The organism is Nonomuraea sp. NPDC049784 (genome assembly GCF_040659615.1).
GTDB lineage: Bacteria > Actinomycetota > Actinomycetes > Streptosporangiales > Streptosporangiaceae > Nonomuraea.
The window spans coordinates 1-45,993 of record NZ_JBFAMX010000024.1 but is presented as its reverse complement, the minus strand read 5'-3'; the positions used below and the strand labels follow the sequence as shown (position 1 = coordinate 45,993).

The window sequence follows — 45,993 nt, the reverse complement described above, 5'->3', positions numbered from 1 at the left end:
CGCGGCGCTCGGACCACCGCACCACGCGGGCGTACACGAAGATCGTGAGCACGGCCGTCGCGACGCCGAGGAGCAGGGTGAGAAGCGCGTTCCCCTGTACGGCACCCACGCCCATGCTGCCGACGAAAGCGACCACCGCGACAGGCACGAGCTGTTTCAACAACCGCATGACGACTCCTTTGTGAGGTTCCGCGGCCGGAGCGCCGCGGCTACGTCGAGAACGCTAGGGATTCGGCGGTCTGGAATCGTCCCCGCACGGCGGACATTCGCGGGTAGCTCGCACGGGGGACAGGCGCGCATGCGATTCGTCGTACGCCGCCGCCGCGGCGTACGCACCGGACGTCAGAGCGTGGCGATCGCGGCCCTGTCCGGCAGACCGCGTTTGTCCCCCGCGCGAGCTACCCGCGAATGTCCACCGTGCGGGGACGATTCCAGACCGCCCGATCCGTAGCGTTACGGCGCAGCCATGGCGCGCTGTCCGCTTTCCCGCTACACCGCCGTGCGCATCACCCCGGCGTCGACTCCCTCACTGGAGGACCTCATGCTCCGCAAGATCAAGACATCCGTTGCGGCCGCGCTGTGCTGCACCGCGCTCGGTGCGGGGGTCGCCGGCTGCGACGGCGACGCGATGGAGAACTGGGACCCCCTCGCCCCCGCCACACGGACAGCCGATGCCGCCCCGATCTCCGGGACCGAGAAGATCAAGGTCGCGGGCCGGTCGGTGAACGTGTCCTGTTCCGGCGACCCGGCGAAGGGCCAGCCGGTCATCATCCTGATGCACGGAGCAGGTGACGGGCTGGACAAGCTGGCCGCCCTCCAGAAGACGCTGAGCAAGCAGCACCGGGTCTGCTCCTACGACCGGCTCGGCGCGGGCGCCAGCGACCAGCCGGACGGCCCGCAGGACCTCTCCAGCACCGGCAAGATCCTCACCGGGGTGCTCGACCGGATCGCCGGTGACGGCCCGGTCGTCCTGGCCGGGCACTCGCTGGGCGGGCTCATCGCCGCCAGGTACGCCCCCGACCATCGGGACAGGGTCAAGGGTCTGGTCCTGATGGACGCCACACCCTCGACCATGGTCGCCGACATCTCCAGGACGATCCCCGCCTCCGCCAAGGGCCCGGCGGCCGAGGTGCGCGCCCAGAACCTCGCGATCTTCCAGGGGCAGAACCCGGAGAAGCTCGTCATCACCGACGGCAAGGTCCGTTCCGCCGGCAACATCCCGGTCGAGGTGATCCAGCACGGCAAGCAGTACCTCGCGGCCATCCCCACGTACGGGCCGCGCCTGGAGCAGGCGTGGTCCGCAGGCCAGCGCAAGTGGCTCGGCCTGTCCCGCCGCAGCAAGCTGAGCACCGCCAAGAACAGCGGGCACTACATCTACCTCGACCAGCCCGAGATCGCCGTCCAGGCCATTCAGCGCGTCGCCTCGCAGGGCCGCACGCCGAGCGAATGAGGAGTAACCGGCCGATCGCACCGTGTCGTCACGCGGTGATCAAGGCGTTGGCCGCGGTTGGCGTAGCCGGGAGAGACGCGGCTGGGTCCACTTCTTCACTGTTCGTCGAAGAAGTCGCGTAGAGCCTGGGCGACGACGACGGGGTCTCCGTCGTTCTCCGGCCCCGAGTGCCCGAGACCCGTGAGGGTCATCCTCCGCGCGTGGGGGAGAACGGCCGCGAGTTTGTCCAGCGCGACGGAAAAGTACGCCGGGCTCTTCGACCCGCCGAGCAGCAGTACCCGCGCCCGCAGCTCCGTGTAGTCCTGCGCGGTGTCGGCCAGCTCCCGTATGATCTGCATGTCGCTGAACGCGTCACGCAACGTGCTGGCGGATCCGATCGCGGTCAGGCGCACTCCACAGAGGCCGCAATCGAACTCGGTGTCGAAGCCGGTGTGACAGGCTGGGAACTGACTGGGCGCGCCGGCTACGGCGTATACAGGCAGAACGGGTGACCGTCCGGGTCGAGGTAGACGCGGACGTCGTCTTGGGGCTGGTAGTCCGCGAGGGTCGCCCCGGTGGCGATCGCGTGCTCACCGGCGGTCTTGAGGTCGTCCACCTCGATGTCGAGATGCATCATCATCGGTGGTTCGCTGGGACCGGCCGGCCACACCGGCCTGACGTAGGCCCCCTCGGTTTGGAACGACAGCCCGGCCCCGCCGTGCGGCGGGCAGATCTCCACCCAGTCCGGCTCCTCCTGCCGCACCTCCCACCCGAGCAACCGCTGATAGAAGCCCGCTAATTGCGCGGCGTCGGCTGAGTCGAGCACAGTAGCTGTCAGCGTCATCCGTGGCCGGCCAGACACTTCGCCTCCTCGATAAGTGCGTTGGGACCGCTCGAACTGGACCCGTCTACCCGTTCTGCTCGATCCACGACCGTTGTAACCAGCGCGCTGATGACTCAGGGAACACCGGAAAGACCCAGGTCGGCCGCGTGATCGAGTCTTACGGCCGCGAGATTCTTCCTTACGTGCGCCTCGTCGGCGTCACCGCTTATGTGGCGGTGGGCGGTTCCTCGACGCCCTCGCCCGCACACCACCGGCGCAGCAGCACGTACACCCGGCGCCGCGAGATCCCCAGCTCGACGGCCGCCGCGTCCGCAGCCGCCAGCCGCACCCGAGCTTGGACGGCCAGCCGGCCGATTACCTCGGCCTGGCATGTCTCATCGGGGGCGGTCAGCACACCCCGCTCGATGATCTGTGCCCGTCCGCCGTCCATGCCAGGACCTCACCGCCGCGCACACGAGTACGGAACAAGACGCACCGTAGCGCAGGAGACGATCCGTGGGGCCCTTCCACGCGGGCTCACCGTCCTCGCCGGACAGGTCGACCGGTCCGTCCCGCTGCCTTTGCCTTTCCCTCCATGCATCAGCTACTGGCGGGCCAGTACAGGAGATCGCCAGGCGTAGCGTTTTGACACCCCGCATAGATAACCGCTAACTATTAGCTAGCCGTTAGGGGGTGTGGAGTGCAAGACGCAGTGCTGGCGATGCTCGCCAAAGAACCGTCGCACGGGTATCACTTGCGTGCTCGGCTGCAGCAGAGTCTCGGCCCGCTGGGCCAGTCGATGAACCCCGGTCAGATCTATGTGACGTTGGCCCGGTTGGAGAAGGCGGGGCTCGTTGTCTGCGAGCGGGCGGATGGCCTGCCTGAGCGGCCGGAGCGCAAGGTCTATGCGCTGACGCCGGCCGGGCAGCAGCGGGTGGCCGCCTGGCTGGCCGAGGTGGGCTGGCCGAAACCGGACCTGGCGGAGTTTCATCTCAAGCTCGTCGCTGCTGCCGCCGCCCGGCTGGCCGACCCGGTAGAGCTCGTGGCGGCGCAGCGCCGTGAGTTGCTGCGCCGCTTGCGTGAGGCGCAGCACGCGGCGCTGGCCGAGCCGGCGGGATCGGCCGCCGGCCTGCTGCTGGAAGGGGTCGTGCTGCGGCTGCAGGCGGGCCTGCGCTGGTTGGAGGCCTGCGAGCGAGCCTGGTCCAAGGTCGATGACAAAGCTGAGGATGCATGAACGAGTCGAGTGCTGTGGTTGGGGTCCGCGGCCTGGTGAAGGAGCATGGTCAGGGGCAGAGCCGCATCCGCGCGGTCGACGAGGTCGACCTGGAGGTGCCGCAGGGACAGATGCTGGCGGTGATGGGGCCCAGCGGCTGCGGCAAATCGACCCTGCTGCACCTGCTGGGTGGCCTGGAGCGGCCCACCGGCGGGGAGGTGTGGCTGGCCGGGCGGCGCGTCGACACCCTGAGCGAGCGGGCTCTGGCGCGGCTGCGGCGCCGGTCGGTGGGGTTTGTCTTCCAGGCCTTCCATCTGGTGGAGGAGCTGTCGGCAGCCGAGAACGTGGAGCTGCCCGTGCTGCTGGCCGGGCGCTCGCGGCGTGAGGCCAGGCGGCGCGCGAGCCTGCTGCTGGAACGGGTCGGGCTCGCCGGCCGTGCCCGGCATCTGCCGTCGCAGCTGTCCGGCGGGCAGCGTCAGCGGGTCGCGATCGCCCGCGCGCTGGTCAACGAGCCGCTGGTCGTCCTGGCCGACGAGCCGACCGGCAACCTGGATACCGCGGCGACCCTCGATGTGCTGAGGATCTTCGAGGAGTTGCGTTCGGCGGGGCAGACCCTCGTGATCGTCACGCACGATGAGCGGGTGGCGGCCAGCGCGGACCGGCTGGTCTCGATGCGCGACGGGATGTTCGTCGACGACATGCGGCTGGCCGGCACCGGCACTGGGCGGCTCGGCGGGCTGATCGGGCTGGAGGGCTGAACGTCATGGGCTCCATCGTGCTCGTCGTCCGTCTGGTGCTGGCTGACGTGCGCCGGCACCAGGTCCAGGCCGCGATGCTCCTGCTCGCGGTGACCGTGGCCACCGCCACAATGGCACTGGGCCTGTCCCTGCGCGGCGTGAGCGAGGCGCTGTATGAGCAGACCCGCGCGGCCACCGCCGGGCCGGACGTGGTGGCACTCTCCGGCGACCCGGGCCCCGCCGTGACCTCGGCCCTGGCCTCGCTGGCGAACGCTCCCGAAGTAATCGCCCACCATGGCCCCTATCGCATCGTCTACGCCGACCTCACCACGCGCGATTCCACCTCGTCCCCAGTGGTGGTGCACGGCTTCGCCGAGACGCCCGGGACGCTCAACCGGCCGCTGGTGACCTCGGGCGGTTGGGTACGCCCGGGCGGCACGGTCCTCGAACGCGGCTTCGCCACCGCGCTGGGCATCGGCGTCGGAGACCACGTCACCATCGCCGGCCGGTCGTACCCCGTCGTCGGGATCGCCGTCACCGCGGCCACCTCCATCTACCCCTGGGCGGCGCAGATCGGCCCGGGCGGCGGCCCCAGCGACTACACCGGCCTGGCCTGGATGACCCGATCAGATGCCCGGACACTGGCATCGTCCCGAGATCTCCCGGTGACCATGGCCCTGGACCTCAAGCTGCGCGACCCCGCCGCGACCGAGGCCTTCATCGAAGGCCATGACATCTCCACCACCAGGGTGAACTTCCACTCCTGGCAGTTCGCGGCCGAGCAGGACATGGTCATCCTCAAGAACAGCCAGCCGATCCTGGTCGTCGGCAGCTGGCTGCTCAGCTTTCTGGCCATCACCGGTGTGGCCGCGCTGGCAGCGGGACGCGCCGCCGAGCAGACGCGCCGGGCCGGGCTGCTCAAGGCCGTCGGCGCCACCCCCGGCCTGATCGCCGCCGTCCTGCTCACCGAATACCTGGCCCTGGCGCTGGTCGCCGACGTACTGGGGCTGGTGATCGCCCGCCTGACCGTGCCCACCATCGCCAGCCCCACCGCCAGCCGGATCGGCGACGCCGCCGGGCTGACCGGCGCCACCATTGCCACGGCGACCGTCCTGGCCGTGGCGGTGGCGGTGCTGTCCACGCTGCGTCCCACGCTACGGGCCATGCGCACCGCAACCGTCACCGCGCTGGCCGCCACCGCGCACCAGCCCCGCCACCGCCCCTGGCTCACCGCGCTGTCCGCGCTGCTGCCCACGCCGCTGCTGCTCGGGCTGCGGCTGACCGCCCGCCGGCCGGGCCGCGCCGTGCTGCAGGCGTGCTCCACCGCCACCACAGTGATCGCGATCGTCGCCCTGCTGACCCTCTACGCCCAGCCGGAGAGGGGCTACGGCCTGGATGGCTCCTCCACCCTGCCCAACCTGCGGGGCGAGCACGACCGCCAGCTGATGCTCGCCGTCACCATCCTGCTGATCGCACTCGCCACCGTGAACACCATCACGCTCACCTGGACCACAGCCATAGAGGCCCGGGCGAATATGGCTATCGCACGTACACTCGGCGCCACCCCCGGACAGATCACCGCGGGACTGTCCACCGCCCAGCTCCTGCCAAGCCTGCCCGGCGCCGTCATCGGCGTCCCTCTGGGCGTCGGCCTGCTCTCGCTCTTCGCCGCCAGGAATTCGGCGGAGCCCCCCTCCTCCTGGCTGCTCGGCGCCGCCCTCGCGACCCTCCTGGCGACAGCGGCACTCACCGCCCTGCCCGCACGCTTTGCGGCCCGCCGGCCCGTGGCACAGACCCTCAGCGCCGAAACAGCCTGATCGGCCCAGCTCAGCAGGCATCGGCAGCAGCTGCGCTCAGCGGACCGAGGCCGGCACAACGACCCGCGACACCCGCTGTATCGAGTTGACGACGTCAGTGCCGGACCCGCAGAGACCTCATCCGCTTCACCAGCGTCTGAATGAATCGATTTGATCGACGGAAAGGAATCATGAAGTGGCATCTGACGCCGCCGGCATTCGGCGACTCATGGTGGACACGGGGGAACCCCGCGGATGGGTGTCCCCCAGGACAGACCTGGTGATGGCGCTGCTCGGAATCTGGTTCGGAGTCGGACTAATGATCGACGCCTGGGCGCACAGCAACCTGGCGGAGCTGGAGACGTTCTTCACTCCATGGCACGCGGTGTTCTATTCCGGCTTCGCAGTGGTCTCCGGCTGGATCATCTGGCAGGTTTGGCGCAACGTGCGCGCCGGACGACAGGGGCTGGCGGCCGTTCCCACCGGTTACCTCGCCGGGCTGGTAGCGATTCCCGCGTTCGCCGCCTTCGGACTCGCCGACATGATGTGGCACACCATTCTCGGCATCGAGACGACCATTGACATCTTTTTCAGCCCGTCACACCTCGGCCTCGTCGTGACGATGATGCTCATCATCACGACACCGCTGCGCTCGGCGTGGAACGCCCCCGATGTCGGCGCCCGGCCGTCGCTCGGCCGCCTGCTGCCTGCGCTGCTCGGGCTCGCGTTCGCCGCCACGCTGGTGTCACTGTTCCTGTCGTACGGCGACGCCATGCAGTACCGCCCCGGGGGCATCGTCCAGGCGTTCTCCATGCTGCAGGACTCGGCTGCCGCGCCGCGGGGCGCCGGTCCCGTACCGGTGGGCCCGGGCGCCGAACGCGTAGCCGTCGCGATGGTCGTCACCAACGTCATCATGCTCAGCCCTGTGCTGCTCCTGGCGCGCCGCTGGCTGTTGCCGTTCGGCTCGGTGACCGTCATGTACACGATCATGGTGCTCATGCCGGGTGCCCAGACGGGGTTCCGCAACGTGCCGATCCTGTTGTCGTTCGTGGCCGCCGGGATCGTGAGCGACCTGCTGATCCGCTGGCTGCGACCGTCAGGTGAGCGGCGCGCCGCCTACTGGGCCCTCGCCGGGCTGTCGGCCTTCGCCACCTGGTCGCTGTACATCGGGGTCGCCTCGGCCACAGGGGGCGGCCTGCCCACCGTGCCCGAGCTGTGGACCGGCGCGCCGGTCGTCGCCGGACTGATCGGGCTGGCGCTCGGGGCGCTGTTCCTGCCCAACGCGGTCACTGCCGAGCCGGTTCTGTCCAGCGCGGCCGGCGCCGAGCGGGCATGATCCGAGTTCTGTGCCGTGTCGCCGCCCTCGTACTGGTGCTGGCCGCCCCCGCCGCGGCGCACACCGTCACGGCGGGGGTAACGGTCGCCGCCATGGTCATCGTGTTCGAATCGCAAGTGCCGGCACCCGCGGCGTACTCGCTGATCGCTCCGGCTTCAGCACCCGGTTCCCGGCGATTTACCCGGTGTTGTCTGGATCGCACCAAGCTCTGCGCATGACCGCGCTCAACCGCCGCACGCTGCTCCGAGGCACGACCGCCATCGGAGTCGGGCTCGCCCTGGCCCCCGTACTCAGCTCTCCTGCCCTCGCCCGCCGCGGCCCCGGGCAGATACTGGCCAACCGACCCGTCCTCACCCACGGCATCCAGGCCGGCGACGCCGTCGACGGCTCGGTCTCCCTGTGGACCCGCGTCGACCGTCCTGCCCGTCTGCGTGCGGAGATCGCCACAGACCCCTCCTTCCGCCGGATCCTGCGTAGCGTCGCCGGGCCGACCGTCACCCCCGCCTCGGATCTGACCGGCCAGATCAACGTGCGCGGCCTGCCCACCGCCACCGACCTCTACTACCGGATCACCGCCATCGACCAGCACGACCACGACCGCAGCAGCGAGCCGCTCGTCGGCCGCTTCCGCGCGGGCCTGGGCCGGCACGACGGCAACCGCCCGATCCGCTTCATCTGGTCCGGCGACATCGCCGGCCAGGGCTGGGGCGTCAACCCCGACCTGGGCGGGTTCCGGATCGCCGACGCGATGCGCGCGGCGAACGCCGACTTCTTCCTCTCCTCCGGTGACAACGTGTACTCGGACGGGCCGGTTACCGAGACCGTGACCCTGCCCGACGGACGGATCTGGCGCAACCTGGTGATCGAGGAGAAGACCGCGGTCGCGCAGACGCTCGACCAGTACCGCGGCCAGTTCAAGTACAACCTGCTCGCCGACAACTGGCGCGCCTTCCTCGCCGAGACCGCGATCGTCGCCCAGTGGGACGACCACGAGGTGCTCAACAACTGGTACCCCGGAGAGGTCCTGGTCGGGCGCGCCGGGTTCCCCGACGGCACGCTCGTGGACCCGCTGGCGGTCCGTGCCCGCCAGGCGTTCCACGAGTACATCCCGGTCTCGCCGGTCTCGCCGGACAGGGTTGGCCGCGTCTACCGCAAGCTGTCCTACGGGCCGCTGATGGATCTGTTCATCCTCGACATGCGCACCTACAAGGACCCGAACACCACCGACCGCGAGACCGTCGCCGACGGCGGCCTGCTCGGCAAGGAGCAGACCGCGTGGCTGCTGCGCGAGCTCAAGGCGTCGAAGGCGACCTGGAAGGTGATCGCCAACGACCTGCCGATCGGCCTCGTCGTGCCCGACGGCAGCAACCAGGAGTCGTCGTCCAACGGCGACCCGGGTGCGCCGCTGGGCCGCGAGCTCGACATCGCCTATCTCCTCACGCAGATCAAGCGTCTCGGCATCCGCAACCACGTCTGGCTCACCGCCGATGTGCACTACACCGCCGCGCACCACTACCACCCCGACCGGGCGGCGTACCAGGACTTCGACCCGTTCTGGGAGTTCGTCTCCGGTCCGCTCAACGCAGGCGCTTTCGGTCCGAACGCGCTCGACGCGACCTTCGGCCCGGAGGCCGTCTTCCAGGCCGTGCCGCCGCGGGCATCCACTTCGCCGCTGGAGGGTTACCAGTTCTTCGGCCAGGTCGACATCGACCCGCGCACGAAGCAACTGACCGTCACCCTCAAAGACGTCGAGGGCGGGGCTCTCTTCACGCAGACGCTCGACCCGGAACGCCGCTGACACCGGGTCGCTCAGATCCTGCTGGACCGAAGTGCACGAGTCGCCCGTCCTCTGCTTGGACGGGCGCGTGAACCGGGCTCTCGCGAGCCACCGATCAGAAACTCGGTGAGATCACCTCAGCGTCTTGAGATCTTCGTCCCATCCGACCGCGGCTCGAAGGTCTTCGGCTGCTGTTCACCTGGATGCCGAGTGGCGATTGTCCGCATATGTGAGGATTCGTCTCCTGTTGGAGTGTAACGGGGAGACGATGCTGTCCAAGAGAACTTACGCCGTGCTGACGACCGTGGCTGTCGCTGCCAGCACGCTGGTCGGTGCGAGCCCGGCGAGTGCCGACCAGCCGCACGAGCCGCCGGCCTTCCAGCGCACGGCCACGTATCCGGTCTTCCAGAACCGGCCGGCCGGTGAGGACCCGGCCTCGGCGACCGTCGCCGAGATCTCGGCGGTCAGCGAGGACGGCCGGACCCTGATCTACACCGACGCGCTGGCCCGGCGGATCGGCTTCCTCGACATCAGCAGGCCCGGCAGCCCGCACGGGCTCGGCACGCTGTCGCTGGCGGCGCTCGGCGACGCCGAGGACGAGCCGACCTCGGTGGCCGTCCTCGGCCAGTACGTCCTGGTCGTGGTGAACACCAGCGCCGGCTACTCCACCCCGTCGGGGCGGCTCGACGTCATATCGCTGCGCGACCGCAAGCGGGTCACCAGCTTCGACCTCGGCGGCCAGCCGGACTCCATCACGATCTCCAAGGACAAGCGGTACGCCGCCATCGCGATCGAGAACGAGCGCGACGAGGAAGCGACCCCGCCCGGGGGCGAGGAGGGCGACCTGCCCCAGGCCCCGGCCGGTTTCGTGCAGATCGTCGATCTCAAGGGCGCCTCGCCACAGCAGTGGCGCACCCGGGCCGTGCCGCTGACCCGGCCCGACGGCACCGCGCTGCCCGTGCTGGCCGATGCCGGAATCGTCGAGCCCACCGACCCGGAGCCGGAGTACGTCTCCGTCAACAGCCGCAACCAGCTGGCCGTGACGCTGCAGGAGAACAACGGCATCGTCCTGGTGGACCTAGCGACGGGCCAGATCACCAAGGCCTTCAGCGCCGGCACGGCCACGGTGCACGGCATCGACACCGTCAAGGACGGCGTGATCGACCAGACGGGCTCGATCACCGACGTACGGCGCGAGCCCGACGCCATCAACTGGATCGACGACCGCTACCTCGCCACCGCCAACGAGGGCGACTGGAAGGGCGGCAGCCGGGGCTGGTCCGTCTTCGACAGCCGTACCGGCAAGGTCGCCTGGGACGCGGGCAACAGCTTCGAGCGGATCGCCGTCCGCTACGGCCTGCACAACGAGGACCGCGCGGGGAAGAAGGGCACCGAGCCGGAGGGCGTGGTCGTCGCCACCTTCCATGGTGTGCGGTACGCCTTCGTCGGCTCCGAACGGAGCAACTTCGTCGCCGTCTACGACCTGAGCCGGCCGACCGCCCCGGTCTTCCGCCAGGTGCTGGCCACCACCAACGGTCCTGAGGGACTGCTGCCGATCCCGTCGCGCGACCTGCTCGCGGTCTCCAGCGAGGAGGACGACGCCTCGGTCAACGTGCGGGCCTCGGTGAGCCTGTTCCAGTTGGGTGAGGGCACCCCCGCGTTCCCGAGCATCGTGTCGGCCCCGGACTCCTCCGGCGCGCCGATCGGCTGGGGCGCGCTCGGCGCGCTGTCCGCCGTCCCCGGCATGCCGCACGAGCTGTACACCGTCACCGACGCGGCGTACTCCGTCACCAAGATCATGACCATCGACACGTCGCGCCGGCCGGCGGTCATCACCCAGGCGCTCACCGTCAAGGACGCCGACGGCAAGCCGGTCGGCTACGACGCCGAAGGCATCTTCGCCCGGCCCCAGGGCGGCTTCTGGCTCGCCGTCGAGGGTGCCACCGGCGACGGCAACAAGCTGGTCCGGCTCGACCACGACGGCGTGACCCGGCAAGTCGTCCCGCTCCCGGCGGACGTCGCCACGGGCCTGGCCAAGCAGGGCTTCGAAGGCGTCACCGCCACCACCGACGGCAACGGTAGCGAGGTCGTCTGGGCCACCCTGCAGCGCGAGGTCAAGGGCGACCCGGCCGGGATCGTCCGGCTCGGCCGCTACGACGTGCAGGCCGGCACCTGGAGCTGGTACGGCTACCAGATCGGCACCACCGACACCTCCGGCGACTGGATCGGCCTGTCCGAGATCACCGCGGTCGGCGACAAGCTCGCCCTCATCGAGCGGGACAAGCTGAACGGCCCTGCCGCCACGATCAAGCGCGTGTACACGGTCGAGATGCCGAAGTCGGCCGCCCCGTCCGGCCCGCTGCAGGTCCTGCCCAAGCAGCTCGCCCACGACGTGCTCCCCGACCTGCGCGCGACGAACGGCTGGACCCAGGAGAAGCTCGAAGGGCTGACCGTGGGCGGCGACGGCCAGGTCTACGCCATGACCGACAACGACGGCCTGGCCGACGCGACCGGTGAGACGGTCTTCCTCCGTCTCGGCTCCAGCAAGAAGATCTTCGGCCACCGCTGAACCATCGCGGCACTCGCCCGGGCAGCTGAATCCCGAACGGCCGCCGGCACATCGCCGGCGGCCTGTGGGTGATATCGGCGTGAGCTCATCAAGTCGCGCGCCGACTCGTAGCTCGACCGATTTCGTCGGTTTCTGTTTGCGAGGCGGCGGCCTTGGGATGCAGGTCGGTAAGGCTCAGCCGATACGTCGGCTGTTCGTGCAAGACGACCCGGTGGGTCCTGCGGTCTGGCCCGACGTAAAGGAGTTCGCCGGGCTCCATGATGCGCCAGTAGGGGTTGTCGTCCATACGTTCGCTGGCGACCACGAGTGCGGGGGCACCGGACAGGTCCCGGGAACGAATGCGCATGTGGCCGCCAGTGCCCGTGTGGTCGAGGTGCCGGTCACCGTGGTGGCCGCCGGCGGAACGCGGGAGGACATACAACTTGTGCGTGTCGGGGTAACGCAGTGCCCACAGCTCCCCCGGGGCGGTGAGGACCAGATTGAGGGAGTAAACGGGTAGATTCCGGGCGATCCACCGGGCGGCGCGCTGGACGCCGGCGGTGACGTCCCCGCCCAGCGCCCTGGTTTCGCGGGTGATCAGGGCGAAGAACCGCTCGGAATCGGTGTCTCCCTTGACCAGTGCCCGATCCTCTCCCAGCTCCGCGTCGAGTTCGTCCAGGCCCTCGATCACCCCGTTGTGGGCGAAAAGCCGCCCGTCCTGCAGGAAGGGATGGGTGTTGCGATCTTCCAGACCGCCGATGGACGCAAAACGGATGTGGGCAATGAAGGTGGTGGATTCCGCCTCCTTGGCCTCTTCGGCGAAGCACCGGTCTTCGTAGGCGGCGATGGGCGCCTTGTGGACCTCCGGGGTGCCATCGGCATCGAAATACCCCAATCCGGTCCCGTCTGGCTCACGTTGGCTCTGCTCCCTCAGACTGTCCGGGGCCTCCAGCAGCCAGAAAGTGGCATGCGTGCGCTGAGGGGCGCTGCTCAGGCCGAACAAACGACACACCTCGCCGCCTCCTCCATCTGCCGCACCGCTGAGGTACGGCAGATCTGCCCAGAAACCGTTGCCGTACTCCCCTGTCCCAGCCCGGGCCGCCTAGGAGAACCAGTTGGCGCCGAGCTCCTGGATGGTGGTGCTGCCCTTGGGCACCAGCAGCGCTTCGCTCAGCACATTGTTGACACTCTTGGGGTCATTGAGCAGGGCGAACAGGAAGAACGAGCCCCCGTCGGCCGTGCGGAAGCCGAAGACCGAACCGGTGCCGGCGAACCCGACGTACGCCCCCTTGTTGACCGCGGGGAACGCCTTGCGGCTGTAGCTGTTCTTGGCCAGGCGGTAGCCGGAGTCGCCCTCCTTCTTCCTCTCGCCGTTCCAGAAGTTCCGGTACTCCTTGGTCACGGCGCGCGCCATGGAGTTGTCCATGTCGGTGACGTAGCCGTCGGCGTCGAGCAGCGGCTTGGGCATCCGCTGGCCCCAGTGGATCGGGGTCGCGACGGCCAGCCTGAAGGACTGCCCGGGGGAGCGGAAGAACGCGAGCACGTGCGGGCGGACATGGCCCTTGGTGTCCTTGTAGGTCGCCTGCGCGATGAACCAGTCCCCGACCGACGGCTGCCGCTCAGGCCGGGGCAGGAGGACCGTCGGGAGGCCGGCCGGGTTGATCGGCTTGTGCTCCGTCTTCCACCCGAAGTCCTCATGGTTGCGTTCGAGCACACCCTCGTGCAGCGCCCCCTCGACGAACAGCGCGTCGAGCCGGGCGTTCGACCGCCACCACTTGCGCCTCTTGAGCGTCGCGTTGTACTTGCTCACCCACTCCTGCATGGCCTGCCTGGCCTGGGGGATGGTCAGCGCCGCCCTGGTGGCTGAGGGAGTGGGGGCGGTGCTCGCGGGAGGCGTGGCCTGTGAGGTCACCGGGGTCGGCGTGGGCGCATCGGCGGGCCTGGCGACCAGCCTGGGGACCACACCGCAGCCGGACAGGCTCAAGACAAGAGCCACGATCAGCAGCCTTCCGCGCACGGCATTGACCCCCAAGACCGAGCATAGACATGACCAAAATAGACCATATCGGACGCCCGAACCCGGCTGTGCAAGGAGTGCCGCCCCACATCCAGCAGGGCGTCGATGATCTCCAGCCACCGCTCCACGGAGAGCCGCTACTGAAGACAATCTGGAATGTAGCGTAGCGTAGCGTTATGGAACGAATGAGTGATGCCGAATGGCGTCAGTTCGTCATGACCGGGACGCGCACCGGAAAGCTGGCGGTGGCTCCGGCTGACGGCGTGCCGCACGTCACGCCGGTCTGGTTCCTGCTCGACGAAGACGAAGTGGTGTTCACCACCTCCGAGACCGGCCTCAAGGGCAAGGCCCTGAGCCGTGACCCCCGGGCCGCATTGTGCGTGGACGACCAGGTCCCTCCGTACTCCTACGTACTGATCAAGGGCAATGTCACCCTCTCGCTCGACCTGGAGGAAATGCTGGTGTGGGCCATCGAGATCGCCCGGCGATACATGGGAGACGAGCGAGCCGAGGAGTACGGCATGCGCAACGCCGCCCCCGGGGAGTACCTGGTACGGCTGCGGGCCGACAGGGTGATCGCCCAGCGAGCCGTCGCCGGCTGAACGACAGGCCTCCTCGAGGACCAACCGTCAATCAGCGACCAAGGCACTCGCGGGCCCAGCTTGCGGTTCGATGACCGATTATGCCCGGGAGCTTGACGGGCGATAAACGTGCTCAATATATCCAGTTCATATAATTAAAAAATGTGGTCTGCTTGAAATGGATCGTGGGCTCAGGTCTGGTCGCCGCCCTCATCCTGGCCGCCGGCCTGAGTGGGACCGCGTTGTTGCCCAGGGAGGACGCACCCAAGAGCTTCCCGGTCGCCGCGTCGGTCTCCGGATCGGGCTCGACCGCACAGAAAGGCGCGATGGACGCCTGGCGTGCAGAGTTCCACCGCATCCACCCCGAACTGCGGGTGAACTACCGGCCCAACGGATCGGGAGCCGGCATCCACGACTTCATCACCGGTACCACCGCGTTCGCCGGCGCCGACATCGCCATGGGACCCTCCGAACAAGCCCTGGCCGACCGGCGCTGCGGGAGCAGAGCCGTACACCTGCCCATGGTGATCGGCCCCATCGCCCTCGCCTATAACCTGCCGACCATACCGGACCTCAAACTCTCCCCCACCGCCCTGACCGGCATCTTCACCGGCCAGATCACCACCTGGGACGCCCCCCAGATCGCCGCGGACAACCCGCGAACGGCCCTGCCACACGCCCCCATCCAGCTCTTCCACCGCTCCGACGATTCGGGCACCACCCACAACTTCACCACCTACCTCCAAGCCGCCGGCGGATGGCCACACTCGCCCTCACGCACCTGGACCGGCGCCGGCCAAGGTGTCGCCGGCTCCATCGGCGTCACCCAAGCAATCGCGCAAACCGAGGGCTCTCTCGGATATGTCGAATACGGCTTCGCCAGCAATGTCCGGCTGCAAACCGCCCAGATCCGCAACGCCTCCGGCGAATACGTCGCCCTCTCCCCCCAAAGCGCCACCAAAGCCCTGCAAGACGCCCGCATCATCGGCAAGAACGGCGACCTGGTCGTGGCCTTCGACTACCGAACCAAAGGCAAAGGCGCCTATCCCATCGTCCTGATCACCTACGAGATCACCTGCTCGACCTCCTCCGACCCCCTGGTACGCACCTTCCTGCACTACACCGCCAGCGACTCCGGCCAGTCCTACCTCTCCCTGTACGGCTACGCTCCGCTCCCACGCAACCTGCTCGTCAAGGTCCGCAACCGGCTCGACGCCATGAGCTGATCCTGTACCGCTGACCTGCGGTTATGCGGCGTGGCGGCATTCGTTGTCCATGCCTGTGGCGGCGGATTTCGGCTGAGGATCGCAGGTCGTCGAGTTCGCCTAGCGTGCCCAGGCCTCCTGCGCCGTCGTGACGCCCGCGCCCGTACGCAGCGACTCGCCGATCGCCAAGCTGATCAGGTGATCCTGGCACCCCTCGGCCAGCGGGTACGGCTCGGGGGCCTCGCCCCGGCACCAGTCCGCCATGTGGCACAGCAGCGAGACGACGGCCAGGTCGTCCTCGGAGAAGCGCGCTCCCTGATACTCGTTGCGGTAGATCACGCGTCCGTCGAAGCTGATGTGGTCCAGGTCGAACCCCTCCAGGTTCAGGTCGATGCCCGTCTGCCGCCGTATGAGGTGCGACTCCACCGGAGTCCTGGGGTCGGCCAGGCGCACGACGCGGTCGTCCACCAACTCCCCCAGCGACCCCCGGATGACGATCCGGCGGGTTCGGAGCGGGTTCCACCACTGGTTGTCGGTGAAGTCGTACAGGCCCATCCCGCTGGAGAACTCCACAGTGGCGATCGTCGTGGCGACGTCCTTGGGCGTGGCCTCACCCACCCAGCCGTCCTTCGACAGCGGGTCCACGAGCGGGGCGGTGAACGAGCGGGCGTGCACGGTCGCGTCCTCGTACCCGGCCCCGAGCATGTGCCGGATCATCGACACCGCGTGGTAGAGGTGCGTCGAAGAGATCTGCACGGACGTCACCTGCCCGATGACCCCCTCGCGCACCAACGCCAGCCGCGCCACGTGCCCCGGCATGTGCAAGTACTGCTCCGCCACCTGCACCAGACCGCTGGACCCCACGGCCGACCACAGGTCACGCAGCCCGTCCAGGTCGGCCGCGGGCGGCGTCTCCGCCAGCACGGGGACGCCGAACCCGACCAGCTCTTTGGTCACCTCCGGGGTGACCGGCCACGGCACCGAAGGGATGACGAACTCCGGGCGCTCCGCGGCCAGCATGTCCTCAACGGTGCGGAACGTCGGCACCCCCCACCGGGCCTCCACCTCGGCCCCGCGCTCCGCCGTCCGGGTGACCACGCCCGACACCGACAACCGCTCGGGAAGCCGCCTGGCCAGCCGCAGGAAGAACTCCGAACGCCATCCGCTCCCGACCACGCCGAAGCGACCCGCAGGCCGAGCAGTCATGATGTCTCCCCGAGGTTCAAGGTGGCCCGCGCGGGCCGGGTGTGCCGGATATCGATCATCATGATTCACCTTTCGTCATCTCGTCGAGACTTTCGGCGAGGCGCTGACGGGCCGACGACGGCGAAGCCTGTGCGGCCTTGCCGTAGTGCTACGGCTTGTTGTGGGGCGCTCGGTAGGGCGATTCCGTACCGCCGGGCGGGACCGGGTTCGTGCCGCGTACCGGCTACGGCTGCCGGGGATGTCCGCTGGACATCGCGGTTCCTTCGCTGCTACGTCTCCAGCAGGACGCGTACGTCCCATGGGCCGAGCCGCAGTTCCGCGCCCGCCTCGTGGGCTGTGTCGCGCAGGATGTCGCGCACGGCGACCGGGACCGCCACAGCCGTCTCCTGCCAGGACCAGTTGTGCAGGAAGCGCAGCCGCCGCCCGTCCTTGGCGGTGGCGCCGGTGGAGGTGACGCCGACCGGCGCCGATCCCCAGGGGCCCGCGTCCTGGGCCAGCCAGCGGAACAGGGCCGTGCCTAGCGGTGCGTTCGGGACGGTGCCGACGTAGGTGATGCGGCCCCTGCCATGCGTGCGGGTGGTGACGGCGGCGAACTGGCCGAAGTGCGGATGCTGGTAGCCGGCCAGCACCTGCGCCCCGTCGGCGTGCAGGCCGTCGGCCCAGCGGGTGCCGGCCGCAGTGTCGGACAGGTCCAGGGGCGAGCCATCCGCCGCCCGTACGGGCAGGTCGGTGTCGAGGTTGCTGAACTCGTCGTACCAGGCTCCGGCGGCGTCGGCGAGCCGGGCGGGCTGCATGTCGCGGCGGGCCCGGGCCTCATGGTCGGCATACGCGGTGCGCGGGCCCAACACGAGGTGGCCGCCGGCCTCGGCGTAGGCGGTCAGCCAGTCGAGGGTGGCGTCGTCGGCCACGTACAGCCCGGCGGCCACCAGCACCGGCCGGCGCCTCGCGATCTCGGCTGGGTTCTCGGCCGTGGCCTGAGCGGCGTGCAGCACCCGCGTCTGTAGCCCGGCCTCGAACGCGCCCCGGTAGAAGGCGTCGAAGATGGCTTCGTAGGAGCGTCGGTCCGGGTCACCGTCGGGGAGCGCCAGCGCCGGCTGGGCAGCCATGGCCCATTTGCTGGGGTGGGAGTAGAGCATGGCGACGTCGGCGTCCGGGGTCAGGCCGGCTACCACGTCGCCTGCCTTCTCCAGTTCGGCGCCGATGCGGGCGATCTCCCGGTAGGTACGCCCGGGTCTGCCGCTGTGCGGCAGCACCCCGCCCCAGTACGTCTCGGTGCCGAACACGAGCGTCCGCCACTGCCAGTACTCGATCATGGAGGCGCCCCGGGAGACGAGCGCCCAGGCGGCCTGCCGCCACTGCCCGTCGTAGGCGGGATGGTTGACCCACGACGGCCCGATGGCCTGGGCGTTGGTCTCGGTGACGAGGAACGGTTCCTGCCGGGAGGAGTACATGCGGTCGGCCACCCGGTAGAACGCCCACGTGTCCTGGGTCTTCCAGTGCTGGCCGTTGGTCGGGCCGGCCGGCAGGGTGAGCCCGTCCTGCATCGTGTAGTACGGGTTGCCCGCGGTGACGTCCAGCCGCCGGGTCAGGTCGTCGTCGGCCACGCCGGGCCGGTCGTAGGCGATGCAGGTGGTGACGAACTGCTCGGGCCGCGCGTACTCGCGCACGATGTCGGCCTCCCAGGCGATGAACTCGGTGACCTGGTCGGCCTGGAAGCGTCGCCAGGCCTGCTCGTACTGGGGCTGGGCGTTGCCGTCCGGGGTCCACAGGTCGGCCCAGTCCGACAGCCGGTGCGACCAGTAGACCAGTCCCCACTCTCGGTTCAGCGTCTCCACATCGCCGTACTTCGAGCGCAGCCAATCGACGAAGCGCTGAAAGACGCCGTGGTTGTGCAGGAGGTGCAGCCCCGGCTCGTTGTCCACCTGGAAGCCGATGACCGACGGGTGATCGGCGTAGCGGTCGACGACCTTGCGGATGATCCGTTCGGCGTGGAAGCGGAACGCCGGATGGGTGAAGTCCATCTCCTGGCGGGCGCCCCACGGGATGCGCTGGCCGGTGGCCCGCTCGCCGGCGATCTCGGGGTAGAGCCGGGCCAGCCACGGCGGCACCGCGTACGTCGGGGTGCCCAAGATGACCCCGATGCCCCGCTCGTGGGCCGCGTCCAGCGTCGGCTGCAACCAGTCCAGGTCAAAGCGGCCGTTGTCCGGCTCCCAGGTGGACCAGACCGACTCGCCCACCCGGATGACCGAGAAGCGTGCCTCGGCCATCAGGTCCAAGTCGGTCTTCAGCAGCTCGGCGGGGTGATACTCGGGGTAGTAGGCGGCGCCGAAGAGCACTCGCGACACAAAAGATCCTTCCGTGAGATTCATTGTTTGACACCGCCGGCGGCGAGCCCGCTCTGCCAGTAACGCTGCAGCATCAGGAATGCCACAACCAGCGGGATGATCGACAGCAGCGAGCCGGTGACGACCAACGGGATGACGTCGCCGCTGCCACCGGCGACCGAGGCCTGCGCGGCCCAGTTGGCCAGGCCCACGGTCACCGGGTACAGCGACGGGTTGTTGAGCATGATCAGGGGCAGGAAGTAGTTGTTCCAGGTGGCCACCAGGGTGAACAGCAGCACCGTGACGAAGCCCGGGGCGAGCAGCCGCAGCACGACCTTCCAGAAGATGCGGAACTCTCCGGCGCCGTCGATGCGGGCAGCCTCCAGGATGCTGTCGGGCACCGCGCCCTCGGCGTAGACCCGCATGAGGTAGAGACCGAACGGGTTCACCAGTGAGGGCAGGATGATCGCCCACGGTGTGTTGACCAGCCCGATCTCCGCGAAGATCAGGTAGGTGGGGATGGCCAGCGCAGTGCTCGGCACCATGATGGCCCCCAGCACCAGGCCGAAGAGCGCCTTGTTGCCGCGGAAGCCGAACTTGGCGAACCCGTAGCCGCCCAACGCGCACAGCAGCGCAGCGCCGCCCGCGCTCACCACCGAGTAGAGGGCGGTGTTGAGCAGCCATCGGCCGTACACGCCGTTCTCGGCGGTGAACACGTTCCGCACGTTGCCCGGCAGCGCGAAGTCGTCGCCGAACCAGAGCCCGAAGCTGGCGAACAGGTCGCCGGTGGTCTTCGTGGACGCCACCAGCAGCCAGAACAGCGGGAGCAGGAAGTAGATGAGGAACGCCAGCATTCCGAGGGTCAGAAGAGGGCTGCGCCGCCTGCCGAGCCCGGCGCTCGCGGTGCTCGCGGTCCTTATGGCGGGCGCCGTTGCGGTGGTGGTCATGTCCGCCTCCGGGTGAGGGCGAGCTGGACGGTGTAGGACACCACGACGATGACGAGCCCGAGCAAGAACGACACCGCCGCCGCGTAGTTGAGGTCCTGGCTGGTGAAGGCCAGCGAGTAGGCGTACAGGTTGGGGGTGTAGGCGCTGTCGATGACGTTGGGCGCCAGGCGCTGCATCAACTGCGGCTCGTTGAACAGCTGGAAGCTGCCGATCACCGAGAAGATCAGGGCCATCATCAAGGCGGGCCGCAGCGCCGGGATCTTCACACTCCACGCGGTCCGCCAGGCCCCGGCCCCGTCCACGGCCGCAGCCTCGTACAGCTCGGAGGGGATGGCGCGCAGCGCCGCGTACAGGATGATCATGTTGTAGCCGGCGAACTCCCAGGTCACGATGTTCGCCAGCGAGCCCAGCATGAGGTCGCCGCCGAGTAGCTTCGGCGCGGGCAGGCCGAGGCTCCCGGCGAGCTGGGCGATCGGGCCGAACTCGGGCCCGTACAGGTAGCCCCACATCAGCGCCGCCACGACGCTGGGCACCGCGTACGGCACGAAGATGCCCAGCCGGATGAACCGCGACAGCCACAGCATGCCGCTGTCCAGCGCGAGCGCGAACAGCAACCCGAGCAGCAGCATCAGCGGCACCTGGATGAGGAAGAACTCGGCCACCCGCAGCACGCCGCCGAGCAGCCGCTCATCCGTCAGCGCCCGCACGTAGTTGTCCAGCCCGACGAACGTGGTGCCGCCGATGAGCTGCTGCTTGAACAGGCTCAGGTAGCCGGCGTAGGCCAGCGGCACCACCAACATGGCCACGAACACGACCATGAACGGCGCGATGAAGAGATATCCGGCCGCCGCCCGGCGGGCTCGCGGCGCTGCCGTGACACTCACTTCGCGACCTTGAAGCCCTGGCCCTCGGCGTATGTGGTGATCCGCTGCTGCCACTGATCCAGGGCGGCGGCAGGGTCGGTCTTGTCGGCCAGGGCCTTGCCCACGGTCTCGTCCCAATCCTTGACCGTCTGATCCAGGAACGGCGGCCAGCCGAAGTCGGCAGAGACGGTGTCACTGACATCGGCGAAGACCTGATTGACGGTCTGCCCACCGTAGAACTCCGGCTTCTGCGCGGCGAACGCCGCATCGCCCAGCAGCGCCTTGGTCGGCGGGAACAGGAACTGCTCGGTCGCCATCATCTTGGCCGACTCGGGGTCGGTGTTGAGAAACTCGGCGAACTTCGCCGCGGCGATCGGGTTCTTCGTCGACTTGATCACAGCGCTGGTGGAGCCGCCCCAGTTGCCGGACTTGTTCTCCCCGGCGGCCCACTGCGGCAGCGGCGCGGCCCGCCACTTGCCGCTGGTGTCCTTGGCGCTGGTGGACAAGAACACCGGCCCCCAGGCGGCGGTCAGCCAGGTGGCGTACTTGCCCTTGTTGAGCGCCTGGTACCACTGGTCGGTGAAGTCCGGGTCGGTCGAGACGACGCCCTCCTTGACCAGCCCGCCCCAGTAGCTCGCGAGCTTCTTGGACGGCTCATTGTTAGCGTTAACGCTGATCTGGTCGGCAGCCGCCATCCGGAAGGGTTTGCCGCCCGCCTGCCACAGCAGCCCCATCCACGCTCCGTTCTGGTTGGGGGCCAGGTTGGTGATGTAGACGTTCGGGTCGGCGGCGTGCAGCTTGCGGGCCGCGGACGCGAACTCGTCCCACGTCTTCGGCGGCTGGATGCCGTGCTTGTCGAAGATGTCCTTGCGATACAGCATGCCCATCGGGCCGGTGTCCTGCGGGATCGCCCAGACCTCGCCGTTCTTGCCGGTGATCTGGCCCCAGGTCCAGTCCACGAACTTGTCCTTCAGCGCCTCCGCGCCGTAGGGCCGCAGGTCGAGCAGGCTGTTGGTGATGGTGAAGGTCGGGATGTACTGGTACTCGACCTGCACGACGTCCGGCGCACCGCTGCCCGCCTTCAGCGCCGTGCGCAGCTTGGTGTATTGCGGCACACCCTGCCCTGCGTTGACCACGTTCACCTTGATCGCCGGGTACTTCTTCTGGAACAGCGCCACCTCCTTCTGGATGTCCGGTACCCAGGTCCAGAACGTCAGCTCGGTGGGCGTCTGCATGGCCTTGTCGATGTCGGCCTGGCTGACGGCGGCCGGCGGCCGGCCGCCCGCGGGTTGCTGGGTCTCTGCGCCGCCTCCGCCGCCGCAGCCGGCGAGGCACAGGGTGGCCGCGGCCGCCGTGGCGAGCCACCGGGTGCGTGACACGGTCATGTCTTCTCCTCGGGGGGTTTCGTTGATCGGCGCACCACCAGGTGCGTGGACGGGGAGTTGGGGGCGGCCGTGCCGGAGCCACCCTCGATTCGCTCAACGAGTAATGCCAAGCCGTGCACGATGGTCGCCTTGAAGTCCTGGTGGATGGTGGTCAGGGGCGGTGACAGGTACGCGGCGGCTGGGATGTCATCCATCCCGACCACGCTCACCTGCTCGGGTACCGCGCGGCCTGCCTCGGCCAGGGCGCGCAGCACACCGATCGCCATGTCGTCATTGGCCACGAACACCGCCGTGACCTCCGGATTCGCTGCGAGGATCTGTCCCGCGACGTAGCCCGATGCCGGCGACCAGTCGCCCTCGAGCATCGGCGGTTCGGGGGTGCCCGCGGCAGCCAGCGCCTCGCGCCAGCCGCGCACGCGGTCCCGCGCCGCCCACCACCTGCTGGGCCCGGCGACGTGCCACACGGTGGCGTGGCCGAGCCCGAGCAGATGCCCGGTGGCCTCCCGGCCCGCGTCCACGTTGGAAGGGCTGCTGATGATCATCTGTGTCTCGTCGAGCCCGGCGATCGGTCCCAAACTGAGCATCGGGACACCTGGGTCTATGCGCAGCTCCTCGCCGACGTCTATCGGCTCGGACAGCACGATGCCGTCCACGCCCTGCTCCAGCAGAGACTCCACGGCCTTCGCCACGCCACTGTCGTCACCTTCGAGGGTGTTGACCACGCTGAGCGCGTAGCCGATCTCCCTGGCCCGCCGTTCCAGCTCGATCAGCTGGGAAGCCGGGCCGTAGAGTGCGCTGCCGAGCGAGACCACCCCGATGCGGTGAAAGCGGCCCAGGTTGAGCGCGCGGGCGGCGGTGTTGCGCCGGTAGCCGAGTTCGCGGGCCGCCGCCAGCACCCGCTCACGGATCTCGGCGCTCACGTACGGCTCGTCGTTCATGACGCGCGAGACGGTCTTCTGCGATACCCCGGCCAGTCGGGCGACATCCGTACTGCCCGGGGGTCTGCGCCTTGTCTCAGACATTCACAGCTCCTGGACTGACTACGTAGTCAGGCTGCTGACTACGTAGTCAGCAAGTGGCTAGTACTGTGGTCCCGGGCGCGCTGATTGTCAAGAGAAGATTTCCGGATTGTTTCCCCGGTCCGGCGCACGGCCGGGTGCGGTCGCCTCGATCCGTCGGCCGGCGCGGCCCTCGTTGCGTCACAGCCTCCGACACGTCCGGCTCGTCGCAGACGATGGCCAACCACCATGAGCCCTTGCCCGTCAGGGATACACCTCCATAAGTGCTTATACTTTCCGGCGGACGAAACACCGGGGAGGGCATGGAATACCAAGGATTAATTGACCGCTCTTTGCCTCGCGTGTGCCTTTCGATCCATAGGAGCGCCTACAACCACAAAGTCTGACCAGCGACTCGGAATAACGTTTTTGGCGGGACCTTGGGATCGCCGCTGCCAACACCGAACCCTTCCATTCTCGGAGTGCTACCACTCATGTGTTTCCCTGATGAGGGGAAGAACATGAATACCTGGCACCACATGTCCATTAAAGCCCGTATCACCCTGTTCACCGGGGTGGTGGCGGCTCTGCTGTCCGCGTTCCTGGCCGCGACGCTCTTGATCATGATCCATCGATATGCCACAGGAGATCTCATCAGTGAGATCACCGCGGCCGGTGGGCGTGTGGTCTATGAGGTGGAGCACAGCGATGTGGTCAAACCGCTGGTCGCGCACAGGGAACGCAACGTGCAGATCGTCAACGACAAAGGTGCGGTCGTCGCCTCGACGCCGCAGCTACGGGGCAAGCCGGCCATGGCCGACCTCAATCCCGGCCGCACGCACATCACCACCGACGTCGTATGCGGTGGAATCTTCCCGCCCGCTCAGTGCAACATTGTGGTCGCGCAAACGGCCTACAGGGCCGGACAGGACTGGATCGTTTACAGCGCCTCTCCCACAATCTCTCCGTTTGTTGACCCGTGGCTGGCCGCGACGGTGATCGGCGCGGCGGCCTTGCTGGCGGTGGTCATCACCGCCCTGGGGCATCGGATCGTCGCAGCGTCCCTCAGGCCGGTGACCGCCATTCGAGCGGAGCTCGACAACATCACCGAGACCTCCCCCGATCGCCGGGTTCCCCTCCCATCGAGCCAGGATGAAATCCACGATCTGGCCGACAGCGTCAACCGGACACTGGCCCGCCTGCAGGCCGCAATGCAACAGCAGCGCCGGTTCACCTCGGACGCCTCCCACGAACTGCGTACCCCGATCGCCGCGATACGGGCCGAGGTCGAGGACGCTCTGCACGCGCCCGAGGAGACGAGCGTGCCCACGCTGGGCAACACCGTTCTGGGCAGCGTGGACCGGCTCGAGGCGATCGTGGGCGACCTGCTGGCCATCGCGCGTCTGGAGGCAGGAGGGCCGGTCGAGTTCGAGCCGGTTGACCTGGCCGAACTCGTGACCACCGAATGCGAGAGGCGACCTCAGACGGACAAGAGGTACGAATACTCGCCCGAGCCCGGTGTGGTGGTGAAAGGCGACCGATTTCGGCTGTCGCGCTTGCTCACCAACCTGTTCGACAATGCCGAGCGACACGCCGCCAGCACCATCACCGTCCACGTACGGCGCTCGCCCAGTCCCAAGCGTGACATGCAACGCTTCCCGCACGGCGTCGCGGTGCTGGAGGTGATCGATGACGGGCCGGGCATCGATCCGAGCAAGCGCGAGCTGGTCTTCCAGCGCTTCGCCCGGCTCGACACCGCCCGCGACCGGCACGCCGGGGGCACCGGGCTGGGCCTGCCGATCGCTCGGCAGATCGCGGAGGCACACGGCGGCACGCTGGAGATCGAAGACAGCCCCCGAGGCGCTCGGTTCGTCCTGCGCCTTCCCCTCTGTTAGCTTGTGATCAACTTCGACCCGAAAACAGGCATCAGCCTCTATCTCGACTTCGGACTCCTTCACGGGGCTGGCCGCCGGCTGCCTACGACTGCTGCGCGGGCGGCGTCCCAAGGTCATCCCGAATCGGGCCATCCCCAAGTAGGGTCCTGGTGCCGCGTCGGTCAGCGGATCTTGAGCAGACCGACCAGGAGGGTGGTCAGTTCCGCCAGCGACAGTTCGCGTCCCCGGGCCACCAGGCGTTCGTACTTGTCCTGCGGGAGGGCTTCGCGTACGGCGGCCGCCTCGCGGGGGCCATCCAGCGGGTCCATCAACTCGGGAGAAAAGCCCACCCGGCGGCCAACAGCCTCCACGCCGCCCATCAGCACCGCTGCCTGCTCGGCCTGTCCGGTCAGCACGAGGGCGTGGGCAGCGGTGTGGATCAGCACAAGCCTGGAGGTGACGTCCTGGTGACGGTCGAGCGCGTCCAGAATGCCGGCGGCGATCTCCAGGGCACGCCGACCGTCGCCATGATCGCACGCGGTTTTCATGGCGGCCCAAGCGGCGGAGCCGGCCGCCCAGTCGTGGCCGCAGGAGTCGGCGGTCGCGACGGCTTCGGCCAGGACCGTGGCGGCGGTCGGAAGATCTCCCAGAACCCGGGCGAGCATGCCCTGCACCATCAGCGCCTCGGCCACCAGCCAGTCCTCGCCGGCCCGCCGGGCCAGTTCCACTGCGCTGCGGGCGAGCGCCGGAGCGTCAACGGGTATTCCGGCGAGTACGCCGAAGTGCGTCTGGTAGACCCGTGCGGATGCCTCGACCATCAGGTCACCGGCCTCCCGTGCCTCCTGCTCCGCCAGCACGACGGCCTCGTACGCCTGCGCCGGTTTCCCGGCCAGGTAGCTGAGCCCGCTGACGGCGAGCCGGGCCCGTGCCCGGACCGCGGGCTCGGCGTGCGGCGCCGCGGCGAAAGCCTTGGACATCCAGGACAGGCCTTCGGCGATGTGGCCCATGCGATACCAGAACCAGTACAGCGCTCCGCCCAGTCGCAGCGCGTAGTCGCCATCTCCGGCGGCCAGCGCGGAAGCGAAGGCGGCGCGGAACTCCGGCTGCTCCCGGGTCAGCCGGCCCAGCAGCACGGCCGCCTGGGGGCCGTGGAGCCTGCGCTCGGCGCTCTCCGCCTGGGCCAGTACCCAGGCTCGGTGCCGTTGCTGGGTCCGCGCGAGGTCGTCCGAGTCGAGTTCCCGCAGCGCGTACTGACGCAGCGTCTCCAGCAGCCGGTAGCGGCGCGGCGCGGTGCCGGGCTCGACACCGACCAGCGACTTGCGGACCAGGGCCGACAAGGGAGGCAGCACGGAAGTCTGGCCTCCGACCGCGCCCGCGGCGTCGAGGTCGAATCCGGCGGCGAACACGCTCAGCCGGTGGAAGAGCCGCCGTTCCTCGGGTTCGAGAAGCCGGTGGCTCCAGGCGATGGCAGACTCCAGCGCACGATGCCGGGCAGGCAGGTCGAGCGGGCCGTCGACCAGTACATCGAAGCGGTTCTCCAAGGCGTCGGCGATCTGGCCGATGGAGAGCATCCGGCATTGCGCAGCGGCCAGTTCGATGGCGAGCGGGATGCCGTCGAGGCCGGCGCAGAGCCCGGGGATCCGGTCGAGGTCGTCCAGGTCGGGGGACCATGCGGGCAGCACCGCGGCAGCCCGTTTCCGGAATAGCTCGGTGCCATCCCCGTCCGGGTCGAGCGGCCGTACCTCGTAGACCGCCTCGCCCTCCACGCCCAGCGCTTCGCGGCTGGTGGACAGTACGCGCAGGCCACCGCAGCGGCTCAGCAGCACACCGGTCAGGGTGGTGACCTCGTCCACCAGGTGTTCGCAGTTGTCGAGGACCAGCAGCAGTCGCCGCCCGGCGAGCACGGCTGCCAGGTCTTCGGCGGAGGACACCCCGGGGATGCCGAGGGCGGCGCCGATCGTCGCGGGCAGCAGTTCGGGTGAGGTGAGGCCGGCCAGTTCCACCAGCCAGGGCCCGTCGGCGCTGTCGGTACGGCCTCTGGCCGTCTCCAGCGCGAGGCGTGTCTTGCCCACTCCGCCCGGGCCGGTGAGGGTGACGAGCCGGTACTCGGCCAGGAGACGGTCCACGGCGGCGATGTCGTCCGTGCGTCCGACGAGGCTTGACAATGCGAACGGCAAGTTACCGACGGGCGTCGCCGAACGCTGGGCAGGCACGACGGGGGCGGTGCGGGGCCTGGTAGTGGCGGGAGTGGCGCCGCCAGCGTGGGCGCCGATGGTTCCGGCGGAGCGGGCGGGCGGCGGGTCGAGCCGGGGATCCTGGGCGAGCACCGCGGACTCCAGGTCGCGTAACGCGAGTCCTGGGTCGATGCCCAGCTCGTCGGCGAGCCGTTGCCGTACCGTGCGCAGCGCCGCGATCGCGTCAGCCTGCCGCCCGGACCGGTACAGGGCAAGGACGAGCAGCTCCCAGCCGCGTTCGCGCAGCGGTTGCTCGGCCACCAGGGCCTCCAGCTCGCCGACCGCCGCAGCGTGCCTGCCCAGGTCGATGGTGGCGGCCAGCCGATCCTCGTACGCGGCCGCACGCAGGTCCTCCAGCCGGGCCGCTTCCGTGAAGGCGAACCCGGCCCCGTCGAAGTCCGCGTAGGCGGGACCACGCCACAGATCCAGCGCCTCGGTGAGCAGTTCCGCGGCAGGGCCTGGTCTGCCGCTGTCCAGAGCATGCCGCCCCGCCACGGCGAGGTCGGCGAAGCGCTCGGCGTCGACTGCGGACGGATCGGTCCGCAGCGCGTATCCCGTCCCCTCACGGACCAGTAGCCGGGGCGGAGCGCCGGGCGAGCGTTCCGGCTCCAGGGCCCGGCGCAGCTGGGAGATGCACGCGTGGAGGGTCGTCGGTGAGGAGGGCGGGGAGCCTTCCCACACCTGGGACGTGATCCGCTCGGCGGAGACCATCCTGCCCCTGGCGATCAGCAGGACGGCCAGGACCGCCCGCTGTCGCAGACCCCCCAGGCCGACCGTCCGTCCCGCCAGCTCGGCCCGGAGGGGACCGAGCACTCCGAATCGCACAGCATCGAGATCGACGCCACCCATCGGCCCCTCGCACAACTCGTGAAGATCCCATGCGAGGGTAACCGAAGGGCCGCAGCCCAGGAAGGGGCGAGAACGGAGCGGGGGACGGTCAGCTCGAGCAGGTGGCCGTGACCGAGACGTACCGGCGGACGGCGCCTCCGTTCGTGGCCGTCACCGTGAGCTTGTCGCGGCTGAACGCGTCGGAACTCGTGTCCAGGCTGGTCGAGACCGACACCCCGGTGCCGGCGGTGATGGTGATCGTATCGGTCAGCATCGTGGGGGCGTACGAAGGGCACATGACCAGGAAGGATCTGGTGGCGCCGACCTCGACCCAGACCGCGTTGCCCGCGCCGGCCGTCGCTGCCGAGGCCGGGGCCGCGATGGCCGCCAGACCACCGGCCACGGCGGTCGCCAGCACGATGCCTGCGGTGAAGTTTCTGAACATGATGGTGTCCTTTCTCTCCATCCCTTGGGGACGGTTTTCGGTTTCGAATGTCGCGCCCCAGGCTGAGGCGCGATGTCACTGACCGGCCGGGATCTGTTCCCGGGCCGGAAGCCGGGGGTGGGCCGGGTCGCCGTTGGGACGCGGCCGGAGCACACGGGCCAGGACGCCGGGCGACAACAGGCGCTGTGGAGGGGCCTGAAGGTTCGCGACGCTCAGGAATGCGTGCCCGACCACCGGGTCCGCCGCCGCGGCCACGTGGAGGCGCGTGATGTAGCGGTTGAGCAGCTTCACGCGCAGAGGGCGTGGAGCCTCGACGGACGGGAACCGCAGATCACCGCCGACCGACAGGTCCCAGGGCACGTCGATGATCCGCGCGGCCCGCTCGAAGAAGCGGCGGGCCAGACCGTCGCGTCGGCCGTCCTCCAAGCACTCACGCAGGACCACGGCCTCGCAGGCGGCCACCGTCATGCCCTGCCCGTAGCTGGGGTTGAACTGGCACAGGGCGTCACCGAACACCACATAGCCCTCGGGGAAACGGCCCAGCTGTTCGTAACGGCGCCGAATGCTCACTGGGATGCGCATCCGCCGCGGCTCCCCGAGCGGTTCCAGGCGCTCCAGGAGGCGGTGCAGGTCCGGGACCGGAAGCCGGGCGGCGAACCCGTGGTACCCGTCCGGGTCGACGGGCGGGACGTCGTCGCCCATGCCGAACAGGGTGACGAGCCAGCGGTCTCCCTCCCCGCTGAGGGCGACCCCGCCCCTCGGGACCGACGCGCTGTGCCCCACCACCATGGCGACGAAGTCGGCGTCGCCCGGCCGGCGCCGGTACTCACGCGAAACGTACTGCAGCCGGGAGTCGACACGTTCCTCGGGTGCGGGCTCGTATCCCAGCCGGCGCAGCCACTCCGTGCCCCGGTTTCCCCGGCCCACGGCGTTCACCACGAGATCGGCGGCCATGTCCTCGGGCTGGTGCCCCGAACGCTGCAGACGTACTCCGGTGACCGCGCCGTCCCTGCCGGCGATCGGCTCGACCATCTCGCAGCGCTCGTGGATCACCACGCCGGGAAGATCCGCGACCCGGGACCGCAGATACCGTTCGAGTTCCGGCCGGCTCACCGTCAGGCCGCGCAGGTGCGAAGGCGCGGGGTGCAGCAGCCGGCCGTCGTTGTACCAGCGGACGTCGTCCTGGATGTCGCAAGTGGTGGCGCCCGCGGCGACCAGGTCCGCAGTCAGCCGGGGGAACAGATCCTCGAGGATCTCGCAGCCCCGCGACAACAGCCCGTGCGCGTGATGCCCCTGCGGCACGCCCCGCCGGGGGACGCCCTGGGCGGGCAATTCGTCACGGTCGACCACCGTGACCCGGTCGAACGTCTCGCTGAGCACCCTGGCCACCAGGAGCCCGCCGATTCCCGCTCCCGCGACGACGGCGTGTCCGGTGGGCGGGTGTCCGATGCTTGTCATGGCTTCCTCACCCCTCTCTCCGAAACGAGAGTGGGCCGGCCTGCTTCGGGGCCGCTGGGAACCGGCTTTCCCAGCGACTTCCAAGGCTTCCAAGCGACCCGGTCAGCTCCCCCGCCGACATCGGCGGAGGGGGATCACCGTCCAGCGATCAACGAGGTGAGCAGGGCGCTCGCCTCCTGCCGAGACATCGCGCGCCCGCGGGCCGCATGGCGTTCGTACTCCTCCGGCGGAAGTGCCCCGCGTACGGCGGCAGCCTCGCGCGGCCCGTCCAACGGGTCCATCAGCTCCGGGGAGACGCCGGCTCGCTTGCCGATGGCCTCCACGACCCCCATCAGCACGGCCGCGTGCTCGGCCTGCCCGGTCAGCGCGAGGGCGCGGGCCGCGCTGTGCACCGTCACCAGCCAGAAGGAGATGTCTCCGTAACGGTCCATCGCGGCCAGGATGTCCGCCGCGATGGCCAGTGCCCGAGTGCCGTCCCCGCGGTCCGATGCCGTCTTCATGTCGCACCAGGCTGCCCCGTCCGCGGCCCAGTCGTGGCCACTGGCGCGAGCGGCGCCGATGGCCTCCTGAAAGACCCTGTCGGCGGCCGGCAGATCCCCCAGCACCCGCAGGACCATGCCGTGGATCATGAGCGTTTCGGCCTCCAGCCAGTCCAGGGTGCTGCGCCGGGCGATCTCGACGGCCTCGCGGGTGAGTGACTCGGCGTCGAGCGCCACCCCGGCCAGCAGGCCCAGGTAGGCGGCGTAGGAAGTCGCGCTCGCCTCCGTCACCGGGTCACCTGCCTGGCGGGCCTCCTCGATCGCCGAACGGGCCGCCTGGTACGCCTGTTGCGGCTGTCCGGCCAGGTAGTGCAGTCCCGTGACCGCGTACCGGGCACGCGCCCGGACATCCGCACCGGCTTGCGGGGCCGCCGCGAACGCCTCGGACAGCCAGGCCAGGCCCTCAGCGACATGCCCCATGCGGAACCAGAACCAGAACAGCGCGCCGCTCAGCCGTAACGCGTACTCGCCGTGACCCGCTGCCAGCGACGAGGCGAACGCGGCCCGGAACTCCGCCTGATCGCGGCTCAGCCCGTTCAGCAACGCCGCTCCCTGCGGGCCGCGGAGATGATGTTCGGCGTTCTCAGCCCGGGCCAGGGCCCAGGCGCGGTGGCGTTCCTGTGCCCGGGCCGTCTCGTCTGGGGAGAGCGCGGCCAGGGCGTACTGGCGCAGGGTCTCCAGCATCCGGTAGCGGCGTGGCGCCGTGCCAGGCTCAGCGGTGACCAGCGATTTGCGGACCAACGCCGACAGCGGCACCAGGACGGGATCGACTCCTCCGACCGCGGCGGCCGCATCCAGGTCGAAGCCGGCTTCGAACACGCCGAGCCGGTGGAAGAGCCGGCGTTCCGCCGGCTGCAGCAATTGATCGCTCCAGGCGACCGTGTCCAGCAGAGTGCGGTGGCGGTCCGGCCGTCCGGCTGATCCGTCCACCAGCAGGGTGAAGCGGTCCTCTACGGCATCGGCGATCTGGGCGACGGACAGCGCCCGGCACTGCGCGGCGGCGAGTTCGATGGCCAACGGGATGCCGTCCAGCCGCGCGCACAGGGCGGCGATCCTTTCCCTGGCGCCCGGCTCGGCCGCCCAGCCAGGAGAGACGGCTGCCGCACGCCGCAGGAACAGGTCCGCGGCCTCAGTGGCGGCCTCCAAGGGCGGTACTTCGTAGACCGTTTCACCCGAGATGCCTAAGGGTTCGCGGCTGGTGCACAGCATCCGCACAGTGCCGCAGCGGGTCAGCAGAGTGTGGACCAGCATGGCGGCGGGGACCAGCAGATGCTCACAGTTGTCCAGGACGATCAGCATGTCACGGTCGGCGATCATCGCGGCCAGCTGATCAGGGGACGCCGCGGTGGGCAGCCCAAGGGCGACGGCCATGGTCGCGGTGAGAAGTTCGGGTGTGTGCAGACCTGCCATCTCCACGAGCCAGGGCCCGTCGGCGTCGGTACGGGCGCGTGCGACCTCCAAGGCCAGGCGGGTCTTGCCGACCCCGCCCGGGCCGGTGAGCGTGACCAGCCGCTGCCCGTCCAGGAGAGATGCGACGGCCGCGAGGTCGCCGCCGCGGCCGACGAAGCTGGACAGCGCGAACGGCAGATTGCCCGAGGGCGGCGCCGGAGCCACGGCCTGAGGGTGGGACATGCGGCTGGGCTCAGCCGGCGCCGGGGCCAGCCGAGGGTCCTGGGCCAGTACGGCCGCCTCCAGGTCGCGCAGGCCGCGTCCCGGGTCGATGCCCAGCTCGTCGGCCAGCCTTCTGCGTACCGCTCGAAGCGCGGCGAGCGCGTCGGCCTGCCGCCCCGACCGATATAAGGCGAGGACCAGTAACTCCCAGCCGCGCTCCCGCAGGGGCTGCTCGGCGATCAGCGCCTCCAGCTCGCCTACGGCAGCGGCATGCTGCCCCGACGCGATGACGGCGGCGAGTCGGTCCTCGCGGACTGTGGCCCGCAGATCCTCCAGCCGGGTCGCGTCGGGCGCCGCGAAGGCGGCTCCCCCGAAGTCGGCATAGGCCGGGCCTCGCCACAGCGCGAGCGCCTGTCCGAGCAGGTCCGCGGCGAGTTGCGGTTCGCCGCCCTCCAACGCGCGCCGGCCACGAGCGGCCAGATCGGTGAAGCGCTCGGCGTCGACCGCGGCGGGTACTGCCCGAAGGGCGTATCCGGGTCCCTCGCGCACCAGCAGCCGGGCCGGGGCGCCGGGTGCTCTTTCTGGCTCCAGCGTCCTGCGCAGATCGGCGACGTACCCATGGAGTGTCGTCAGAGAGGGAAGTCGCGAGCCCTCCCACACTTCGGAGAGGATCCGCTCTGCCGAGACGCTCCTGCCCCGCGCGATCAGCAGCAGCGCCAACACGGCCCGCTGACGGGGGCCGCCAAGCCCTGCCATGCGATCGCCGACCTCGGCCCGGAGCGGTCCCAGAACGCCGAACCTCACGCCCTCGGCCACGCTCACCAGCAGACCTCCCGCCGTACGTAACGCGCTGCGAGAATTATCCGAATCATTCCGTGGCGCGTCAAAATTCGCGCGTAAGGTCTGGTCTGGGTTCAACGCCACTCGGGGCAAGAGCTGCGCTGCCAGGCCCCACCTTTGTCGAGGCCTTTCGGATATCCCGGCCGCTTCGGCATCGTCAAATGTCACACAGGTGTGTACGGCGTCCAGGTGATGACGAACGCGACAACCAGCAGGAGCGGAAAGACCTGCACCAACACGATGTCCCTTCGGCGATGCCTCCACGCCACAGCGGCAACCACCAGCAAGATCAAGGCCACGGCCGCCGAAAGCGTGTACGCAACAGCGGAGCGGAAATTCATTTCCGCCAGCCATTCGGCGGGGGTCGGGTCGCCCCGCCCGTCGCACCACACGCTGGCTCCATCACAGAGTTCCCCCCGGAGGTGAACACTGCTTCGAATCCACCCCGCCACCAATAGAAGGAGTACGTCTCCGATCAGAACCGCGCCGACAGACACAACTCGCTTAGTCTCTGAAACTCCCCCGACTTCTTGATCCATCATCCTTCGATCCTAAGAAACGGAAGCGTTCGGGCATGCTCAGCGCCGAGGATGTGCGTCAAGAGTGGAAGGCTCCGCGCGCCCTCAGCCGTTTCTGCCTCCCGGTTGGGGGGTGGCTGATGAGCTGGGCGAGAGGGGGAGGCGTACTTCGAAGCAGGCGCCGCCGTGGGCGGAGTCGCTGACGGTGATGGTTCCCGAATGGCCGTGTGCGATGTCGTTGGCGATCGCCAGGCCCAGGCCGGTGCCGCCCAGGTGACGGCTGCGGGCCGTGTCCAGCCGGGTGAAGCGTTCGAAGATCCGTTCGCGGTCGCTCTCGGGAATTCCGGGACCGTCGTCGGAGACGGTCAGGAGCGCCTGGCCGTTGTCGCGCCTCACCGCTACGTCGACCCGGTCACGGGCGTGGCGTTGCGCATTGTCCAGGAGGTTGGTCAGCAGCCGGGCGAGCTGTGCCGGCGCGCCGTCCACGATGACGCCGTCCTGCAGGCCGACCTGGACGGGGACGCGGTCGGCGCGATGCTCCAGCTCGGCACGGGTCAGGTCCGCGAGGTCCACCCTCTCGCGTACGGTCGCCGCGCTGGATTCGAGGCCGGCGAGCAGGAGGAGATCGGCCGTGATGGCCTGCAGGCGGTCGACGTCACGGAGGGTGTCGTCGAGCAGCTCCTCCGCGTCGAAGTCGTGTGGGTGTATCCGAGCCTCTTCAAGTTTGACGCGCAGTCCGGCCAGCGGGGTGCGCAGCTCGTGGGAGGCGTCGGCGACGAACCCTCGTTGGCGGTGCGTGGCCCGTTCCAGCCGGTGCAGGGTCTGGTTGAGCGTGCGGACCAGCCTGGCGATCTCGTCGTCTCCGGCCTGCTGGGGGATGCGGCGGCTCAGATCGTTGAAGGTCGTCGTGGCGAGCTCTGACGTGATGGACTCCACGGGGCGCAGGATGCGACCTGTGACGTGCCAGGTGATCCAGCCGACGGCAGCGGTGAGCAGGGCCGCCTGCGCGGCCACGATGGCATTGTCGAAGGTGGTGGACATCATCGTGGTCGTGCGATCACCAGCGTAGACCACCGGGGACTGGACTCCGGAGCCCACCCGGAGCGCGCTGAAGCGAAGGCAACCCGGCTCGATGTTGGCGCAGGTCTGCGAATCCTGCATCGTGTCTCCGGGCGCGGGCCAGGCCCTTACGATCGGCTGTCTGTCCCCGGCAGAGGGGGACGCGGCGAGCACTCGCCCGCCCGGGGCCACGACCTGGATCAGATCGACGCCCGGCACCGATGGTTTGATCACGCGAGGCAGGCTGCCCTTACGGACAATTGCCGCCACCAGGACGGCTTGCTGCTCGGTGCCGTTCCACATGACATTGGCGATCACTTGGGAGATCATCAAGCTCATCGCCACGGCCACGGGGATGAGGATCAGCAGCGTGCATACGATGCTCAGCATCGTGAGCCGCCCGCGGATCGACCGTGGGCGGAATCTCTGCAACCAGATGCCCACACCTTTACGGTAACGAAACCCGCCTCGGTGGAGACAACGCCAAGGGAAAGTCTCGGACAAGAAGCCGCCCCGCACTTCCGGGCCTTGACGGCGCCGAGCCCAGCGCCGATGGCGTCTCAGGGTTGATGGTGACTGGCCGATCTCCGGTAGAGATCGGCGACCTGTCCGGCCAGGGCGGTGAAGAAGCCGGCGAGGCCCAGGACGGCCAGCACCGCACCGACGATCACGTCGTCCCTGGTGGCAGCCGTCCACGGCTCGCGCATCGGCTGCTGCCCGGTGACGAAGGGCGCGGCGACCAACCAGACGCCGGCCAGGAAGATGAGCGCCAAGCCGACCTTGCCGAGCTTCCTCACGCCCGCATCTCCCCTCGGTCGGCCTGGTCCGCGGCGAGCGCGGCGACCAAGGGTTTGAGCAGGGCGTGGAGCTCCTCGGCCGAGGGCACAGCCGGCTGCTCGGGAGCGAGGGCCGGGCGGCGCTGGGCCAGCACCCCGTCGGCGCGCAGCCGGGCGCGCCAAGCGGTGGCCCAGGCCATCGCCGTGACCATGGCGATCACGCAGACGCCTGCTCCGGTCGCGAGGTCGATGGTACGCGGATCACCCTCGTGGCCCAGCGCGAAGGGGGCCAGCAATAGCCACCCTCCGGCGACCAGGGCGGCTGCCGAGGTGACGAGTCCGGCAAGGTAACGGATCATGGATTTCCCTTCGACTGGATGGCGGCCAGCAGCAGCCGCCCGGCCAGCGGTCGCAGCACCTGACGCGCGGCGCTCCTCGCCCGCGCGGTCTCGTCCCCCGTCTGTTCCGCCGGGACCAGCGCGGAGGCAGCGGAGACGAGCCGGGGCGATGCGTCGTGCTCGATGCGCTCGGCCAGCCAGGTGAGCGCCACCCCGGCCAGCGCCAGGACGAGTGGCGGCAGCGGTGGTTCGGCGGCGCCGCGCAGCGGGACCTCGCGCAGCACGAGCGCCAGCAGCAGGCTGGCCAGGGCGAACGGCACGGCCCACAGGTAGACCGCCTGCACGCCGTCAGTGAACGCCTCCAGCAACCGGTGCAACTCCGCGAGCGGGATCCGCTCCAGCACCGCGGGATCCGCGGGCACGGCGTGTACCCCCGCGTCTTCCAGCGAGCGCGCCTGCACGGTGCCGAACAACGCGGTGCCCATCGCCCCGCCCAGCGTGCGGAAGAAGGCGATCACGCTGGAGGCGACGCCGATGTCGCCTGGCCGTACGGCGTTCTGGGTGGCGATCAGGGGGACCTGGATGAACAGGCCCATTCCCAGCCCGACCACCACTGTGAAGGACAGGAGAACCGGCATGGAGGTGTCGGCCTCGACCCGGCTCAGCAGCCAGAGCCCGGCCGCCAGCACCACGGCGCCCACGATCGGATGAACCTTGTAGCGTCCGGTGCGGGATACGAGCTGGCCCGAGAGGGCGGAGGAGACGATGATGCCGATGGTCAGCGGGACCAGCGCGAGGCCGGATTGCGTGGCGCTCTGGCCCTTGACGATCTGCAGGTAGCCCGGCAGGTAGACGACGGCGCCGAACATCGCCACGCCGCTCAACAGGGCCAGGCCGGAGGAGACGGCGACCACCGGGTCGGCCATCAGCCGCGGCGGCAGGATCGGCTCCGACGCCCTGTGCTCCCAGACCACGAACGCGGTGGTCAGCACCAGGCCGGCCACCGCGAGGCCCGCGATCTGCGGCGAGTTCCAGTCGTAGGTCTGACCTCCCCATACGGTTATGAGGAGCACGCAGCAGACCGCCGCGACCAGCAGTGCCGCGCCGAGGTAGTCGATGCGGTGCTGTAGCCGCCGGACCGGCACGCGCAGCGCGATGGCGATGACCGCCATGGCGACGACGCCCAAAGGCAGGTTGATCCAGAAGATCCAGCGCCAGCTCGCGTGGTCGGTGAAGAATCCGCCCACCAACGGTCCGGCGACGCTGGCCAGGCCGAAGACGCCGCCGAACATGCCCTGGTAGCGGCCGATCTCCCGGGGCGGCACCACGTCCGCGATAACCGCCATGGCGAGCGCCATCAGCCCGCCGCCGCCCAGGCCCTGCAACCCGCGAAAGGCGATCAGTTGGGGCATGTCCTGCGCGACGCCGCAGAGCACCGAGCCGATCAGGAAGATGATGATCGCGCTCTGGAAGACCCGCTTGCGGCCATAGAGGTCGGAGAGCTTGCCGTACAGCGGGGTACCCGCCGTCGAGGCCAGCAGGTAGGCGGTGACCACCCAGGAGAGGTGATCGATGCCGCCCAGCTCGCCGACGATCCGCGGCAGCGCAGTGGCCACGATCATCTGGTCCAACGCCGCGAGCAGCATGGCGAGCACCAGGCCCGTCATCACCAGACGGACCTGCCCCTTGGTTAAGCTCACCGAGCCTCTCCCCCTCGCCGATACTTACGGTGACGAAGACCTTACGCAGAGGTGCGGCGCGGTGTATGGAGAACTCACATATTGATGCTCCGATCACCTTCGCCCCCACCCGCTGACGAGGACCGCGGGGAGGGCGCGGAGGCCTGGCTGGAGGTCGATACGAGAGATGGCGCCGAAGCCCAGGGTGACGCCGACCGGACCAGCCACGGCTTCCGTGTGATCGCAGGGAATGGTGGCCGTTCATCGGCAGCCCAAGTCGACGGGCATCCTCCTGGTCAGGCCGCGTCCGGCCTAGGTACAGGTGATGTTGGTCGGGCCGGGCGTGGACGGGCCGTTGGCCTGGAAGCCGAAGGTGGCCGACGCGCCCGGCGCAAGGCTCGTGGCCCAACTCGGCGCCTTGATCGTCCATGTGGTGCCCGACGGCGTGATGGTGGAGCTCCAGGCGTTGACCAGGGTCACGCCGGACGGCACGGTCCACGTGATCGTCCAGTTGTTCCAGGTCGTGGTGCCCGTGTTCCGCACGGTGACATTGGTCGAAAAGCCGCCCTGCCAGGCGACGTAAGAGTGGGCCGACGCCGGGGAGCGAAACGCTGCCGGATAGTCTCATTGAGACTGGCCGAGGTTCCGGAGGGTCGTCCTGTGAGAGGAATCGAGGCACACGCGCGAGGACTCGGTCCGGCATGAAGCCAAGACCGAACGCCATCTGTATCGGCGGGCCCTGCAACGGCAGGCTGGCCCGCATCGAGCAGGACGTCGGCATCGTGCAGGTGCCGTTCGGGCCAGCCGGGGACGCTCAGAGCGCTCCTTACCGCATCACTGCGGGCCGCATACACCATCCGTCCTGCCGCACTCCATTCACCGTGCTCAGCTGGGTCGCCGCAGTCGGCCAGGGCCCTTGACCGTATTGCCCCAGAGGCCGGCTGCCGCCGCAGCAACGCCACCTGGTGGCGCGGGACAAGGATCTCTATGCCCTGATCGACGTCGGCGGCCCCGACTCGACCCCGCGTGTTACTGGGGCTCGATGAACTGCATGTCGAGCTGGATCTTGATGGAGTCACTGAGGATGGCGGGGGCGAAGCCGAGACCGAAGTCGCTCCGGCGGATCTCGCCCTTCGCCTCGAAACCGGCGTGCCGGCGTCCGTCAACGATGGAGTCCTCGACCCCGCCGAACTCGACGTCGAAGGTGACGGACCGGGTCACCTCGCCGATGGTGAGGTCACCCTCCATGGTCCAGTCGTTGCCGTCGCCTTCGATCCTGGTGGAGCGGAACGTCATTGCCGGGCGGTTGGCGACGTCGAGCATGTCGGGGCCGCTGACGTGGGCGTCGCGGTCGGCGTTGCCGGTGTCGATCGAGTCGAGCGCGACGGTGGCGGTGACCGCGCAGCTGTCGAGGGTGTCGCTGACGATGAGGTCTGCCTCGAAGCGCCCGAACTGGCCGCGCACCTTCGAGATGCCGAGGTGGCGGATCGTGAAGCCGACCGCCGAGTGGAACGGGTCGAGGGTCCAGTGGCCGGCGAGGAGCGGCAGAGCGGTCGGCGTCGTCGTGGTGGTCTTGGAAGTCATGCCCCCAACCTGGCCCGGGCGGCGGCGCATAGGGAGGCCGGGCTGAGGCTGGCCCTGACAGGGCGACGATGAGCGCGCCGGGAATCGGTAGGTTGCGGGTGTGAGCGACAACGAGCTGGGCGCGTTCCTGCGGAGCCGCCGGGAGGCCATCAGTCCCGCCAACGTAGGGCTTCCCGCCGGGGTCCGGCGGCGGACCCCCGGGCTGCGCCGCGCCGAGCTGGCCACTCTCGCGGGGATCAGCGTGGAGTACCTCGCACGGCTGGAGCAGGGCCGCGACCGGCATCCGTCCCCGCAGGTGCTCGGCGCGCTCGCCGACGCCCTGCGGATGTCCACCGACGAGCGTTTCCACCTCAGGCTCTTGGCGAAGGCGACCGAAGGCGGCAGCCCGTTCGTCTGCCCTTCGGCGCAGCCGCCGGTCGTGTCCATCCGGCCGACGGTACGTGCGCTGCTCGACAAGCTGGAACCCGCCCCGGCGGTGCTGATCAACCGGATGACGCCGGTGCTCGCGTACACCACGGGCTTCGAGCGCCTGGCCCGGCCCACCGGCCTCCTGGACGCGGCCGAGCCCAGCTTCGTCCGGTTCGTGTTCACCGACGCGCGCGCCCGCGACGTCTACCCCGACTGGAATACCGTCGCGACCCAGCAGGTCGCCATCCTGAAGTGCGCGGCCGGTCTCGCCGACCCGCACGTGGCGGCCCTCGCCGACGAGCTCACCGTCACGGCCGGCAGACCCTTCACCGAGCGGCTCACCACGCCGGGCGTCCCCGAGCGCGCCGGTGTCCAGCGCTGGGCGCATCCGGAAGCCGGGGAACTGCGCCTCGCGTACGAGGCCCTCGAGCTCGCCGACGACCTGCGCCTGATCGCCTACCTTCCGGCGGACGAGGCGTCGTCGGCCGCCCTCGATCGCCTGGCCGGCCGTCACCTCGGCACGCTCCGCGTCGTCAACGGCTGACTGCGGACGTTCGCCTGCCGGGGGTTCGGCCGTTCCCGGGGTCGGCCTGCCCCCTGAAGGTCGCCGGCGTGATCGGAGCTCCCTCCGGCGCAGACGGGCATGAAGCGCGCACCGACGGGCTGGAGAAAATGGTTCGGGCCTGCCCCGCAGGTGTGGAGCAGGCCCGGACGTATGACGCGCGCGTCAGGTCAGGCGGGAACGATGTTCTCCGCCTGCGGGCCCTTCTGGCCCTGGACGACGTCGAAGGACACCTTCTGTCCCTCGGTCAGCTCGCGGTAGCCGCCGGTGGCGACGATGTTGGAGTAGTGCGCGAAAACGTCGGCGCCGCCGCCGTCCTGCGCGATGAAGCCGAAGCCCTTTTCAGAGTTGAACCACTTCACGGTTCCGGTTGCCATGTCGATCTCCTTCAGATATGTGCAGACCAAACGGAATCCGCACCGTGCGGAATCCCGTGTCGCCGCAATGAGCCCATCCGGAAATGACCGGCAAAAACAAAACGCGCCCAACATTACATTCTGTCGGGCGCGCACAAAGTCCATGGGTACCACAACTGCAACACCATCAGTCTAGCACACGCTCCGGGAGAGCCGTCCGGCCACGGACGAGGGGCGGCAGGGAGCCGCCCCTCCGGCTGCACCGTTCGCCTACCGCCCATCATGGCTTCGTCGCTGTGGCTGGTGGTGGTTGGGGCAACCTGGCCCCGGGGGCGGGCGAAGGGGTCCAGCCATCCGAGCCGCTCGGCGAGTCGTCGGGCGCCGTCGATGTCACCCGCCTACTCCTCCTTGTGGATCGTGACCGCTTGGATCGCTGTCAACAGGATCGTGTGCACGGGGGATTCGTGTCGTGTCGAAGCGGATCCATGCGCGTACTCATCGAGCACAACGGTGTTGCGGGAACGATCCAGTTCGACGACAGCCCCCTTGAGCGACTGACCTCCGCGCAGGTGAACCGTGACCCGCTGTTCGTTGCCTTCCACGCTCGACAGCACATACATCCATACGTCTACGTCCGCCATCCAGCCCTCCGCAGGAATATCCGGTAACTCGGTCACGATCAGCTCCTACGCCTCCTCCGGAACGCGGGTGAGAAGGGCGTACGCATAACGTCAACGTCTCTCTTACGGGAAAATGAGCTGACCCGATCGAGTCGTCGTGCGGATTTTTTTCAGCAAAACCTTCTTTCGTCAATTGATATTGTAACGCTGTGTGGTCGCCGCCGAAATGATCACGGTCGTGCTTCGGCGTTGTGCGGCCTTGATTCCGCATGCGCTGCCGTGGTGCTTGATCAGGCCGTGGCCGGTCAGCAGGTCGTCCGCATCCAGGCGCGCGCTCGCGCCCGCCTCCCTGCCCAGGAACTGGGGACGAGCGTAGGCTCCGAGCGTGGAGCCCTCTTCGTCCCGCGGCCCGGAACGCCAGGTGGCCGAGGCGTTCGTCGCCCTGGCCGACACGCTGGTGACCGGGTTCGACATCATCGAGTTCATGCACGTCCTGGCCGAGCGGTGCGTCAACCTGCTGGGCGTGGACGCCGCGGGTCTGCTGATCACTGATGATCGCGGTCGTCTGCAACTCATGGGCTCCTCCAGCGAGCAGAGCAGGCTGCTTGAGCTGTTCCAGCTGCAAAGCGATCAAGGCCCCTGCCTGGACAGTTTCCGCTCCGGCCTGCCGGTGCACTGCGCCGACCTGGCCGAAGCACACGCCGTCACGACCTGGCCGCGCTTCGCCGGCCACGCCCAGCGCAGGGGGTTTCGGGCGGTCAGCGCGCTGCCCATGCGGCTGCGCGAGCAGGTGATCGGCGCGATGAACCTGTTCCATGCCCGGCCCGGCGCGATGGAGCCGGGCACGGCCGCGCTGGCCCAGGCGATGGCCGACATCGCCACCATCGGGCTGCTGCAGGAACGCGCGATCCGCGAAAGCCAGATCCTGACCGAGCAACTGCAGCACGCCCTGAGCAGCCGGGTGATCATCGAACAGGCCAAGGGCGTGATCGCGGAACGGCACGGCCTGTCCATGGAGGCGGCCTTCGCCCTGCTGCGCGGACACGCGCGCAGCAACAACCAGAGCCTGACCGGACTGGCACAGGAGGTGGTGGCGCACACCATCGCCCTCCAGCCGCGAAGCCAATCAGGCACCTCGGGGCTCCCACCCGCCCCCTGACCCCGCCGCCCCCGTCGCGACGGGGTCAGGGCGTCAAGCGGACGGCGATGCGCAGCCGGGTACCGTCCGCGCCGCTGCTGACGGCCACCTCATCGGCCAACTGGCGGATCAGCCACAGTCCACGCCCGCCGGTGCCGTCCAGTCCAGGCCTGGCCGGCCGCTCCAAGTCCGAGCCTGCGTCCGGAAGACCGGGCCCGTCATCGCTGATCTCGCAGCACAGCAGGCCATCGACCCGCCACATCCGGATCCAGCCGGTCCCGCCGCCATGGCCGACCGCGTTGACCGCCCCCTCATGCGCCGCCAGCACGAAATCGTCCCACCGCACCCCCACCAGCCCGGCCTGCGCGGCCTGCACCCCCACGACGTGCCGTAGCAGCGGCAGCTCGGCATGGGTGAACTCACACGCCAGCAACGGCCACAGCCCCTCGCCGCCCCATTCGGCGCACATAGCCGGCCGCCTGCTCACCTCAGCCGATCAGCGGTCACGAGGTGCGGGCCGGGCCGGGCTGTCGCGGTGACCTGAATGCGGCACATCCCTGCCACGAGTAACCCTCTGCTGCCGGTGACGTCGAATGCCTGCATGCAGACGGCGATCCGGACCAAGCACCGCACGGGCCTCGCCGCGACGAGATCGGGGTCGACGCCGGCCAGGCACACCACCGGGACGGCCTCAGCAGCCAGAGCGAGTAAGGATTTTCGGCCTGCCATGGATACCACGGTCCTTGCGCGAAGCGAATGGGGACCGCCGGGGTCTAGGGCAGCCAGACTCGTCTTATACCGATGCCCCGCCACCACGGCGGGCAATCCCGCGTTACCCTCTCAATTCCCTGGTCGGACGGTGCGCCGCAGTTGACTCCGGGACCGGCATTCTTGACCTCAGCGGCCGCGAATCCGTTTGTCCACGTGTGGGTGACGACCAGAGTCGGCTTCGCCCACATGCCGGTCGTGCCTGACGACTGTGACGGCCCCACTCAACGCGCCGTGACCTGAGGTATTTCGGCGGTGGTGTTGCCAGCCGAGGCGCCTGTCTTGGCCGCCAATGCCGGCCTGCCGGACCCGCCGCCCGTTCACTCGCCCAAGCAAGCCCTTCAGCAGGATCTGACTCTGGTCGCCAAGGCCAAGAGCTGGGACCTGGCACAAGGCGCTCGTGGCCTACGGCTTCACATCCGCGGCCACCTCCGTCGACATCGCCGGTGCGGGGCGGATCCCGGCTGAGGTCGCCGAAGAGCCGGGAAGGCGGTTCGCGGCAGAGCGCGAGGTCCGCTCGGCCGGCTCGCCCGGCTGGGACAACACCGGGCGCCGAACTCGTCCGAGTGCTACACCAGCAGGAACCGGTCGCTGGTCGCGATGGACACGATCTGGAAGTTGCTGTTGTACATGACGGCGTTGTAGTGGAACAGGTGGTTCTGCACGCCCGCCGGGACCGCGATGCTGAAGGTCTGCACCAGTACGAAGTCGAGGCCGACGTTGGTGAACGGCGGTGAGGAGAACTTCTGGGCCGGGATGGCGGGGTCCAGCGCGGCGACGGCTGCGCCGGTGGTCTCGTCCAGGGCGGTGACCAGCAGGGTGAAGGGCGCGGTGTCGATGACGCTGTTGCCGGCCTCGATCTCGATGACCAGGTCATAGGCGGTGGCCGGTGGCTTGCCGGCGACGTCGGGCGCGTTCGGGGTGGGGTCGCCGACCTTGTTGCCGCTTTGAGTGGTGTAGATCCGGGCGATTCTGGCGTCCTGGGAGTTCATGAACGGCCTCCACGGCCATATCGAAGAACGTGCGGGCGAGCCAGGCCGGCCCGCCCAAGAGCCCACGACTCTCATCCAGGACCGCTGTATCGCTGGAACATCCAGTACTCGCGTCGCCCTGGGGAATCGACTGGGCACAGACGCAAGGTCTCGGCGTCTGTGTCACAAGCGATGCCTGTGACACTCACCCCAGGTGTACACCCCCACCGACCACGGCACAAGCCGGTCCACAGCCACAATCCGGCTCGCTGCAGTGGAGCACGGATCACCGGATGTCAGCGATGTCGCCACTGGAAGTTGCGGCCGCTCGTTCACACCAGTTGATGGCGTGGTCGGCGACCTTTCCCATCCGGGGGTAGCGAGAGCGAGATGCGGCCTCCGGGCGTCCCGTCGATCGCCTGCGCCGATGGCGCCTTCTCCGGGTCGGCTCGTTCGGCTGGTGGCTGAATCCGGGGCAATTACCACAATAAGTACTAAGGTGGTAATCAGGTCCGGATATCCGCCGGAGCCCGACGAGGTCGCACACGCAGACCCACGCGAAGGCCAGCAGTCGCCGACTCAGTACGCCGGACGATGTCGCGCGGTGATCACACCGCCCGTTCCGTGGAACGCGTGGGGTCTACCTAGGGGCATCATGGCCGACGGCCGGCACCGAACACCCGCTGATCGAGCACGGCTCAGAGCCGAGCCGATGCACCCCGCTGACAGTGGCTGACGACGGCCACACCCCAGGAGCTCCTGACGGTGCCCAGATGTGGATCACCGCCGATCTGGTCGCGATCATCCGGCATATTCCGCTCCGCCAGGAGGCTTGAGATGTTCGAGAAGTTCACCGACCAAGCGAGGCGTGTCGTCATCCTGGCGCAGGAAGAGGCCAGGATGCTCAATCACAATTTCATCGGTACTGAGCACATTCTTCTTGGTTTGATCCATGAAGGTGAGGGCGTGGCCGCCAAGGCTCTGGAGAGTTTGGGCGTCAGCCTTGAGGGTGTGCGCCAGCAGGTCGAGGAGATCATCGGCCAGGGTCAGCCGGCCGAGTCGGGGCACATTCCGTTCACCCCGCGGGCCAAGAAGGTCCTCGAGCTGGCGGTCCGTGAGGCTTTGCAGCTGGGTCACGAATACATCGGCACCGAGCACATCCTGCTCGGGCTCATCCGCGAGGGTGAAGGTGTGGCCACTCAGGTGCTGGTCAAGCTTGAGGCCGATCCCGGACGCGTCCGGGACTGGGTCCTCCAGTCGCTCTCCGGCCGCGGCGACGACGAGCCGGCGGCGAGCGTATTCAAGGAGTCGGCCCGGCCGGCCTCCGGGATGCTCGATCAGTTCGGCCGCAATCTGACCCAGGCGGCCCGTGGGGGCAAGCTGGATCCGGTGATCGGCCGTGAGAAGGAGATCGAGCGGGTCATGCAGGTCCTCTCGCGGAGGACCAAGAACAATCCGGTTCTGATCGGCGAGCCCGGTGTCGGCAAGACCGCCGTCGTCGAGGGTCTGTCGCAGAAGATCGTCAGGGGTGAGGTGCCCGAGACGTTGAAGGACAAGCAGCTGTACACGCTTGACCTCGGTGCTCTGGTGGCCGGTTCCCGTTACCGCGGTGATTTCGAAGAGCGTCTGAAGAAGGTGCTCAAGGAGATTCGTACGCGTGGGGACATCATTCTGTTCATCGACGAGCTGCACACGCTGGTGGGCGCGGGCGCGGCTGAGGGTGCGATCGACGCGGCCAGCATTCTCAAGCCGATGCTGGCGCGCGGCGAGCTGCAGACGATCGGCGCGACCACGTTCGACGAATACCGCAAACACTTCGAGAAGGACGCCGCTCTCGCCCGCCGTTTCCAACCGGTTCAGGTCGCCGAGCCCTCGCTCAGCCACACGATCGAGATGCTCAAAGGTCTGCGCAAGCACTACGAGGCGCACCACGCCGTCTCGATCACCGACGACGCGTTGGTGGCCGCCGCGCGGCTGGCCGACCGCTACATCAGCGACCGCTACCTTCCCGACAAGGCGATCGACCTCATCGACGAGGCAGGGGCACGGCTGCGCATCCACCGGATGACCGCTTCGGCCGGCCCGTACACCGAGGACGTCGTCACCGAGGAGCTGATCGCCGAGGTTCTGGCGACCGCTACCGGTATCCCGGTCTTCAAGTTGACCGAGGAGGAGTCGCAGCGTCTGCTCCGTATGGAGGAT

General features: G+C 69.0%; 40 protein-coding genes. 13 read left to right on the top strand and 27 right to left on the bottom strand.

Going from position 1 to position 45,993, the window contains the following annotated elements:
• Positions 1 to 466: 466 nt before the first annotated feature.
• Positions 467 to 1,450: an alpha/beta hydrolase gene (locus AB0J09_RS09040; protein WP_360687505.1), complete on the top strand. Its 984-nt coding sequence runs from the start codon at positions 467 to 469 to the stop codon at positions 1,448 to 1,450.
• Between the two features lie 95 nt (positions 1,451 to 1,545).
• On the opposite strand, the gene AB0J09_RS09035 is transcribed toward AB0J09_RS09040, so the two are convergent.
• The 3 genes from AB0J09_RS09035 to AB0J09_RS09025 form a co-directional block, all read right to left on the bottom strand.
• A complete protein-coding gene (locus AB0J09_RS09035; protein ID WP_360687501.1) occupies positions 1,546 to 1,842 on the bottom strand; it encodes a hypothetical protein in 297 nt (98 codons plus the stop codon).
• 71 nt (positions 1,843 to 1,913) lie between these two features.
• On the bottom strand, positions 1,914 to 2,291 hold the full coding sequence (locus tag AB0J09_RS09030; protein ID WP_360687499.1) for a VOC family protein: 378 nt from the start codon (positions 2,289 to 2,291) through the stop codon (positions 1,914 to 1,916).
• 187 nt (positions 2,292 to 2,478) lie between these two features.
• A complete protein-coding gene (locus AB0J09_RS09025) occupies positions 2,479 to 2,703 on the bottom strand; it encodes a hypothetical protein (protein WP_360687496.1) in 225 nt (74 codons plus the stop codon).
• A 270-nt stretch (positions 2,704 to 2,973) separates the two neighbouring features.
• Between AB0J09_RS09025 and AB0J09_RS09020 the strand changes: the two genes are divergently transcribed.
• The 6 genes from AB0J09_RS09020 to AB0J09_RS08995 all read left to right on the top strand — a co-directional run bounded on the left by AB0J09_RS09020 (position 2,974) and on the right by AB0J09_RS08995 (position 11,680).
• Positions 2,974 to 3,486, top strand: coding sequence for a PadR family transcriptional regulator (locus AB0J09_RS09020; RefSeq protein WP_360687508.1), 513 nt, complete (start codon positions 2,974 to 2,976; stop codon positions 3,484 to 3,486).
• A complete protein-coding gene (locus AB0J09_RS09015; RefSeq protein WP_360687493.1) occupies positions 3,483 to 4,223 on the top strand; it encodes an ABC transporter ATP-binding protein in 741 nt (246 codons plus the stop codon). Before AB0J09_RS09020 ends, AB0J09_RS09015 begins: the two co-directional genes overlap by 4 nt.
• Before the next feature lie 5 nt (positions 4,224 to 4,228).
• Positions 4,229 to 6,019, top strand: a complete 1,791-nt coding sequence (locus AB0J09_RS09010; protein ID WP_360687490.1) for an FtsX-like permease family protein — start codon at positions 4,229 to 4,231, stop codon at positions 6,017 to 6,019.
• Between the two features lie 175 nt (positions 6,020 to 6,194).
• Positions 6,195 to 7,334: a hypothetical protein gene (locus AB0J09_RS09005; RefSeq protein ID WP_360687487.1), complete on the top strand. Its 1,140-nt coding sequence runs from the start codon at positions 6,195 to 6,197 to the stop codon at positions 7,332 to 7,334.
• A 214-nt stretch (positions 7,335 to 7,548) separates the two neighbouring features.
• Positions 7,549 to 9,132 (top strand): alkaline phosphatase D family protein, encoded by a 1,584-nt coding sequence (locus AB0J09_RS09000; RefSeq protein WP_360687484.1) that lies wholly within the window; start codon positions 7,549 to 7,551, stop codon positions 9,130 to 9,132.
• A gap of 247 nt (positions 9,133 to 9,379) precedes the next feature.
• Complete coding sequence (locus tag AB0J09_RS08995; protein WP_360687481.1) at positions 9,380 to 11,680, top strand: esterase-like activity of phytase family protein; 2,301 nt, start codon at positions 9,380 to 9,382, stop codon at positions 11,678 to 11,680.
• 88 nt (positions 11,681 to 11,768) lie between these two features.
• On the opposite strand, the gene AB0J09_RS08990 is transcribed toward AB0J09_RS08995, so the two are convergent.
• Together AB0J09_RS08990 and AB0J09_RS08985 are read right to left on the bottom strand one after the other, a co-directional pair.
• Positions 11,769 to 12,671: a class II glutamine amidotransferase gene (locus AB0J09_RS08990; RefSeq protein WP_360687478.1), complete on the bottom strand. Its 903-nt coding sequence runs from the start codon at positions 12,669 to 12,671 to the stop codon at positions 11,769 to 11,771.
• Between the two features lie 90 nt (positions 12,672 to 12,761).
• Positions 12,762 to 13,655 carry a hypothetical protein gene (locus AB0J09_RS08985; protein WP_360687475.1) on the bottom strand — a complete coding sequence of 298 codons (894 nt, stop codon included), beginning with the start codon at positions 13,653 to 13,655 and terminating at the stop codon, positions 12,762 to 12,764.
• A gap of 206 nt (positions 13,656 to 13,861) precedes the next feature.
• On the opposite strand from AB0J09_RS08985, the gene AB0J09_RS08980 reads away from it, so the two are divergent.
• Both AB0J09_RS08980 and pstS read left to right on the top strand, forming a co-directional pair.
• Entirely contained in the window at positions 13,862 to 14,278 is a 417-nt protein-coding gene (locus AB0J09_RS08980; RefSeq protein ID WP_360687472.1) for a PPOX class F420-dependent oxidoreductase, read from the top strand.
• Positions 14,279 to 14,430: 152 nt separating this feature from the next.
• Positions 14,431 to 15,483, top strand: a complete 1,053-nt coding sequence (gene pstS, locus AB0J09_RS08975; RefSeq protein WP_360687469.1) for a phosphate ABC transporter substrate-binding protein PstS — start codon at positions 14,431 to 14,433, stop codon at positions 15,481 to 15,483.
• A gap of 99 nt (positions 15,484 to 15,582) precedes the next feature.
• Here pstS and AB0J09_RS08970 read toward each other — a convergent pair whose 3' ends face one another.
• The 6 genes from AB0J09_RS08970 to AB0J09_RS08945 all read right to left on the bottom strand — a co-directional run bounded on the left by AB0J09_RS08970 (position 15,583) and on the right by AB0J09_RS08945 (position 23,209).
• On the bottom strand, positions 15,583 to 16,668 hold the full coding sequence (locus AB0J09_RS08970) for a Gfo/Idh/MocA family oxidoreductase (RefSeq protein WP_360687466.1): 1,086 nt from the start codon (positions 16,666 to 16,668) through the stop codon (positions 15,583 to 15,585).
• A gap of 269 nt (positions 16,669 to 16,937) precedes the next feature.
• Entirely contained in the window at positions 16,938 to 19,013 is a 2,076-nt protein-coding gene (locus AB0J09_RS08965) for a beta-galactosidase (protein WP_360687463.1), read from the bottom strand.
• Between the two features lie 20 nt (positions 19,014 to 19,033).
• The gene (locus AB0J09_RS08960) at positions 19,034 to 19,939 is read right to left on the bottom strand and encodes a carbohydrate ABC transporter permease (protein WP_360687461.1); all 906 of its coding nucleotides are present in this window, start codon (positions 19,937 to 19,939) and stop codon (positions 19,034 to 19,036) included.
• Complete coding sequence (locus tag AB0J09_RS08955) at positions 19,936 to 20,823, bottom strand: sugar ABC transporter permease (protein WP_360687458.1); 888 nt, start codon at positions 20,821 to 20,823, stop codon at positions 19,936 to 19,938. Before AB0J09_RS08955 ends, AB0J09_RS08960 begins: the two co-directional genes overlap by 4 nt.
• Positions 20,820 to 22,187, bottom strand: coding sequence for a sugar ABC transporter substrate-binding protein (locus AB0J09_RS08950; RefSeq protein WP_360687455.1), 1,368 nt, complete (start codon positions 22,185 to 22,187; stop codon positions 20,820 to 20,822). Before AB0J09_RS08950 ends, AB0J09_RS08955 begins: the two co-directional genes overlap by 4 nt.
• Entirely contained in the window at positions 22,184 to 23,209 is a 1,026-nt protein-coding gene (locus AB0J09_RS08945) for a LacI family DNA-binding transcriptional regulator (protein WP_360687452.1), read from the bottom strand. Before AB0J09_RS08945 ends, AB0J09_RS08950 begins: the two co-directional genes overlap by 4 nt.
• Positions 23,210 to 23,625: 416 nt before the next feature.
• Here AB0J09_RS08945 and AB0J09_RS08940 point away from each other — a divergent pair, with 416 nt between their 5' ends.
• Positions 23,626 to 25,080, top strand: coding sequence for a HAMP domain-containing sensor histidine kinase (locus AB0J09_RS08940; protein ID WP_360687449.1), 1,455 nt, complete (start codon positions 23,626 to 23,628; stop codon positions 25,078 to 25,080).
• 161 nt (positions 25,081 to 25,241) lie between these two features.
• Here AB0J09_RS08940 and AB0J09_RS08935 read toward each other — a convergent pair whose 3' ends face one another.
• The 11 genes from AB0J09_RS08935 to AB0J09_RS08885 form a co-directional block, all read right to left on the bottom strand.
• Positions 25,242 to 28,118, bottom strand: coding sequence for a BTAD domain-containing putative transcriptional regulator (locus AB0J09_RS08935; protein WP_360687446.1), 2,877 nt, complete (start codon positions 28,116 to 28,118; stop codon positions 25,242 to 25,244).
• A gap of 112 nt (positions 28,119 to 28,230) precedes the next feature.
• Positions 28,231 to 28,566, bottom strand: coding sequence for a hypothetical protein (locus AB0J09_RS08930; protein WP_360687443.1), 336 nt, complete (start codon positions 28,564 to 28,566; stop codon positions 28,231 to 28,233).
• A gap of 75 nt (positions 28,567 to 28,641) precedes the next feature.
• Positions 28,642 to 30,024 (bottom strand): FAD-binding monooxygenase, encoded by a 1,383-nt coding sequence (locus AB0J09_RS08925; RefSeq protein WP_360687440.1) that lies wholly within the window; start codon positions 30,022 to 30,024, stop codon positions 28,642 to 28,644.
• A gap of 134 nt (positions 30,025 to 30,158) precedes the next feature.
• Complete coding sequence (locus tag AB0J09_RS08920; protein WP_360687437.1) at positions 30,159 to 32,996, bottom strand: BTAD domain-containing putative transcriptional regulator; 2,838 nt, start codon at positions 32,994 to 32,996, stop codon at positions 30,159 to 30,161.
• A 182-nt stretch (positions 32,997 to 33,178) separates the two neighbouring features.
• Positions 33,179 to 33,406, bottom strand: a complete 228-nt coding sequence (locus tag AB0J09_RS08915) for a hypothetical protein (RefSeq protein ID WP_360687434.1) — start codon at positions 33,404 to 33,406, stop codon at positions 33,179 to 33,181.
• A gap of 231 nt (positions 33,407 to 33,637) precedes the next feature.
• Positions 33,638 to 34,981 carry a HAMP domain-containing sensor histidine kinase gene (locus AB0J09_RS08910; RefSeq protein WP_360687431.1) on the bottom strand — a complete coding sequence of 448 codons (1,344 nt, stop codon included), beginning with the start codon at positions 34,979 to 34,981 and terminating at the stop codon, positions 33,638 to 33,640.
• Between the two features lie 170 nt (positions 34,982 to 35,151).
• Complete coding sequence (locus tag AB0J09_RS08905; protein WP_360687428.1) at positions 35,152 to 35,388, bottom strand: SPW repeat protein; 237 nt, start codon at positions 35,386 to 35,388, stop codon at positions 35,152 to 35,154.
• Positions 35,385 to 35,726: a hypothetical protein gene (locus tag AB0J09_RS08900; RefSeq protein WP_360687425.1), complete on the bottom strand. Its 342-nt coding sequence runs from the start codon at positions 35,724 to 35,726 to the stop codon at positions 35,385 to 35,387. Before AB0J09_RS08900 ends, AB0J09_RS08905 begins: the two co-directional genes overlap by 4 nt.
• Positions 35,723 to 37,405: an MDR family MFS transporter gene (locus tag AB0J09_RS08895; RefSeq protein WP_360687422.1), complete on the bottom strand. Its 1,683-nt coding sequence runs from the start codon at positions 37,403 to 37,405 to the stop codon at positions 35,723 to 35,725. The genes AB0J09_RS08900 and AB0J09_RS08895 overlap by 4 nt, the downstream gene beginning before the upstream one ends.
• A gap of 291 nt (positions 37,406 to 37,696) precedes the next feature.
• On the bottom strand, positions 37,697 to 37,927 hold the full coding sequence (locus AB0J09_RS08890) for a cellulose binding domain-containing protein (protein ID WP_360687419.1): 231 nt from the start codon (positions 37,925 to 37,927) through the stop codon (positions 37,697 to 37,699).
• Positions 37,928 to 38,413: 486 nt separating this feature from the next.
• Positions 38,414 to 38,968 (bottom strand): YceI family protein, encoded by a 555-nt coding sequence (locus AB0J09_RS08885; RefSeq protein WP_360687416.1) that lies wholly within the window; start codon positions 38,966 to 38,968, stop codon positions 38,414 to 38,416.
• Between the two features lie 100 nt (positions 38,969 to 39,068).
• On the opposite strand from AB0J09_RS08885, the gene AB0J09_RS08880 reads away from it, so the two are divergent.
• Positions 39,069 to 39,920, top strand: a complete 852-nt coding sequence (locus tag AB0J09_RS08880; protein ID WP_360687413.1) for a helix-turn-helix transcriptional regulator — start codon at positions 39,069 to 39,071, stop codon at positions 39,918 to 39,920.
• A 188-nt stretch (positions 39,921 to 40,108) separates the two neighbouring features.
• Here the strand turns inward: AB0J09_RS08880 and AB0J09_RS08875 are convergent, their stop codons facing one another.
• Both AB0J09_RS08875 and AB0J09_RS08870 read right to left on the bottom strand, forming a co-directional pair.
• A complete protein-coding gene (locus AB0J09_RS08875) occupies positions 40,109 to 40,315 on the bottom strand; it encodes a cold-shock protein (RefSeq protein ID WP_360687410.1) in 207 nt (68 codons plus the stop codon).
• Positions 40,316 to 40,692: 377 nt separating this feature from the next.
• Complete coding sequence (locus AB0J09_RS08870; protein WP_360687407.1) at positions 40,693 to 40,971, bottom strand: hypothetical protein; 279 nt, start codon at positions 40,969 to 40,971, stop codon at positions 40,693 to 40,695.
• Positions 40,972 to 41,299: 328 nt separating this feature from the next.
• Between AB0J09_RS08870 and AB0J09_RS08865 the strand changes: the two genes are divergently transcribed.
• The gene (locus tag AB0J09_RS08865) at positions 41,300 to 42,073 is read left to right on the top strand and encodes a GAF and ANTAR domain-containing protein (RefSeq protein WP_360687404.1); all 774 of its coding nucleotides are present in this window, start codon (positions 41,300 to 41,302) and stop codon (positions 42,071 to 42,073) included.
• Between the two features lie 25 nt (positions 42,074 to 42,098).
• Here AB0J09_RS08865 and AB0J09_RS08860 read toward each other — a convergent pair whose 3' ends face one another.
• The 3 genes from AB0J09_RS08860 to AB0J09_RS08850 form a co-directional block, all read right to left on the bottom strand.
• On the bottom strand, positions 42,099 to 42,521 hold the full coding sequence (locus AB0J09_RS08860; protein ID WP_360687401.1) for an ATP-binding protein: 423 nt from the start codon (positions 42,519 to 42,521) through the stop codon (positions 42,099 to 42,101).
• 14 nt (positions 42,522 to 42,535) lie between these two features.
• Entirely contained in the window at positions 42,536 to 42,781 is a 246-nt protein-coding gene (locus tag AB0J09_RS08855) for a hypothetical protein (RefSeq protein WP_360687398.1), read from the bottom strand.
• Positions 42,782 to 43,389: 608 nt separating this feature from the next.
• Complete coding sequence (locus AB0J09_RS08850) at positions 43,390 to 43,812, bottom strand: hypothetical protein (RefSeq protein WP_360687395.1); 423 nt, start codon at positions 43,810 to 43,812, stop codon at positions 43,390 to 43,392.
• Positions 43,813 to 44,628: 816 nt separating this feature from the next.
• On the opposite strand from AB0J09_RS08850, the gene AB0J09_RS08845 reads away from it, so the two are divergent.
• Positions 44,629 to 45,993 (top strand): Clp protease N-terminal domain-containing protein (locus AB0J09_RS08845; RefSeq protein WP_360687392.1); only part of this gene is annotated, 1,365 nt, incomplete at its 3' end.

What these genes read in the sequence shown, in the direction of transcription:
- AB0J09_RS08925 (WP_360687440.1), bottom strand. Translation starts at nt 30,024, where the DNA reads ATGACAAGCATCGGACACCCGCCCACCGGACACGCCGTCGTCGCGGGA.
- AB0J09_RS08945 (WP_360687452.1), bottom strand. Translation starts at nt 23,209, where the DNA reads ATGTCTGAGACAAGGCGCAGACCCCCGGGCAGTACGGATGTCGCCCGA.
- AB0J09_RS09025 (WP_360687496.1), bottom strand. Translation starts at nt 2,703, where the DNA reads ATGGACGGCGGACGGGCACAGATCATCGAGCGGGGTGTGCTGACCGCC.
- AB0J09_RS08875 (WP_360687410.1), bottom strand. Translation starts at nt 40,315, where the DNA reads ATGGCAACCGGAACCGTGAAGTGGTTCAACTCTGAAAAGGGCTTCGGC.
- AB0J09_RS08960 (WP_360687461.1), bottom strand. Translation starts at nt 19,939, where the DNA reads ATGACCACCACCGCAACGGCGCCCGCCATAAGGACCGCGAGCACCGCG.
- AB0J09_RS08910 (WP_360687431.1), bottom strand. Translation starts at nt 34,981, where the DNA reads ATGCTGAGCATCGTATGCACGCTGCTGATCCTCATCCCCGTGGCCGTG.
- AB0J09_RS08930 (WP_360687443.1), bottom strand. Translation starts at nt 28,566, where the DNA reads ATGTTCAGAAACTTCACCGCAGGCATCGTGCTGGCGACCGCCGTGGCC.
- AB0J09_RS09040 (WP_360687505.1), top strand. Translation starts at nt 467, where the DNA reads ATGGCGCGCTGTCCGCTTTCCCGCTACACCGCCGTGCGCATCACCCCG.
- AB0J09_RS08850 (WP_360687395.1), bottom strand. Translation starts at nt 43,812, where the DNA reads ATGAACTCCCAGGACGCCAGAATCGCCCGGATCTACACCACTCAAAGC.
- AB0J09_RS08980 (WP_360687472.1), top strand. Translation starts at nt 13,862, where the DNA reads ATGAGTGATGCCGAATGGCGTCAGTTCGTCATGACCGGGACGCGCACC.
- AB0J09_RS09020 (WP_360687508.1), top strand. Translation starts at nt 2,974, where the DNA reads ATGCTCGCCAAAGAACCGTCGCACGGGTATCACTTGCGTGCTCGGCTG.
- AB0J09_RS09000 (WP_360687484.1), top strand. Translation starts at nt 7,549, where the DNA reads ATGACCGCGCTCAACCGCCGCACGCTGCTCCGAGGCACGACCGCCATC.
- AB0J09_RS08950 (WP_360687455.1), bottom strand. Translation starts at nt 22,187, where the DNA reads ATGACCGTGTCACGCACCCGGTGGCTCGCCACGGCGGCCGCGGCCACC.
- AB0J09_RS09010 (WP_360687490.1), top strand. Translation starts at nt 4,229, where the DNA reads ATGGGCTCCATCGTGCTCGTCGTCCGTCTGGTGCTGGCTGACGTGCGC.
- AB0J09_RS08885 (WP_360687416.1), bottom strand. Translation starts at nt 38,968, where the DNA reads ATGACTTCCAAGACCACCACGACGACGCCGACCGCTCTGCCGCTCCTC.
- AB0J09_RS08860 (WP_360687401.1), bottom strand. Translation starts at nt 42,521, where the DNA reads ATGTGCGCCGAATGGGGCGGCGAGGGGCTGTGGCCGTTGCTGGCGTGT.
- AB0J09_RS09015 (WP_360687493.1), top strand. Translation starts at nt 3,483, where the DNA reads ATGAACGAGTCGAGTGCTGTGGTTGGGGTCCGCGGCCTGGTGAAGGAG.
- AB0J09_RS08900 (WP_360687425.1), bottom strand. Translation starts at nt 35,726, where the DNA reads ATGATCCGTTACCTTGCCGGACTCGTCACCTCGGCAGCCGCCCTGGTC.
- AB0J09_RS08995 (WP_360687481.1), top strand. Translation starts at nt 9,380, where the DNA reads ATGCTGTCCAAGAGAACTTACGCCGTGCTGACGACCGTGGCTGTCGCT.
- AB0J09_RS08970 (WP_360687466.1), bottom strand. Translation starts at nt 16,668, where the DNA reads ATGACTGCTCGGCCTGCGGGTCGCTTCGGCGTGGTCGGGAGCGGATGG.
- AB0J09_RS08855 (WP_360687398.1), bottom strand. Translation starts at nt 42,781, where the DNA reads ATGGCAGGCCGAAAATCCTTACTCGCTCTGGCTGCTGAGGCCGTCCCG.